52 protein-coding genes and 1 pseudogene (2 of these 53 running past the window's edge) are annotated in these 55,287 nt (G+C 71.7%); 21 read left to right on the top strand and 32 right to left on the bottom strand.

Annotation, left to right across the window (positions count from 1 at the left end; genetic code table 11):
- Positions 1-1,187, bottom strand: partial view of a Gfo/Idh/MocA family oxidoreductase gene (locus AB0B91_RS53260; protein WP_358338798.1) — the 5' portion only. It extends 40 nt beyond the left edge of the window; 1,187 of the gene's 1,227 nt are visible here — the first part of the coding sequence; its start codon is at positions 1,185-1,187; its stop codon lies off the left edge, out of view.
- 100 nt (positions 1,188-1,287) lie between these two features.
- Between AB0B91_RS53260 and AB0B91_RS53255 the strand changes: the two genes are divergently transcribed.
- On the top strand, positions 1,288-2,385 hold the full coding sequence (locus tag AB0B91_RS53255; RefSeq protein WP_358338795.1) for an ROK family transcriptional regulator: 1,098 nt from the start codon (positions 1,288-1,290) through the stop codon (positions 2,383-2,385).
- Between the two features lie 9 nt (positions 2,386-2,394).
- Here the strand turns inward: AB0B91_RS53255 and AB0B91_RS53250 are convergent, their stop codons facing one another.
- Entirely contained in the window at positions 2,395-2,922 is a 528-nt protein-coding gene (locus AB0B91_RS53250) for a TetR family transcriptional regulator (protein ID WP_358338792.1), read from the bottom strand.
- A gap of 96 nt (positions 2,923-3,018) precedes the next feature.
- On the opposite strand from AB0B91_RS53250, the gene AB0B91_RS53245 reads away from it, so the two are divergent.
- Positions 3,019-5,229 carry an MMPL family transporter gene (locus AB0B91_RS53245; protein WP_358338789.1) on the top strand — a complete coding sequence of 737 codons (2,211 nt, stop codon included), beginning with the start codon at positions 3,019-3,021 and terminating at the stop codon, positions 5,227-5,229.
- On the opposite strand, the gene AB0B91_RS53240 is transcribed toward AB0B91_RS53245, so the two are convergent.
- Genes AB0B91_RS53240 through AB0B91_RS53230 form a run of 3 tightly spaced genes read right to left on the bottom strand, consistent with a single transcriptional unit; the run spans position 5,226 to position 7,234 of the window.
- Positions 5,226-5,600 (bottom strand): VOC family protein, encoded by a 375-nt coding sequence (locus AB0B91_RS53240; RefSeq protein WP_358338786.1) that lies wholly within the window; start codon positions 5,598-5,600, stop codon positions 5,226-5,228. The two genes, AB0B91_RS53245 and AB0B91_RS53240, sit on opposite strands and share 4 nt — an antisense overlap.
- Positions 5,597-6,109, bottom strand: coding sequence for a cupin domain-containing protein (locus AB0B91_RS53235; RefSeq protein ID WP_358338784.1), 513 nt, complete (start codon positions 6,107-6,109; stop codon positions 5,597-5,599). The genes AB0B91_RS53240 and AB0B91_RS53235 overlap by 4 nt, the downstream gene beginning before the upstream one ends.
- A gap of 36 nt (positions 6,110-6,145) precedes the next feature.
- Positions 6,146-7,234, bottom strand: a complete 1,089-nt coding sequence (locus AB0B91_RS53230) for an alcohol dehydrogenase catalytic domain-containing protein (protein WP_358338781.1) — start codon at positions 7,232-7,234, stop codon at positions 6,146-6,148.
- A 146-nt stretch (positions 7,235-7,380) separates the two neighbouring features.
- On the opposite strand from AB0B91_RS53230, the gene AB0B91_RS53225 reads away from it, so the two are divergent.
- From AB0B91_RS53225 to AB0B91_RS53215, 3 genes are read left to right on the top strand one after another with little or no spacing between them, the layout of a single operon-like run.
- The gene (locus AB0B91_RS53225; protein WP_358338778.1) at positions 7,381-8,640 is read left to right on the top strand and encodes an ABC transporter substrate-binding protein; all 1,260 of its coding nucleotides are present in this window, start codon (positions 7,381-7,383) and stop codon (positions 8,638-8,640) included.
- The gene (locus AB0B91_RS53220; RefSeq protein ID WP_358338775.1) at positions 8,637-11,360 is read left to right on the top strand and encodes an ATP-binding cassette domain-containing protein; all 2,724 of its coding nucleotides are present in this window, start codon (positions 8,637-8,639) and stop codon (positions 11,358-11,360) included. Before AB0B91_RS53225 ends, AB0B91_RS53220 begins: the two co-directional genes overlap by 4 nt.
- Positions 11,361-11,388: 28 nt before the next feature.
- Positions 11,389-12,171 (top strand): ABC transporter ATP-binding protein, encoded by a 783-nt coding sequence (locus tag AB0B91_RS53215; protein ID WP_358338773.1) that lies wholly within the window; start codon positions 11,389-11,391, stop codon positions 12,169-12,171.
- Positions 12,172-12,294: 123 nt separating this feature from the next.
- Here AB0B91_RS53215 and AB0B91_RS53210 read toward each other — a convergent pair whose 3' ends face one another.
- The gene (locus tag AB0B91_RS53210; RefSeq protein ID WP_358338770.1) at positions 12,295-12,741 is read right to left on the bottom strand and encodes a DUF6223 family protein; all 447 of its coding nucleotides are present in this window, start codon (positions 12,739-12,741) and stop codon (positions 12,295-12,297) included.
- A gap of 217 nt (positions 12,742-12,958) precedes the next feature.
- Here AB0B91_RS53210 and AB0B91_RS53205 point away from each other — a divergent pair, with 217 nt between their 5' ends.
- Together AB0B91_RS53205 and AB0B91_RS53200 are read left to right on the top strand one after the other, a co-directional pair.
- Entirely contained in the window at positions 12,959-14,086 is a 1,128-nt protein-coding gene (locus tag AB0B91_RS53205) for a sensor histidine kinase (RefSeq protein WP_358338767.1), read from the top strand.
- Positions 14,083-14,745 carry a response regulator transcription factor gene (locus AB0B91_RS53200; protein ID WP_358338764.1) on the top strand — a complete coding sequence of 221 codons (663 nt, stop codon included), beginning with the start codon at positions 14,083-14,085 and terminating at the stop codon, positions 14,743-14,745. Before AB0B91_RS53205 ends, AB0B91_RS53200 begins: the two co-directional genes overlap by 4 nt.
- Positions 14,746-14,979: 234 nt before the next feature.
- On the opposite strand, the gene AB0B91_RS53195 is transcribed toward AB0B91_RS53200, so the two are convergent.
- The 3 genes from AB0B91_RS53195 to AB0B91_RS53185 all read right to left on the bottom strand — a co-directional run bounded on the left by AB0B91_RS53195 (position 14,980) and on the right by AB0B91_RS53185 (position 17,182).
- Positions 14,980-15,405, bottom strand: coding sequence for a cytidine deaminase (locus tag AB0B91_RS53195; RefSeq protein ID WP_358338761.1), 426 nt, complete (start codon positions 15,403-15,405; stop codon positions 14,980-14,982).
- 60 nt (positions 15,406-15,465) lie between these two features.
- Complete coding sequence (locus tag AB0B91_RS53190; RefSeq protein WP_358338758.1) at positions 15,466-16,197, bottom strand: dienelactone hydrolase family protein; 732 nt, start codon at positions 16,195-16,197, stop codon at positions 15,466-15,468.
- 118 nt (positions 16,198-16,315) lie between these two features.
- Complete coding sequence (locus tag AB0B91_RS53185; RefSeq protein WP_358338755.1) at positions 16,316-17,182, bottom strand: LysR family transcriptional regulator; 867 nt, start codon at positions 17,180-17,182, stop codon at positions 16,316-16,318.
- Between the two features lie 72 nt (positions 17,183-17,254).
- On the opposite strand from AB0B91_RS53185, the gene AB0B91_RS53180 reads away from it, so the two are divergent.
- Both AB0B91_RS53180 and AB0B91_RS53175 read left to right on the top strand, forming a co-directional pair.
- On the top strand, positions 17,255-17,911 hold the full coding sequence (locus AB0B91_RS53180; RefSeq protein WP_358338752.1) for a type 1 glutamine amidotransferase domain-containing protein: 657 nt from the start codon (positions 17,255-17,257) through the stop codon (positions 17,909-17,911).
- Positions 17,912-18,023: 112 nt separating this feature from the next.
- Positions 18,024-18,983: an alpha/beta hydrolase gene (locus AB0B91_RS53175; RefSeq protein ID WP_358338749.1), complete on the top strand. Its 960-nt coding sequence runs from the start codon at positions 18,024-18,026 to the stop codon at positions 18,981-18,983.
- Positions 18,984-19,025: 42 nt separating this feature from the next.
- On the opposite strand, the gene AB0B91_RS53170 is transcribed toward AB0B91_RS53175, so the two are convergent.
- On the bottom strand, positions 19,026-20,129 hold the full coding sequence (locus AB0B91_RS53170; protein ID WP_358338746.1) for a helix-turn-helix domain-containing protein: 1,104 nt from the start codon (positions 20,127-20,129) through the stop codon (positions 19,026-19,028).
- Between the two features lie 65 nt (positions 20,130-20,194).
- On the opposite strand from AB0B91_RS53170, the gene AB0B91_RS53165 reads away from it, so the two are divergent.
- From AB0B91_RS53165 to AB0B91_RS53155, 3 genes are read left to right on the top strand one after another with little or no spacing between them, the layout of a single operon-like run.
- Positions 20,195-21,298 (top strand): acyl-CoA dehydrogenase family protein, encoded by a 1,104-nt coding sequence (locus AB0B91_RS53165; protein WP_358338743.1) that lies wholly within the window; start codon positions 20,195-20,197, stop codon positions 21,296-21,298.
- Positions 21,295-22,377: an acyl-CoA dehydrogenase family protein gene (locus AB0B91_RS53160; RefSeq protein WP_358338740.1), complete on the top strand. Its 1,083-nt coding sequence runs from the start codon at positions 21,295-21,297 to the stop codon at positions 22,375-22,377. The genes AB0B91_RS53165 and AB0B91_RS53160 overlap by 4 nt, the downstream gene beginning before the upstream one ends.
- Entirely contained in the window at positions 22,374-23,207 is an 834-nt protein-coding gene (locus AB0B91_RS53155) for a TIGR03619 family F420-dependent LLM class oxidoreductase (RefSeq protein ID WP_358338738.1), read from the top strand. The genes AB0B91_RS53160 and AB0B91_RS53155 overlap by 4 nt, the downstream gene beginning before the upstream one ends.
- Positions 23,208-23,360: 153 nt before the next feature.
- On the opposite strand, the gene AB0B91_RS53150 is transcribed toward AB0B91_RS53155, so the two are convergent.
- A complete protein-coding gene (locus tag AB0B91_RS53150) occupies positions 23,361-24,005 on the bottom strand; it encodes a TetR/AcrR family transcriptional regulator (protein WP_358338735.1) in 645 nt (214 codons plus the stop codon).
- 90 nt (positions 24,006-24,095) lie between these two features.
- Between AB0B91_RS53150 and AB0B91_RS53145 the strand changes: the two genes are divergently transcribed.
- Positions 24,096-24,755: a hypothetical protein gene (locus tag AB0B91_RS53145; protein WP_358338731.1), complete on the top strand. Its 660-nt coding sequence runs from the start codon at positions 24,096-24,098 to the stop codon at positions 24,753-24,755.
- A gap of 236 nt (positions 24,756-24,991) precedes the next feature.
- Here the strand turns inward: AB0B91_RS53145 and AB0B91_RS53140 are convergent, their stop codons facing one another.
- Positions 24,992-25,888: an NAD(P)H-binding protein gene (locus tag AB0B91_RS53140; RefSeq protein WP_358338728.1), complete on the bottom strand. Its 897-nt coding sequence runs from the start codon at positions 25,886-25,888 to the stop codon at positions 24,992-24,994.
- Positions 25,889-25,950: 62 nt separating this feature from the next.
- Between AB0B91_RS53140 and AB0B91_RS53135 the strand changes: the two genes are divergently transcribed.
- Positions 25,951-26,676 carry a WYL domain-containing protein gene (locus AB0B91_RS53135; protein WP_358338725.1) on the top strand — a complete coding sequence of 242 codons (726 nt, stop codon included), beginning with the start codon at positions 25,951-25,953 and terminating at the stop codon, positions 26,674-26,676.
- 214 nt (positions 26,677-26,890) lie between these two features.
- On the opposite strand, the gene AB0B91_RS53130 is transcribed toward AB0B91_RS53135, so the two are convergent.
- Positions 26,891-29,020, bottom strand: a complete 2,130-nt coding sequence (locus AB0B91_RS53130) for a CHAP domain-containing protein (RefSeq protein ID WP_358338722.1) — start codon at positions 29,018-29,020, stop codon at positions 26,891-26,893.
- A gap of 299 nt (positions 29,021-29,319) precedes the next feature.
- On the opposite strand from AB0B91_RS53130, the gene AB0B91_RS53125 reads away from it, so the two are divergent.
- Positions 29,320-29,961, top strand: a complete 642-nt coding sequence (locus AB0B91_RS53125) for a PaaI family thioesterase (protein ID WP_358338719.1) — start codon at positions 29,320-29,322, stop codon at positions 29,959-29,961.
- A gap of 81 nt (positions 29,962-30,042) precedes the next feature.
- On the opposite strand, the gene AB0B91_RS53120 is transcribed toward AB0B91_RS53125, so the two are convergent.
- The 6 genes from AB0B91_RS53120 to AB0B91_RS53095 are packed head-to-tail and all read right to left on the bottom strand — an operon-like array spanning position 30,043 to position 37,103.
- Complete coding sequence (locus AB0B91_RS53120; protein WP_358338716.1) at positions 30,043-30,792, bottom strand: glucose 1-dehydrogenase; 750 nt, start codon at positions 30,790-30,792, stop codon at positions 30,043-30,045.
- On the bottom strand, positions 30,779-32,965 hold the full coding sequence (locus tag AB0B91_RS53115; RefSeq protein ID WP_358338713.1) for an acetate--CoA ligase family protein: 2,187 nt from the start codon (positions 32,963-32,965) through the stop codon (positions 30,779-30,781). The genes AB0B91_RS53120 and AB0B91_RS53115 overlap by 14 nt, the downstream gene beginning before the upstream one ends.
- A gap of 3 nt (positions 32,966-32,968) precedes the next feature.
- A complete protein-coding gene (locus AB0B91_RS53110) occupies positions 32,969-34,507 on the bottom strand; it encodes a class I adenylate-forming enzyme family protein (RefSeq protein ID WP_358338710.1) in 1,539 nt (512 codons plus the stop codon).
- Between the two features lie 17 nt (positions 34,508-34,524).
- Complete coding sequence (locus AB0B91_RS53105) at positions 34,525-34,848, bottom strand: VOC family protein (protein ID WP_308127544.1); 324 nt, start codon at positions 34,846-34,848, stop codon at positions 34,525-34,527.
- Positions 34,845-35,204, bottom strand: coding sequence for a Zn-ribbon domain-containing OB-fold protein (locus tag AB0B91_RS53100; RefSeq protein WP_214643058.1), 360 nt, complete (start codon positions 35,202-35,204; stop codon positions 34,845-34,847). Before AB0B91_RS53100 ends, AB0B91_RS53105 begins: the two co-directional genes overlap by 4 nt.
- A gap of 39 nt (positions 35,205-35,243) precedes the next feature.
- Positions 35,244-37,103 carry a protein kinase gene (locus tag AB0B91_RS53095; protein ID WP_358338707.1) on the bottom strand — a complete coding sequence of 620 codons (1,860 nt, stop codon included), beginning with the start codon at positions 37,101-37,103 and terminating at the stop codon, positions 35,244-35,246.
- Positions 37,104-37,202: 99 nt separating this feature from the next.
- On the opposite strand from AB0B91_RS53095, the gene AB0B91_RS53090 reads away from it, so the two are divergent.
- Both AB0B91_RS53090 and AB0B91_RS53085 read left to right on the top strand, forming a co-directional pair.
- A complete protein-coding gene (locus AB0B91_RS53090; RefSeq protein WP_358338704.1) occupies positions 37,203-37,808 on the top strand; it encodes an isochorismatase family cysteine hydrolase in 606 nt (201 codons plus the stop codon).
- Entirely contained in the window at positions 37,808-38,545 is a 738-nt protein-coding gene (locus AB0B91_RS53085; RefSeq protein WP_358338920.1) for an SDR family NAD(P)-dependent oxidoreductase, read from the top strand. Before AB0B91_RS53090 ends, AB0B91_RS53085 begins: the two co-directional genes overlap by 1 nt.
- An 11-nt stretch (positions 38,546-38,556) precedes the next feature.
- On the opposite strand, the gene AB0B91_RS53080 is transcribed toward AB0B91_RS53085, so the two are convergent.
- The gene (locus tag AB0B91_RS53080; RefSeq protein WP_358338701.1) at positions 38,557-39,789 is read right to left on the bottom strand and encodes a serine hydrolase domain-containing protein; all 1,233 of its coding nucleotides are present in this window, start codon (positions 39,787-39,789) and stop codon (positions 38,557-38,559) included.
- 37 nt (positions 39,790-39,826) lie between these two features.
- Between AB0B91_RS53080 and AB0B91_RS53075 the strand changes: the two genes are divergently transcribed.
- Positions 39,827-40,735 (top strand): cyclase family protein, encoded by a 909-nt coding sequence (locus tag AB0B91_RS53075; protein WP_358338698.1) that lies wholly within the window; start codon positions 39,827-39,829, stop codon positions 40,733-40,735.
- Between the two features lie 7 nt (positions 40,736-40,742).
- Here the strand turns inward: AB0B91_RS53075 and AB0B91_RS53070 are convergent, their stop codons facing one another.
- Positions 40,743-41,891: a cytochrome P450 gene (locus AB0B91_RS53070; RefSeq protein ID WP_358338695.1), complete on the bottom strand. Its 1,149-nt coding sequence runs from the start codon at positions 41,889-41,891 to the stop codon at positions 40,743-40,745.
- A gap of 97 nt (positions 41,892-41,988) precedes the next feature.
- Between AB0B91_RS53070 and AB0B91_RS53065 the strand changes: the two genes are divergently transcribed.
- The gene (locus AB0B91_RS53065; protein ID WP_358338692.1) at positions 41,989-42,600 is read left to right on the top strand and encodes a TetR family transcriptional regulator; all 612 of its coding nucleotides are present in this window, start codon (positions 41,989-41,991) and stop codon (positions 42,598-42,600) included.
- On the opposite strand, the gene AB0B91_RS53060 is transcribed toward AB0B91_RS53065, so the two are convergent.
- From AB0B91_RS53060 to AB0B91_RS53040, 5 genes are all read right to left on the bottom strand, one after another.
- On the bottom strand, positions 42,585-44,075 hold the full coding sequence (locus AB0B91_RS53060; protein WP_358338689.1) for an AMP-binding protein: 1,491 nt from the start codon (positions 44,073-44,075) through the stop codon (positions 42,585-42,587). The genes AB0B91_RS53065 and AB0B91_RS53060 overlap by 16 nt on opposite strands.
- A 28-nt stretch (positions 44,076-44,103) precedes the next feature.
- Positions 44,104-45,159: an LLM class flavin-dependent oxidoreductase gene (locus tag AB0B91_RS53055; protein ID WP_358338686.1), complete on the bottom strand. Its 1,056-nt coding sequence runs from the start codon at positions 45,157-45,159 to the stop codon at positions 44,104-44,106.
- 61 nt (positions 45,160-45,220) lie between these two features.
- A complete protein-coding gene (locus AB0B91_RS53050; protein ID WP_358338683.1) occupies positions 45,221-46,354 on the bottom strand; it encodes a M20 family metallopeptidase in 1,134 nt (377 codons plus the stop codon).
- A gap of 84 nt (positions 46,355-46,438) precedes the next feature.
- Positions 46,439-47,878 carry an ATP-binding protein gene (locus tag AB0B91_RS53045; RefSeq protein ID WP_358338680.1) on the bottom strand — a complete coding sequence of 480 codons (1,440 nt, stop codon included), beginning with the start codon at positions 47,876-47,878 and terminating at the stop codon, positions 46,439-46,441.
- Entirely contained in the window at positions 47,875-49,524 is a 1,650-nt protein-coding gene (locus AB0B91_RS53040; protein ID WP_358338678.1) for an FAD-dependent oxidoreductase, read from the bottom strand. The genes AB0B91_RS53045 and AB0B91_RS53040 overlap by 4 nt, the downstream gene beginning before the upstream one ends.
- Before the next feature lie 85 nt (positions 49,525-49,609).
- On the opposite strand from AB0B91_RS53040, the gene AB0B91_RS53035 reads away from it, so the two are divergent.
- Positions 49,610-50,182, top strand: coding sequence for a helix-turn-helix domain-containing protein (locus AB0B91_RS53035; RefSeq protein ID WP_358338675.1), 573 nt, complete (start codon positions 49,610-49,612; stop codon positions 50,180-50,182).
- On the opposite strand, the gene AB0B91_RS53030 is transcribed toward AB0B91_RS53035, so the two are convergent.
- The 3 genes from AB0B91_RS53030 to AB0B91_RS53020 are packed head-to-tail and all read right to left on the bottom strand — an operon-like array spanning position 50,172 to position 52,668.
- On the bottom strand, positions 50,172-50,933 hold the full coding sequence (locus AB0B91_RS53030; RefSeq protein WP_358338672.1) for an SDR family oxidoreductase: 762 nt from the start codon (positions 50,931-50,933) through the stop codon (positions 50,172-50,174). The genes AB0B91_RS53035 and AB0B91_RS53030 overlap by 11 nt on opposite strands.
- 18 nt (positions 50,934-50,951) lie before the next feature.
- Positions 50,952-51,797 (bottom strand): RNA polymerase sigma-70 factor, encoded by an 846-nt coding sequence (locus AB0B91_RS53025; RefSeq protein WP_358338669.1) that lies wholly within the window; start codon positions 51,795-51,797, stop codon positions 50,952-50,954.
- 7 nt (positions 51,798-51,804) lie between these two features.
- Positions 51,805-52,668 carry an NAD(P)-dependent oxidoreductase gene (locus AB0B91_RS53020; RefSeq protein ID WP_358338666.1) on the bottom strand — a complete coding sequence of 288 codons (864 nt, stop codon included), beginning with the start codon at positions 52,666-52,668 and terminating at the stop codon, positions 51,805-51,807.
- A 97-nt stretch (positions 52,669-52,765) separates the two neighbouring features.
- Between AB0B91_RS53020 and AB0B91_RS53015 the strand changes: the two genes are divergently transcribed.
- Positions 52,766-53,443, top strand: a complete 678-nt coding sequence (locus AB0B91_RS53015; RefSeq protein WP_358338663.1) for a ThuA domain-containing protein — start codon at positions 52,766-52,768, stop codon at positions 53,441-53,443.
- 14 nt (positions 53,444-53,457) lie between these two features.
- Here the strand turns inward: AB0B91_RS53015 and AB0B91_RS53010 are convergent.
- The 3 genes and pseudogenes from AB0B91_RS53010 to AB0B91_RS53000 form a co-directional block, all read right to left on the bottom strand.
- A pseudogene (locus tag AB0B91_RS53010) lies at positions 53,458-53,931 on the bottom strand (alpha/beta hydrolase); the annotation flags it as partial.
- Positions 53,932-53,941: 10 nt separating this feature from the next.
- The gene (locus AB0B91_RS53005) at positions 53,942-54,601 is read right to left on the bottom strand and encodes a MerR family transcriptional regulator (protein WP_358338660.1); all 660 of its coding nucleotides are present in this window, start codon (positions 54,599-54,601) and stop codon (positions 53,942-53,944) included.
- 15 nt (positions 54,602-54,616) lie between these two features.
- Positions 54,617-55,287 carry the 3' portion of a LysR family transcriptional regulator gene (locus AB0B91_RS53000; RefSeq protein WP_358338657.1) on the bottom strand. 178 nt of this gene lie beyond the right edge of the window, so only the last 671 of its 849 coding nucleotides appear in the window; its start codon lies beyond the right edge, outside the window; the stop codon is at positions 54,617-54,619.

Genomic DNA, 55,287 nt, shown 5'->3' with positions numbered 1-55,287 from the left:
CGGGATCTCTCGGCCGCCCAGGCGATGAGGTGGCTGTGCAGGCTCTCGCTCGGCGAGGAGAGGATCGGAGCGCGGTCGCGGGTGCGTACCGCGGTCAGGAAGGCGTCGACCAGCGCCTCGTCGCCGCCCCCGTGCCCGCCGCCGGCCGTCCCGTCGCCGGTCGGCCGGGTGTCGACGCTCTCCTGCCCGCCGGTGCGGAAGTCGGTGACGTCGAGCCGCTCGCCGTCGCCCTCGATCGAGCCGTGGGTGCCGAAGATCCGGGTCTGCCGGCGCAGGGAGGGGGTGAATGCGGTCATGGTGAAGGAGACGGTGACACCGCCCTCGAACTCCAGGTTCACCACCTGGTGGTCGACCACGTCGTTGTCGCAGGCGTACACGCACCTGCCGTACGGGCCGGTCCGGAGCGCTTCGAGGATGCCGTGCTCGGAGAGGTCGTCGGTGACCACGTTCAGCGGCCACACGTCCCTGCCCGCCAGCGGCAGGTAGACGCGCTGGGCCGAGTAGGGACAGGTGTCCTCGACGGCGCAGTCGAGGCAGCGGTCGGCCGCGCCCTCGGGCCGGTGCTCCGGCCTGAAGTGCTTGAGGCCGCCGAACGACGACACCTTGGCGACCTGCCTGCCGGTGAGGTGCACGAGCCAGTCGAGGTCGTGGCAGGACTTGGCGAGCAGCATGAACGTCGACTCGTCGGACCTGCGCCAGTTGCCGCGCACGTAGGAGTGCGCCTGGTGCCACCAGCCGACCGGCTCCAGGTGCTGGATGCTGACGATCTCGCCGATCCGGCCGGAGTCGAGCAGCGCCTTCAGCGTGCGGGTGTACGGGGTGTAGCGCAGCACGTGGCAGACGGCGAAGATCGCGTCGGAGCGCTCGGCGGCGGCCACGATGGTCCGGCAGTCGTCCTCGGAGACGGCCATCGGCTTCTCCAGCAGGATGTCGTAGCCCAGCTCGGCGAACCGCACCGCGGGCTCGACATGATCGGCGTCCTGCGTCGCGATGATCACGGCGTCCGCCTGCCGGGGGAGTGCCGCCAGCTCGCGCCAGTCCGCGTACTGGGCCGCGCCCGGGTGCCTGGCCCGGCGGCTCTCGACCGGATCGGCCACCGCCACCACCCGTGCCCCGCCGGACTCGACGGCATGGCGAGCGTAGGAGGTCCCCCGGGAACCCGCGCCGACGACGGCGAGCGTGATCATTCCGCCTCCACTTATGTAACTGGCTGACATATGTCGGGCCGATGCTAGGATCCATGCAGTTAGTCGTCAATAGGGAAGTTATGCGAAAGGGTCGCGAAAGTTGACCGACCTCCGGCCGGGCGACGCTTCACTGCTGCGCAAGGTGAACACCCAGGCCACGCTCAGGGCCCTGCGGCGCGAGGGTGTGTCCACGCTGACCCGGCTCGGCCGGATCACCGGGCTGTCCAGGCAGACCGTCGAGACGGTGCTCGACGAGCTGAAGGACCGGGGCTGGGTCAGGGAGATCCCGCCTGACGAGGGTGTCATGGGACGGCCCGCCCGCCGGTTCGGGTTCCGGGCGGACGCCGGATACGTGGTGGGCGCCGAGGTGGGCGGCGAGAAGATCGTCGTGTCGGTGGCCGACCTCAACGGTGCGGTCGTCGCCTGCGAGCGGGCCGCCGTCTCCGAGGATGCCGCCGCGCCCGAGCGGCTGGAGGCCGCCCGCCGCGCCGCGCTGGCCTGCGTCGACGGCGCGGGCGTCTCGCGGGCACGGGTGCTGGCCGTGGCGGCGGGCACCCCGGGCATCGTCGATCGCTCGGGACGGGTGTCGCTGTCGCTCACGCTGCCGGGGTGGACGGGCGTGGACCTGGCGGGGCTGGCCGGGCGGTGGTTCGGCGGCCCGGCGCTGGCCGCCAACGACGCGAACCTGGCGGCGCTCGCCGAGCACTGGCGGGGCAGCGCCCAGCACGCCTCCGACGTCGTCTACATCCTGGTCGGCCACCGGCCGGGCGCCGGCATCCTCATCGGCGGGCGGCTGCACGCCGGGCGGTCGGGAGCCGCGGGCGAGATCGGCACGCTGCGCCAGGTCGGCTGGGAGGACGCCGCGCGGGAGCTGGTCAAGGAGGGCGGCGCGGCCGAGGTGTTCGCGGCGGCGCGGGCGGGTGACGCGCGGGCGTCGCGCCGGGTGGACCACTATGCCGAGAACCTGGCGATCGGCGCCTCGGCGCTGGTGCTGAGCCTCGACCCCGAGCTGCTGGTGATCGGCGGCGGCTACTCGCGGGCGGGCGACGTGCTGCTCGGCCCGCTCCGCCGCCACCTGGCCGAGCTCTGCGTGAGCGCGCCGGAGGTGGTCGCGTCCACGTTCGGAGAGGAGTCCGTCGCCTTGGGCGGGGTACGGCTGGCGCTCGACCACGTCGAACGCGAGGTGCTCGGGCTCTAGATGGCCCCTCTAGATGGTCAGCGCGGTGCGGACCAGGAGTTCGCGTACCGTCTCCTCCGGCAGGTCCATCGTCTGCACGACGCCCCACTGCAGGGCGCCGAGCACGGCCCAGCCGCGGATCCGGGCCGCGGCGTCGGGGTCCGGTCCGGCGAGCCTGGCGAAGATCTCGTCCCTGAACGGCCTGATGGCCTCGCCCGGCGAGCCCGGCAGCGCGTCGTCGGCGCCGACGATCTCCTCCATCAGCAGGCGGATGACCATGCGGTGGCGTACCACGAAGGTCGCCAGTGCCTCGACGAACGCCTGCCTGTCGCCCGCGAAGTCGGTGTCCAGCAGGGCGCACATGTCGTCGCCGGCGGGCGCGGTGAGTTCGGCGGCGAGCCGGTCCTTGGGGTGGAAGTGGTAGGCCACGGCCGTCTTGGTCAGGCCCACGGCGGCGGCGATGTCGGCCAGCGAGGTGGCCGCGTATCCGTGGACCGCGAACAGCTCCCTGGCGGCGGCCAGGATCCGGGAGCGGGTGTCGTCGGCTGTGTTCATCATCTCATTTCCCAGTGATCTACAGCCTTCGGATATTTCCTGTCTTAACGTATCTCTGTACGACCGTACAGGACGGCCGTCGAGTTGGGGGAGCTGGCGATGACGCGCTTTCTGGGACGACTGGGCGGCTGGTGCGCGCGGCATGGGCTGATCGTGCTGGTGTTATGGGTGATCGCGGCGGCCGGACTGATGGGCGGCAGCCTGGCGCTCGGCAGTCCGGTGAGCAACGACGCGACCATCCCCGGCACCGACGCGCAGCGGGCGCACGACCTGATGCTCACGGGCTTCGGCCCCGGGTTCGCCGCGGGCGGGTCCGTGCAGCTGGTCGTCTACTCGGACAAGGGCCTGCTCATCGACAAGGCCAAGAAGGCGGCCGTGGAGCAGGCCGTGGACCGCATCCGCACGGTGCCGCACGTGGTGGCGGTCGATTCGCCGTACCGGCGGGGCGGCATCGCCGCGAACCTGAGCATCGGGCTCATCGGCATCCGCCTGCAGGGGAACGACACCACCAAGATCGCCGAGACCACGCAGGCGCTGTCCAAGGCCGCGGACCCGGCACGGGCCGCGGGGCTGGAGGTCGTGGCCGCGGACGGCTCGACCCCGGCCGACAAGGAGATCAAGACCGGGCCCAGCGAGATCATCGGTGTGGTGTGCGCGCTGCTGGTGCTGGTGTTCGCGTTCGGGACGCTGACGGCGGCGCTGGTGCCGATCTTCACCGCGCTGGTCAGCGTCGTCACGGGGCTGGGCGTGATCGGCCTGCTGGGATATGTCGTGGATGTGCCGAAGCAGGCGGGCATCATGGCCACGATGATCGGGCTGGGCGTGGGCATTGACTACGCGCTGTTCCTGCTGTCGCGGCATCGCCGGCTGCTGGAGTCCGGCGTGCCCGTCGAGGAGTCGGTCCGGCGTACCGTGGCGAGCTCGGGCGGCGCGGTCGTGTTCGCCGGCGGCACGGTGATCATCGCGCTGAGCGCGCTGATGTTCGGCGGCTTCCCGCTGCTGAGCACGCTCGGGTGGATCACCGGCGTCTCCGTCGTCTCCGCCGTGCTCACCTCCGTCACCTTGGTGCCCGCCCTGCTGGGCCTGCTCGGGCATCGCATCAACGCGCTGCGCATCCCGTTCCTCGGCAGGAAGCGCGCCGAGGGGGCAGGATGGGGCGCTTTGGGGGTGTGGGTGGCGCGGCGGCCGTGGCGGGTGCTGCTGTCGAGCGTGCTCGTGCTCGGCGCCCTCGCCGCGCCCGCCCTCGCGCTGCGGCTCGGGCCCCTCGACGCGGGGTACGAGGCGCGGGAGTCGGACTCGCGGCGCGCGTACGAGCTCATGACCACCGGGTTCGGACCCGGCAGCAACGGCCCGCTGATCGTCATCGCCACGCTCCCCGGCAAGGTGGCGAAGGCCACCGACCCCATCGTGGACCGGCTCTCGCGGGAGATCGACGCGGTGGCCGGGACCGCGCACGTGGCCCCGGCGAAGCTGAACACCTCTGGCCGATCGGTGATGATCCAGGTCATCCCCGACTACGCGCCGAGTGACAGCCGAACCGTCGGGGTGGTGCGGGACGTCCGGGCCATCTCCGTGCCCGGCGTCGAGCTGAACGTGGGCGGCAAGGTGGCCGCCATGGTGGACGCGGGCGACCGTATGGCCGAGCGGACCCCGCTGGTCATCGGCGTGGTCGTGCTGCTCAGCGCGCTGTTGCTGCTGCTGGCCTTCCGCGCGCCGGTGCTCGCGATCAAGGCGGCGCTGATGAATCTAGTCTCCCTGGGCGCCGCCTTCGGCGCGCTGGCGCTGGTCTTCTCCATCGGCCTGGGCAGCGGGCTGGTCGGCATGGACGCTCCGTCGAGCGCCTCGTACCTCCAGACGATCTTCTTCAGCGTGCCGATCGAGAGCTTTGTGCCGCTGATGCTGTTCGCGGTGCTGTTCGGCCTGTCGATGGACTACGAGGTCTTCCTGCTGACCTCCGTACGGCAGGCCTACCTCAAGCACGGCGACAACGGCCGCGCGGTCGCCGAGGGGCTCGGCGCGACGGGCCGGGTGATCACCTCGGCGGCGCTCATCATGGTGGCGGTGTTCGTCGCCTTCATCGCCTATCCGGATCCGATGGTCAAGACGTTCGGTGTGGGGCTCGCCGTGGCCGTCGCCGTGGACGCCACGGTCATCCGCGGCTTCCTCGTCCCGGCCACCATGGTGCTGCTCGGCCGCCTGAACTGGTGGTGCCCCCGCTGGCTGGACCGCCTGCTGCCCAACCTGTCGGTTGAGGGGCACGAGGAGGAGCCCGCCGCGCCTCCGGCCAGGGACCTGGTCACCACCGCCTAGCGGATCCACAGGCAGAAGGGATGCCCGTCCGGGTCGAGGTAGACCCGGACGTCATCCTGCGGCTGGTGGTCGGCGAGTGTCGCGCCCGCCGCCACCGCGTGGGCGCCCGCGATGTCGAGGTCGTCCACCTCGAGGTCGAGGTGCATCATCATCCGCTGCTCGCCGGGGCCGGCCGGCCAGACGGGCGGGACGTGGTCCGGGTCGGTGTTGAACGACAGCCCGGCGCCCCCGCCGTGCGGGGGACGGAGCGTCACCCAGCCGGGCTCGTCGTCGTCGATCTGCCAGCCGAGGAGCCGCTGGTAGAAGATCGCCAGCGCCCTGGCGTCCGTGGATTCGAGCACGGTGGCGGAGAGCGCGAAATGTGGCGTCATGGGACCATGTACTGGTCGTGGCGCAGGTACAGGTCCGTCCACTCCTCGTCGGTGAGCTTGCGGCCGGTGCTCACGATCTCGGCGAGCTCCTCGAAGTACGCCTCGCGCGGCGCGCCCGGGGTGAACAGGATGAGCATCGAGACGGGCGCGCCGGACTCGTTGCGGAACCCGTGCACGCCGCCCTCCGGCACGTGCAGGAAGTCGCCGGGGTTGCCGTCCGCCCACTGCTTGCCGTTGTAGAGCTGGACGGTGCCGGACAGGACGTAGAAGGACTCGGTGATCGTCCGGTGGAAGTGCGCTCCGGCGCCGCCGGGGCGGGTGCCCATCTCCCAGCGGTACAGGCCGAACGCGCCGTTGGTCGTGGCGCCGGTGCTCAGGTAGTGGACGTCGGTGCCGCGGGGCTCGGCGCCGGGCGCGTACATCCGGAGGTCGGGAGAGGTGTCGGCCGCCCGCAGGATGCCGCTGGCCTCGCCGGCGTCGCCGAAGTAGCGGGCGTCGGGGTAGGACATTTCATGACTCCTCGCTGTTCCTTGTGGAATGCGAGATTAGAAGATGACCACCGTTCTTGCCACCGCGCCCTGCCGCACCTGCTCGACGGCCTCGTTGATCTGCTCCAACGCCACCCGTTCGGTGATCAGGCCGTTGAGGTCGAGCCGGCCGCGCAGGAACTGGCCGGCCAGCATCGGCAGGTCCCGGTGCGGGGCGGCGTCGCCGCCCTGGGTGCCCATGAGGCGGCGTGAGGAGAACAGCAGGGCCGGGTCGAGCTCGACGGGATGACCCGCGGGCGGGCTGCCGACCATGACCGTGGTGCCGCCCGGCGCGGTCGCCGCGAACGCGCTCGCCAGCACGCCGGGGACGCCCGTGGCGTCGAAGGCGTAGTCCACGCCGCCCCTGACCAGCTCGCCGACCTGGGCGGGGAGGTCGGCGGGGACCAGGGTGTGGGTGGCGCCGAACCGTTCGGCCAGCTTGAGCTTCTGGTCGGCCACGTCGGCGGCGACGATCGTGGTCGCGCCCGCCAGCACCGCGCCCTGGATGACGTTGAGGCCGACGCCGCCGCAGCCCACCACGAGGACGCTGGAGCCGGGCGTGACCTGGGCGACGTTCAGGACGGCGCCGACGCCGGTGATGACGCCGCAGGCCAGCAGGCACATCGCGGCGAAGGGCGCGTCCTCGGAGATCTTCACGCAGGTGGCCTCGCGGACCACGGCGTACTCGGCGAACGCGCCGATGCCGATGAAGCGCCGGGTCTCCTGGCCGTCGAGGGTGATCCGGGGCTCGCCGCCCATGATCGCGGTCATCCTGGCCGGGCCGGAGCACAGGTGGAAGCGGCCGGCCCCGCAGTTGCGGCACTTGCCGCAGGGTCCGCTCATGGAGACGATCACATGGTCGCCCGGCTTGACGGCGGTCACCCCGGCGCCGACGCTCTCGACGATGCCGGCGCTCTCGTGACCGAGGATGAACGGCAGCTTGTGCACGACCGGGCTCTTGCCGTCGATGGCCTTGAGGTCGGAGCCGCAGACGCCGGACGCCTTGATCTGTACTCGCACCTCTCCGGGGCCGGGATCGGCGATCTCCACTTCGCGGATCTCCATGGGCTGGTGGAAGCCGGTCAGTACGGCCGCGCGCATGAGCATGCGCTTCACGCTAGCCGGACGGGTGATTGGGAGCAAGCGATTGCTCGGCACCGTTGACACCCCTGGCGGGCAAATTTACGCTGACCAAAAACCAAGCGAGCGCTAGGCCAAAGAGCCGTGCGCCTTGCCGTACAAAGGTGAGAACGATGGTGCGACGACATCAGCGGCGGAGTGCGGCGATCCTGGCGGCGGCGGCAGTGCTGTTCGTGGGGCTGTCAGCAGGGTGCGCGGCCCAGCAGAAAAGCGCGGGCGGTGGTACGGCGGGTGTGACCGACACGACCGTGAAGGTCGGCGGGGTGCTGACGAAGACCAGCGCCAGCGGCTACTCCACCAAGGACGCCGAGATCGGGGCGAAGGCCAGGTTCGAGCGGGCCAACGCCGAAGGCGGCGTCAACGGGCGGAAGATCGAGTTCGTCGGCGCGGAGGACGACAATCAGGACGCGGCCAAGGGCGACGCCGCGGCCAAGAAGCTCGTGCAGAAGGACCAGGTGTTCGCGCTGGTGCCGGTGCACGCGCCCAACTTCGGCGGCGCCGCCTTCCTGGAGCAGCAGGGCGTGCCGTGGTTCGGCTGGGCGACCGGGCCGCAGTGGTGCGGCACGAAGACCGGGTTCGGCTACAGCGGCTGCCTGGCGCCCAAGAAGGGCGCGGGCTCGCAGACCTGGTGGGGCAGCCAGATGGCCGACCTGCTCGGCGGCGCGAGCGGCAAGACCGTGTACGTGCAGACCACCGACTCCAGCGGCAGCAAGTATGGAGGCACCACGATCTCGCAGTCGTTCCAGGCAGCGGGGTTCAAGCTGGTCGGACTCAACTCCGGCCTGCCCGCCGCGGCGCCGCCGCCCGACTGGCTGCCGTACGTCAACAAGATCATGACGTCCAACGGCGGCAAGGCGCCCGACGTCCTGGTGTCGATCATCGCCGGCACCAAGTTCAACGTGGGTCTCTACTCGGCGCTGAAACGGGCCGGGTACAAGGGCGTGCTGACCGACGCCACCAGCTATGACCCGGCCATACTCAAGGACCCGGCGATCGCGCAGGCGCTGGAGGGCGTGGTGGCCGCGCCGATGTTCGAGCCGTTCGAGTCGGCCGCGCCGGAGATCGCCGCGTTCAAGGCCGACGTTGAGAAGGTGTCGCCTGGCGCCACGCTGACCCAGCACATGGCCATCGGCTACTGGGCGGCCGACATCTTCCTCGACATGCTGAAGAAGACCGGCAAGGACCTGACCAGGGAGAAGTTCCTGGCCATCGGCAACGGCTCGTACACCTACGAGAACGCCGGCTTCGGCAGGGTCCAGTACCCCAAGGACCACAGCGAGCCCAACGGCTGTGGCGCCCTGGTCAGGCTTGAGGGCGGCGCCTTCAAGGTGGCCAAGAGCATGAAGTGCTTCGACAACGTGCCGCTCAAATGATCCTTGGCTACCTGCTCAGCGGCCTGGTCACCGGGGCGATCTTCGCCGTCATGGGGTCGGGCCTGACCCTGTCGTACGCGGCGACCGGGGTGTTCAACTTCGCCCACGGAGCCATCGGGTTCCTGACCGCGCTGCTGTTCTACCAGCTCAACCTGGCCGCGGGGGTGCCCGCCTGGCTGGCGGCGCTGCTGGCCGCCGGGGTGTTCGCGCCCGCGCTGGGCTATCTGCTGCACCTGCTCATGTTCAGGGGGCTCGCCCAGGCGGGGGAGACCGCGCAGATCGTCGGCACGATCGGCCTGACGATCGCGCTGCCCGCGCTCGGTCTGCTCGTCGTGGACCTGCTCGGGCTGCCGAGGGCTGACGGCACCACCCTGCCGCGCGGTCTCGGGCCGCACCCGGTGCTCGGGTTCGAGGTGCTCGGCGCGCGGCTGGACTCCGACCAGCTCATCACGTTCTGCTTCTCGGCGGTGGTCGCCGCCGGGCTGTGGGCGTTCATGAGGCACACGCCGTACGGGCTGCGCATGCGGGCCTCCGTCGACCGGCGGCGGCTGGCCACCCTGCGCGGCATCGACGTGGACGCCACCTCGGCCCTGGCCTGGATGCTCGGGTCGGGGCTGGCGGGGCTCGCCGGGGTGCTGGCCGTACCGGTGCTGGGGCTCGACGCCACCGCCTACACCGTGCTGCTGTTCGCCTCGGCGACGGCCGCGGTGTTCGGGCGGCTGCGGTCGATCCCCTGGACGTTCGCCGCAGGTCTGGCACTCGGCGTGGTGCAGAACCTGGTCGCCGGCTACACCGACTTCCTCGAGGAGATCACCGGGCTGCGGACGGCGGTCCCGGTCATCCTGCTGTTCGCCGGGCTGGTGCTGCTGAACAGGTCGCGGGAGCGGGTGGCCGGAAGCGCGGCCGAGGACGCTCCGCCGCCCGACCACCTGGCCGGGGTGCCCGCTTGGCGACGGCGGCTGCCGTGGGTGCTCGGATTGGTGGCGCTGCTCGTCTTCACCGTCGCCGGTCCCGAGTACTACGTCGACCGCGCCGCCCAGGGGCTCGTGCTGGCGCTGATCTTCTGCTCGTTCGTGGTGGTGACCGGGATCGGCGGCATGGTGAACCTGGCGCAGGCCGCCTTCGCCTCGATGGCGGCGCTGACCTGCGGGTGGGCGTTCTCGGCCGGGTGGCCGCTGATCGTGGCGATCGTGGTGGGGGTGCTGGCGTCCGGCGCGGTGGGCATGCTGGTGGCGCTGCCCGCCCTGCGGCTCGGCGGGCGGGTGCTCACGCTCGCCACGCTGGCGCTGGCCCTGCTGGCGGACCAGGTGCTGTTCCAGGTGGACGCGTTCAGCAACGGGACGATCGGCTGGCCGCTGCCCGCGCTCGGCTTCGGGTTCGCCGACACCTCGGATCCGCGGGTGCGGGTAGTGCTGCTGCTCGTGCTGATCGGGCTGGTCGGGCTGCTGGTGCGCAACCTCGAAAGGTCGGCGTCCGGGCGGGCGATCCTGGCGGTCCGGTCGGCTCCGGCCGCGGCCACCACCTCGGGGCTGTCCGGGCCGCGGTCCAAGATCGTGCTGTTCGCGCTGGCCTCGGCCATCGCGGGGCTGGGCGGGGTGCTGTTCGCCGTGTCCAAGGGGTCGATCACCGCGACCGATCTGCCGGCGTTCTCCGGGTTCGTCTGGCTGGCCGTGGTGGTGCTGCAGGGGGTGCGGCGGATCGGCGGGGCCGTGCTGGGTGGGCTCGTGGCTGTGGCGGTGCCGGAGCTGCTGGAGACGTGGGGGGTGTCGGCGCAGGTGGGGGCGATTCTGTTCGGGGCCGGGGGGATGATCCTGGCCAAGCATCCGGACGGGGTGCTGGCCCAGCTCGCCGAATCCCGCCACCGGCGACGCCAGGCCCGGGCCGCCGGCGCGGCTCCGGTGGAGGTCGCGCCCGCTCCGGTCCCTCCCGCGCCCGCCTCCTCTGGCGTGCCCGCCTTGTCAGACCTGCCCGCCTCCCCAAGCGCGTTCGGCGCGCCACTCCTGGACCTGGGGCGCTCGCGTGTGGCTAGCCCGGTCGCGGAGCCGTTGTTCCGGCTGGACGGGGTCGTGGCGGGGTACGCCGACTGCACGGTCCTGCGGGGTGTGGATCTCGAGGTGCGGCCCGGCGAGGTGGTGGCGCTGCTGGGCGCCAACGGGGCGGGCAAGTCCACCACCTGCGCCGTCGCGGCCGGCGACGTGCCGTTGGCCGCCGGACGGGTGCTGCTCGACGGCGTCGACGTCACCGCCTGGCCCGCTCACCGCCGGGCCCGGGCGGGAGTGTTGCTGGCTCCCGAGGGGCGAGGCGTGTTCCCCGGTCTCACTGTGGAGGAGAACCTGCGTACCTGGCTGGCCGAGCCCGACACCGTCTACGAGCGGATGCCCCAGCTGGCCGCCCGCCGTACCGTGCTCGCCGGCGCGCTGTCCGGCGGCGAGCAGCAACTGCTCACGCTCGCCCCCGCCCTGGCCCGGCCGCCCAAGGTGCTGATCGCCGACGAGCCGTCGCTGGGCCTGGCGCCGCTCGTCGTGCGGCAGGTGTTCGAGGTGTTCGCCGAGCTGCGCGAGCGCGGGGTGGCGCTGCTGCTCGTGGAGGAGAAGGCCACCGAGGCGCTGGCGATCGCGGACCGGGTGGCGTTCATGCGCCTCGGCCGCGTCGTGTGGGCCGGGCCGCGCGCCGAGGTGGACGGCGACCGCCTGACTGCCGCCTACCTGGGGGTGACGTGATGTCTGACGCTTACCTGGAGATGACGTGATGGCCGACGTACAGGCCGTCGATCGTACGGACGTGGTGCTGGCCGTGCAGGGGGTGTCGGTGGCGTTCGGCGGGGTCACGGCGCTGGACGCGGTGTCGTTCGAGGTGCCCGAGGGTCAGGTCTGCGGGGTGATCGGGCCGAACGGGGCGGGCAAGACGACGCTGTTCGACGTGGTGTCCGGGCTGCGCAGGCCGAGCGGTGGCCGGGTGCGCGTGGCGGGCGAGGACGTGACCGGGGTGTCGCCGGTCAGGCGGGCCCGCGCGGGCCTTCGCCGTACGTTCCAGCGCACGCAGGTCTTCGGGCGGCTCACCGTGGCCGACAACGTACTGGCGGCGCTCGACTGGCACGGCGGCGGGGGCGGCCTTATGGCCGACCTGGCCGGCCTGCCCGCGCGGCGGCGGCTGGAGCGCGAGCGGCGGGCGCGCGTGGCCGAGGTGCTGGAGCTGTGCGGGCTGGCCGACCTGCGCGACGCCTACGCCGCCGCGCTGCCCGTCGGCCAGCGCAGGCTGGTCGAGCTGGCCCGCGCCATCGCCGACCGGCCGCGCCTGCTGCTGCTCGACGAGCCCACCTCGGGCCTGGACGCGGACCAGACGGTACGGCTGCGCGCGGTCGTCCACGCGCTGGACACCACGGTGCTGCTGGTCGAGCACGACATGGGCTTCGTCATGGACACCTGCGACCGGCTCGTCGTCCTGGACCTCGGCCGGGTCATCGCCACCGGCACCCCGGCGGAGATCCGCGACGATCCGGTGGTGCGAGCCGCTTACCTGGGGCCACCTTGACCCGTGCCGGTGACGAGCGCGAACGCCTGGGAGGGGTTTCACGGAATCGATCATCGCGCTGCCGAGGCAGTCGCTGCCTCCGACAGCGGATGGCAGCGTCTACGCAGTTCGTCTGTGCGGTGATCAGCCGGTCCGGGGGCGCGGTGATGCGGTGGCGCGGCGGGAGCGGGCCAGAGCCAGCCCACCCAGAACCATGGCGATCAGCCCCACCACCAGGGCCACGAAGCCTCCGACTATCCCGTAGCCGGTGCCGGGACCACCCTCGGCGGCGGCCACGACCAGTCCGCCGATGACCATACCGGCCAGCCCCGCCACCAGGGCCACGACGGCTCCCCTTCTCCCAGAGCCGGTGCCGAGACGACCGGCGGCGCGGGCCAGAGCCAGCCCGCCGATGACCACGCCGGCCAGCCCGAGCAGCGCGGCCACCAGGGACCACAGACGCCCGGTGGTCAGGCTGTAGGCACTGACAGGATCCGGCTGGGTCAAGACGTGCGCGGCCGCCGGTGTGGCAAGCCCGGCGATCGCGAGCGGGACGCTTACCGCGGCGGTAAGCAGGTGACGCACGGACATGTGGTGCTCCTTCCTTCCTACGACTGGATGTCGTCTGAGCATGTCCGCTGGACCCACCGCGGGTCGTCCCGCGTACGAGGGCAATGTGTGATGCCGCCGATACGGCAGCCTGCTGCCGTATCGGCGGCAGGAGCGGCGGAGATACCGCGGGTGCGGTAGTCGGCCGATCGTCCCCTCGCAGGAGTCGCTCGCGCGGGCGTCCGGCTAGGGTGCGCGCATGGGTTCAGGACGATCCGGTGTTCGGGCTGCTGTCATCGACTGGGCGGTCGCCTGTTGTGTGGCTGCGGCGTTGCTGGTCACCGGGTTGTCCGGGCAGCATTCCGGCACGAGCCCCGCCCTGCTCGGCTATGCGCTGCTGGCGGTCGGCGGCCTGGCGCTGGCCGCGCGCCGCCGGGCTCCGGTCGTGGTCCTGGTCGTCACCGGGTTGTGCGTGGTGGGGTACCAGGCGGCCGGTTTCGACGTGCCTGCGGTCGCGTACCTGTTCGCGGTGTACGCCGCCGTACGGGCGGGACACCGCGCCATCACGGTGGCGGCGAGCGTGGCCATGCTGGCCGCTCTCCCGCTCGCGGCCCTGGCCTCGGGCCTGCACGACACGGGGGAGGCGTTCGCACAGGCCCGAGGTGCCCTTGAACTGGCCTGGCTGATCGCGGCCGGTGCCGCGGGTGAGGCGCTGCGGCAGGCCGAGCGGCGGGCGGACGAAGCCGAGCGCAGCCGGGAGGAGACCGCGCGGCGGCGCGCGGATGAGGAGCGGCTGCGCATCGCGCGGGAACTGCACGATTCGCTCACCCACCAGATCTCGATCATCAAAGTGCAGGCCGAAGTCGCCGTCCACGTGGCCCGCAGGCGCGGCGAACAGGTGCCGGAGGCACTGCTGGCGATCCAGGAGGCCGGACGGGAGGCGACCCGGGAACTGCGGGCGACCTTGGAGGCGCTGCGCGATGACGACACGAGCCCGCCGCGCGGGCTCGACCATGTCGCGGAGCTGGTGGAACGCGCTCGGACGAACGGCCTGAACGCGACGCTGACCATCGAAGGGCAACAGCATGACGTGCCGGCCGCGGTGAGCCGGACCGTCTACCGGATCGTCCAGGAGTCTCTCACCAACATCACCCGGCATGCCGCCGCCGCGACCGCGTCGGTCCGGATCGACTGCCGACCGGACGCCCTCGCGATACGCATCGATGACGACGGCAAGGCCACACCGGACGCCGCGCCGGTGCCCGGTGTCGGGCTGCTCGGAATGCGCGAACGAGTCACCGCCCTCGGCGGGCGCCTACGCGCGCAGCCGCGCCGCGAGGGAGGCTTCACCGTCGAGGCCGAACTCCCCGTGGACCGGACGTCATGATCCGGGTCCTGCTGGTCGATGATCAGCCGCTCCTGCGCAGCGGATTTCGCGCGCTCCTCGACCTCGAGGACGACATCGAGGTGGTCGCCGAGGCCGGCGACGGGATGGAGGGCCTGACGCTGGTCAAGCAACATCGGCCCGACGTCGCTCTCATCGACATCCAGATGCCGGTCCTCGACGGCATCGAGGCGACCCGGCGCATCGCCGCGGACCCGGCCCTGGCCGGGGTGCACGTCGTCATCCTGACCAACTACGGCTTCGACGAATACGTCTTCAACGCGCTGCGCGCCGGCGCCGCCGGATTCCTCGTCAAGGACATCGTGCCCGAAGACTTCCTCCATGCCGTACGCGTCGCGGCACGTGGCGACGCGCTGCTCGCCCCGTCCATCACCCGCAAGCTCATCAACACCTACGTCACCCAACGGCCCCGCACCGGCACCGGGCCGGGACTGAAAGAACTCACCACTCGTGAACGCGAAGCCGTTGTCCTGGTCGCGCGGGGCCTGTCCAACGACGAGATCGCCGACCATATGGTGATCAGCCCACTGACCGCGAAAACCCACATCAACCGGGCCATGGCCAAGCTCCGCGCTCGCGATCGCGCTCAGCTCGTCGTCCTCGCCTACGAATCCGGCCTGGTAGCGCCGCACGACTCCTGACCTGGTCGCGGCGATCCGCAGGTCATGCCCTTCGACGGCACCGTCGCCAAGATCAAGGCCAAGCTGGCGGCGTACTACCCCTGATGTCGTTCAGGCGACCGCCGCCACGAGACCGGAGCGGCGGTCGCCGGGGCGTGTGCATGCCGGCCGCCATTGGCGTAGCACCCTCCGGCGGCGCGGTAAGCCATGCGAACGCGGACGGCCGAACGTTCGTGGTGGCGTATGCCTGCGGCGTCAGCTCGTGCCTTCCTCGGCATCGAGCTGGTGGTCCGCCCAGACGTAGCTTTCGGGAAGCAGGTCGGTGATGGAGACGGTGCGGAGTCTGTCACCTGTGCCGACGATGACCTTGATGGCTGGGAAGTAGTCGAGAAGGACCTGGCGGCAGCGGCCGCATGGGGGCACGACGCCTCGGTCGCGGTCGCCCACGGCGACGATGGTGCCCAGGTCGTAGGCGCCCTGCGCGGCGGCCGTGCCGATGAGGACCAGCTCCGCGCAGGGGCCGCCGGTGAAGTGGTAGGCGTTCACCGCCGTGATGATCCGGCCGTCCTGGTTGCGGGCCGCGGCCGCCACGGTGTGGTTGTCGCCCCGGCAGCGTGTGGCCGCGACATGCGTCGCGGCCTGGATCAGTTCATGGTCGACGTGGTTGATCTGTGTGGTCATCTTCTCTGCCTTCGTGTGGTGTCCCACGCCAGTGCACCGTTGCCTCCATATCCCAATGATCTATGGCGATGAGTGCCGTTCGGTGAAGGACATGATGCGTCGCCAGGCGTCCTCGCACGCCGCCGCCCACTCGGTGGACGTCCGGTCGAAGAAGGAGTGCGGGGCGCCCTCATAGATGTGCGTCTCGTGCTCGGTGCCCGCCCTGTCGAGCGCGGCCGTGTACGCGGCGAACTGCTCCGGTGTCGAGGCCGTGTCGGCACCGGCGCGCAGCAACAGGAGCGGGGCGCCGGGGACGGCCGGCGGCTCGCCGGCCGCGCGGAGGGCGCCGTAGAAGCCGATTCCGCCCGCCAGGCCGTTGCCCTCGGCCGCCAGCCGCCAGGAGTGGGCGCCGCCGAGGCAGAAACCCACCGTGAACACCGGGCCCGTCTGGGCCAGGTTGGTGACGGCCTCGCCGACGTCGGTGCGTACCTGGTCGGCGGTCAACTGCGACACGTGCGGCATGTAGTCGAAGTCGTCGTCCCTGTCGTCCGTGCCCGCCGTACGGCCGAAGTAGTCGATGGCGACGGCCCGGAACCCCGCCTCGGCGAACCGGACCGCCAGCTCGCGGTAGAACGGGTGCAGCCCGCGCACGTCCGGCAGGATGACCACGCCGCGCCCGTTCGGCACCGCGGGCTCGGCACGGTAGGCGAGGAAGGTGTTGCCGTCGGCGGCGGTCAGGTTGAGCGGCTCCTGGGAGGCGGCACGGCCCTTGATCGGCGGGGCGGGCGGCCTGCTGTCAGTGGAGTGGCACATGATCAGAGCATATTGACGGGACGTGCCGCGGAACCGGACCACGGGCTGCGCGTTTCTCAGAAGCCGCGCTGGAGCCGCCGTGGCTGCTCGGCTCATGGACGGCGAGCTAGTCGGCAAGCTAGTACGGCGGCGCGGCCCTGAGCGCCGTCAGCAGGTGCGCGTGCACCCTGGCGACGGGGGCCCTGGCCAGCCCGCCCGAGCGGACCGCGAGGTAGCCGGTGTTGATCGGCGCCAGCTCCGGCTCCGCGAGCGTGACCAGCCGGCCCGCCGCCAGATCGGTCCCGCACAGGTACGCGGGCAGGACGGAGACGCCCATCCCGGCCCGCACCGCGCTCAGCACGCCGCGCAGGTCGGGGATCACCACCTGCGCGGCCATCGCCGGCCGCCGCCCGAAGACCGTCCGCCAGTAGCGGCGCACGATGGGCAGTTCCTCGGCATAGGAGATCAGCGGCATCTCCGCGAGATCCGCCCGCGCGGCCAGCTCGGGACTGGCCACCAGCAGGAACTCCTCGTCGTACGCGGGCTCCGCCTGGACGCCCCGTACGCGCGGCCGGATCGTGGAAACCACCAGGTCGAGCCGCCCGGCCGCCAGGTCGGCGAGCAGGCCGTCGGACAGCCCGAACGTCGTGCGCAGCCGCAGCCCGTCGCGCACCAGCGGCGCGAGCAGCGGGATCACCTGCTCGCAGACGAACTCGGCCGGGCCGCCCAGATGGACCGCCTGCTCCGACGGCAGCTCCGCGTCCACCACCGCGTCCAGGGCGTCGAGCGAGCCGGCCACCCGGCGGGCCAGTTCGTCCGCGGCGGCCGTGGGGGCGACGCCGCGCGGCAGCCGGTCGAACAGCGGCCGGTCCAGCGCCGCCTCCAGCGTCTTGACCTGCGCGGTCACCGCGGGCTGCGACAGGCCGAGCGTCTGCGCGGCGGCCGTGATGGAGCCCGCCCGGTAGACCTCGAGGAACGTCCTGAGCAGGTCCAGCGAGAGCGACATATCAGTATTCTGATGACTGACTGCTGGATTCGCTATTTGTGGCTGATGGGTCGGCGGGGGCATGCTCAGGACATGACCAAGCGCATTCTGATCGCACTGACCAGCCATGACGACCTCGGCGGAGTCAGGAAGACCGGCTACTACGTGCCCGAGGCGGCCCATCCCTGGGACATCTTCCGGCGGGCCGGGTTCGAGGTCGAGGTGGCGAGTGTGGGCGGCGGCCGGACGCCCGAGGACGGGTACGACCCGGCCGACCCCGTCCAGACCGCCTTCCTGACCGACCTCGAAGGGCGGGCCGTCCCGCGGCTGGCCGACCTCGACGCCACGGCGTACGACGCGGTGTTCTACGCCGGAGGGCACGGCACCATGTGGGACTTCCCCGACGACCCGGACGTGGCCCGGCTCGGGCGGGAGGTGTACGAGCGCGGCGGCGTCGTCGCGGCCGTCTGCCACGGCCCGGCGGCGCTGGTGAACCTCACGCTCTCCGACGGCTCGCACCTCGTGTCGGGCAAGCGGGTGGCGGGGTTCACCAACAGCGAGGAGAACGCGGCGGGCGTGGCGGACGTGGTGCCGTTCCTGCTGGCCGACGCGCTGCGGGCGCGCGGCGCTCGGCACGAGGGCGAGGCTGACTTCGAGCCGCACGTCGTCGTGGACGGCCGCCTCGCCACCGGCCAGAACCCGGCCAGCGCCGCCCCGCTCGCGCAACGCGTCGTCGAGCTGTTGAGCTGACGGGTTGGCGGGTGAACGGGGGTCAAACGCCGCCGGATGGCGGTTGTCCGGCGGCGGCCGGGATCTGATCATCGAGGGGTAGGGTCAAGCATCCCGTGGAAGGGGAAGCGACATGGCAACACACCCCAATCTGGATCCCGAACTCCGTGCCGGGCTCGGCCAGATGATGACGATGCCGGACGCCCAGCTGTCTCGGGAGAGCCTCCCCGGACATCGGGCCCAGATCAACGCCATGTTGGCGGCCGCGCCCACGCCGGAGACCGACGTCACGATCGAGAATCGCCACGTACCGGGGCCCGAGGGCGCACCTGACGTCCGGCTACGGATCTACCGTCCGGCCGGGGCCGAGACGGACCGGCCGGGGCTGTACTGGATCCACGGCGGCGGCATGATCATCGGTATCCCGGAGATCGACGACGCCATGATGATCGAGTACGCCGAGCAGCTCGGCGTCGTGATCGTCTCCGTGGACTACCGGCTCGCCCCCGAACACCCGCATCCCGCGCCGGTCGAGGACTGCTACGCCGGACTGCTGTGGACCGCCAAGAACGCCGGCGAGCTCGGCCTCGACCCCGCCAGGCTGGCCGTGGGCGGCGCGAGCGCGGGCGGCGGGCTGGCCGCGGCGACCGTGCTGCTCGCCCGCGACCGGGGCGGGCCCGAGGTCTCCTTCCAGCTGCTCGTCTGCCCGATGCTCGACGACCGCAACATCACCCCGTCCAGCCACGAGTTCGCCGAGGCCGTGATCTGGGACCGGGCCGCGAACCTGTTCGGCTGGACCGCCCTGCTCGGCGACCGGATCGGCGCCGACGACGTCTCGCCCTACGCCGCGCCGGCCCGGGCCACCGACCTGGCGGGGCTGCCTCCGTCGTTCATCGACGTGGGGGAGCTGGAAGTGTTCAGGGATGAATGCATCGAGTACGCGCGGCGGCTCGTGCAGGCCGGGGTGTCGACCGAGTTCCACCTTTATCCCGGGGCCTTCCACGGGTTCGACGGGCTGGTTCCCGACACCGAGCTGAGCCGCAGGGCCAGGGCGAACCGGCTGGCGGGACTCAAGCGAGCGTTCCGCGTCTGACGCGCGGGCCCGGTGCTCCGCCGCTGAGAGCGTCGCGCGTGGTCAGGCGGGTGATCCGCCATTGGCGCGCAGGCGTACCAGGGCCAGGGCCAGGTGGGCGCGGAGCCGTCCGGCGGAGTCGGCGAGTGAGAAGCCCAGGACCGACTCCGCCCGCGCGATCCGCGCGGCCATCGAGCTGTGGTGCAGGTGCAGGACGGTGGCGGCCCGACGCACCGAACCCTCGGCGCAGAGCGCTCGCACGGCCGACCGGCCCTCGCCGCCGAGCCGCTCCATCGACCGTACGTCGGCCAGCTCGGCGATCGCCGCGTCGGGCACGTCGGCGTAGAGGGCCAGCGCGCCCAGCTCGGTCCAGCGCACCACGCGGTCGTGCGGTCCGGTGAAGCGCAGCGCGGTACGCGCGCCCGCCCACGACTCGGCCACCCGCGAACCGGGCAGCTCGGGGCCGATGCCGATCCGCGATGAAATGGGCAGCTCGGGGCCGATACCGACCCGCACGGAGCCGGGCAACCGGGGCAGCGCGGTGGCCACCAGCACCGCCTCCGTGTCGCCGATCCGGGCCGCGCGGACGTGGTGCCCCATCGTCCGTACCCCGGGCACCAGGGCGAAGCCCTCGTCCGCGGGGATCGCGATGGCCAGCGCCTGTAGCGGCGTCGCGGGGTCGAACCCCAGCAGCCGCAGCGCCCGCGCCCGCTCCGCCTCGCCGGTCTCCGCCGACAGCGCCAGCTCCACCAGCGCCGGGTCCCGGCCTTCGCGGGCCAGTGCTACGGCGCGTTCCAGCGTGACCTCGGCCGCGGCCGCGAACCGTTCGAGGACGATCTCGTCCAGCCCGTGCGGGGTTCCGTCACGCTCCATCCAGACCGCGCCGAGCCCAGACGCCAACTCCCTGACCACCTTGAGCGCAGCGTCGCCCTCCGGATGGTGGTCGGTGTCCGGGTGGTCGACGGAGCCGTCGGGGAACGTGCGGGTGCGCCGGCCGGTGGCCGCGTCGAGCAGGCCCACCGGGCACTGGGTCAGCCGCGCGGTCGCCGAGAGCAGCACCGGGACGCTCACATGGTCGCGTACCAGCGAGTCGAAGTAGGCGATGACGCGCACCGCGCTCTCCGCGTCGGTGTCCAGCGTCGACAGTCGGAGCAGCAGTCCTCGCACCGCTCCAGCGTATGTCCGAGAACAGCCACCTGGCGAGGCGACCAAGCATACGCTAGGTTGGTCTTGTGGATCTCGACTTCTCCGCGGCCGAGCAGGACTTCCGTGCCGAGGTTCGGGACTGGCTCGCCCGTCACGTACCCGATGGGCTGCCGTCGATGGACACCCCCGAAGGCTTCGAGGCGCATCGCGCGTGGGAGGCGCTGCTCGCCTCCGCGCGGCTGTCCGCCGTCTCCTGGCCCGAGGAGTACGGCGGACGGAACGCCTCGCTGATCGAGTGGCTGATCTTCGAGGAGGAGTACTGGGCCGCGGGCGCCCCCGGCCGGGTCACCCAGAACGGCGTCTTCCTGCTGGCCCCGACCCTGATGGCGTACGGCACGGAGGAGCAGCGGCGGCGCTGGCTGCCCGGGATGGCCAGGGCCGACGAGGTATGGGCGCAGGCCTGGTCGGAGCCGGAGGCGGGCAGTGACCTGGCCGCGCTGAAGTCCCGGGCGACCCGGGTGGACGGCGGCTGGCGGCTTTCCGGGCAGAAGACGTGGAGCTCCCGCGCCGCCTACGCCTCGCACGGGTTCGGCCTCTTCCGTACCTCGGGCGAGGGCAGGCACCGGGGGCTGACGTACTTCATGTTCCCGCTCGACGAGGTGACGGTCCGGCCGATCGCGCAGCTCGACGGGCTGCCCGGGTTCGCCGAGCTGTTCTTCGACGGCGTCTTCGTGCCCGACTCGATGGTGCTCGGCGCCCCCGGCGAGGGCTGGCGGATCGCGATGGCCACCACCTCCTCCGAACGCGGCCTCGCCCTGCGCAGCCCCGGCCGCTTCCTGGCCACCGCCGACCGGCTCGTCCACCTGGCCCGCGACGCGAGCCCCGAACTCGCCGACCGGGCGGCCCGCTGCTGGACCGACGCCGAGGCGTACCGCCTGCACACCTTCGCCACCGCCCACCGGCTCATGTCGGGCGCCGAGATCGGCTCCGCGGCCAGCATGGGCAAGGTCTTCTGGTCCGAGCTGGACCTGCGGATGCACACCCTGGCCATGGAGCTGCTCGGCGAACGGGCGGGGGAGACGCCGTGGCTCGACGGGTTCCTGTTCGCGCTGGCGGGGCCCATCTACGCGGGCACGAACGAGATCCAGCGCAACATCATCGCCGAGCGAGTTCTGGGGCTGCCCCGATGACCTTCGCCTTCACCGACGAGCAACTGGCCCTCGCGGAGACCGTACGGGATGTGCTGCGCGCTCACTGCCCGCCCGCCGCGCTGCGCTCCGAACGCCGCCCGGCCTGGGAACAACTGGCCGGGATCGGGTTCTTCGGGCTGCTCCTGCCGCCGGACGCCGACGGGCTCGGGCTCCGTCTGGTGGACGCGGTGGCCGCGCTGGAGGAGACCGGGCGGGCCTGCCTGCCCGGTCCGGTCGTGGAGACCGCCGTGGCGGCGCCGTACCTGCTGGACGACATCGCCAAACTCGCCTCCGGGTCGGTCTGCGTGAGCGTGCTGCTGCCCGGCCAGGCGTACGCTCCCGACGCCGACCTGGCCGACCTGCTCGTGGTCGCGCGCGCCGACGGCCTGCACCTGGTCTCCAGGGAGTCCGTACGGCTGGCGTCCCGGCCCGGTGCCGATCCGTGCCGGAGGCTGTTCGACGTCTCCTTCGACGACTCCGTACGGCTGGACCGCTCGTATGTCCCGGCCCTGCGACGGGCCACCGTGGCGACGGCGGCGCAGCTCATCGGGGTGGCCAGGCACCTGCTGTCGGTCACCGTGGCGCATGCCGGGGTCAGGACCCAGTTCGGGGCGGCCATCGGGTCTTTCCAGGCGGTCAAGCACCAGCTGGCCGACGTGGCCATCGCGCTGGACTTCGCCGCCCCACTCGTCTACCGCGCGGCCCTGTCGGTGGATCGGCCGGTGCCGGAGGCGGATCGGCCGGTGGCGGATCGGGCGGCGTCGTGGGGAGACCGGGCGGTGCCGGGGGCGGGCAGGGGGGCCTCGTCGGCGGGCCGGTCGGTGCGCGGGGCCGGTCGGCCGGTGCCGACCGTGGACCGGGACGTCAGTGCCGCCAAGGCCGCCGCCGGTGAGACGGCCGCGCTGGCGGCCCGGGTGGCGTTGCAGGTGCACGGCGCCATCGGTTACACCGAGGAGCTGGATCTGCGGTTCTGGCTGGCGCGGGCCTGGTCGCTGTCGGCCGCGTACGGCGGCTCCGCCGTACATCGGGCCCGGGTGCGGACATCGGTGATCGGCGGCGATCTGAGGCGGTACCCGTGAGGTTCGGCGTCCCGCTCGGCCTGATTCACCCGGCCGCGTGGAAGGACGTGGCGGTGGCCGCCGACGAGCTGGGCTTCGAGTCCGTGTGGCTGCCCGAGCACCTCGTGTTCAGCACCGACCTGTCGACGGCCCTCTACCCGGGCACCTCCGAGCCGGGCATCAAGCCGTCCACGCCGCTGTTCGACGCGCCCGCGTACCTGTGCTGGCTGGCCGCGCTGACCTCCAGGATCAGACTCGGCACGGCCGTGCACCTCTTCGCACTGCGCCACCCGTTCGTGTCGGCCCGCGCCTTCGCCACACTCGACGTGGTGTCGTCGGGCCGGGCCATCTGCGGGGTGGGGGCGGGCTGGTATCGGGGGGAATGGGACGCGGCCGGCATCCCCTTCGCCTCGCGCGGCGCACGGCTGGACGAGGCCATCGAGGTGGCCAGGCGGCTGTGGAGCTCGCCGGTGGTTGCGCATTCCGGGCGGTTCTACTCATTTCCCGAGGTGGCGTTCGAGCCCAAGCCCGTACAGCACCGCCTGCCGATCCTCTGCGGCGGCGAATCACCCGCCGCGCTGCGCCGGGCCGCGTCGCTGTGTGACGGCTGGATCAGCATGCCGCACACGCTGGAGTCGATCAGACCGCAACTGGGCCGGCTGGCGGCGCTGCGGGGGGAGAGGCGCTGCTCGGTGACGGCCCACGCGTACTCGCTGGCGTCGCCGGACGAGGTGGCGGACTGGGCTGGGCTGGGAGTGGACCGGCTGATCGTCCGACCGTGGACACGCAGCCGCGACGCGGTCTCCTGCCTGGCCGCCTTCGCCGCGGACTACGGGGTCACGTCGCGCTAGCTTCGGTACGGGCCATGGCGTCGAGAGCACGGTCCCGCGTCGGCTTGGCCACCGGAGCCAGGACCGGCAGTACGCCGGAAACGGGCCGCGAGGTCGTGACGTGGTCGAATTGATCGCTGGGGTTCCGCCCGAATCCGCTGCGGCCGGCGCTGATCACGCCGGCGGCTCGGGCTCCTGGGCGATGAGGGTCTCGATGGCCGTGCAGATCAGGTGGATGCTTCGGTGGAATTTCTCGTCCTGGCCGTGCCTGGGGGCTTCCTCGAAGGTCAGGGGAAAGCGGGTGCGCAGGTCGGCGTAGCGCTCCGGGGTGATGGCGGGGGCCTGGGACTCGCTCTGTTCCTGGAGGGCGAATCCGGTGATGTGGCTCAGGAGGGTGTCGGCGGCTGTGACGAGGTGCGGGCGGGGGACGCCGGCGTCCAGGAGAGTCCGCAGAAGGCGCTCCATGAGGGACAGACCCCCGGTGCTGAGCATCTTGGGGCTGTCGGCCAGGAGGATGGCGCCGCCGGGGTGCTCGTGGAGGCTCTGGCGGAGGGTGGCGGCCTGGACCTCGACCTCCTCCCGCCAGGTGGACTCGGGCGGAAGGGTCGCCAGGGTGGCCGTGGCGGCGTCGTAGGCCTGCAGGCATACGCGGTCGGCCATCATCGCCAGCAGGTCGTTCTTGCTCTTGACGTGGTAGTAGAGGCTGCCGGCCGTGGAGTCGAGGCGCACGGCCACCTGGCGCATGGACAGGCCGTGGTAGCCGACCTCGGCGAACGTGGCCATCCCCGCGTCGACGATCCGCTCCTGGGTGAGCTTCATGGCCCTACCGTAGCGCATTTTTGAACACCGTTAGAATCCTGTGCTAGCCTCGCCCTGGCGGTTTCGAACGGTGTTTGAAAGGGGCCTGCCATGAGTGAGTTGCTGTTCTTCGCCACCACGGCCGCGCTGATGGTGATGATGATCAACAGCGGGCTGGCACTGGGACCGGCGCGTGGCCGGCCCGTCCCCTGGGTCGCGGTGGGGCTGACGGCGCTGGCCGTGGGCGGGGTGGTGATCCAGCTGGTGTGGTCCGGGGCGATGGACGCGCTCGACAATGACCCCGCCAAGACCGGGTGGTGGCGGGTCGTGACCTCGGTCTTCATGCAGAACGGCGGTGTCGCCGGAGCCGTGTGGAACATCGCGACGCTCGCCATCGTGGCGGCCTTGGCGCAGTGGTTCTGGGGCGGGCCGCTGACGGTGGCGCTGTTCGCGGGCGGGATCTTCCTGCCGGAGTGGGTCGACGCGCTCCTTGGGATGGGCGGCCCCAGCACCGATCCGCGTAATTTCGCCGGCAGCTCGGGGGCCACCTACTTCCTGGGGGCGACCTTGGCGACGGCCCTGTTGCTGCGGACCCGGCTCTTGAAGGAGCGGCTGCTCGCGGTCGGTGTGCCGCTGCTGGGGTTAGTGATGTGGTTCGCGCAGAGCAACGGGCACGGGCTGGTGGCGGCGTACGGGTTCGTCACCGGCTTCCTGGCGTGGGTCGCGTGGCGAGCGATCGCGACTCGCCGGGAGTCGGCCTATCGCAGATAGTGAGCCACTATCTGCGATAGGCCGGAACGCTTCGCTCGGCCGCTCGATGCTCACCCGGGACGCGCCAGAGGCGAGCGCCCGGGGTGCCTGTGTCCAGGCTGCCGCGATGCTCTCCGCTTCCGGCATCAAGGACGTGCGCGACGCGTGGTGCCTGCCGCCCGCGGCTACGCCTGGAGAAGGCCCTCGCTGCCATCTTTGTCACCAATCCCAGAATGATGCGCACGGTCGGGCACGTGTCACCTGGTCGCGTCGAGGGTGGGACGGAGCTCAGCCCAGGCCCATGCTCCGAGTGTCGTGTCGGTCGTTGTCGCGGGGGTCCGCAGCTGCTCGGGGACGAATCCCTCGCGCAATCCGGTCGACATGCCCATGATGCCCTCGACCTGCGCCGGGGACATGCCGGCGTCGGCCAGCGTGGCGCGCATGTCGTCGTCGGCAACGCGGTGGGCGGTGACCGTGCGGCCCAGGACGTCGCCGACCACGGCCAGGGCGTCGTCCCAGGACAGGTCCTGTGGTCCGTGCACGGCCTGCACCCGGCGTCCCGACCAGTCGGCGCGCAGCAGCAGGGACGCGGCCACCGCGGCGATGTCAGCCGGAGCGACCCAGGAGAACGGCTTGCCGGTGGGCAGGACCACGGCCACGGTGCCCGAGCGGATGCCGTCGAGCTCGAACAGCAGGTTGCTGAAGAAGTAGCCGCACCGCAGGTGGGTGACGGCGAGGTCGGCGTGCTTGGCGACGACCCGGTCCAGCGTCTCCTCGACGCGGGCCAGCCCGTCGATCTCACCGGCACCCTCGCGGAGCTCCGCTCCGACGCTGCTCTGCAGGACGGTGCGGGGGATGCGGTTCTCGGCGATCGCGGCGGCGACGATCTCGCCGACCTCGGCGTACGCCGCGACGGGGTCGTCGGCCTCGCCGGGCGGCACGACCAGGAACAGCGCGTCGACGCCACGGGTCGCCTCGGTGACCGCCGCGGCGTCCCGAAGGTCGACCTCGCGGGCGTCGACGAGGTCGCCCCAGGTCGCGCGGGGCTGCTCGGGGTGGCGGCTCAGCAGCCGCGGACGGACACCGGCTCGGACCAGGTGACCGATCAGAAAGCGGCCGACGTTGCCGGACGGTGCTGTGATGGCGATCTCCATGACGTCCACCGTACGGGTAGATGTGGCCGGATCCTGTCCACGATTGTGGCGACACTGGAGCTATGACCGACTTCGCACCTGTTGACGGCGGTCCCGCCGGACGGACCCTCCGGCTGCTGGAGTTGCTGGCCGCCCGGTCGGACTGGTCGGCTTCCGATCTCGCCGGGCGTCTCGAGGTCAGCACCCGCACCGTGCGTCGCGACGTGGCCCGCCTGCAGAGCCTCGGCTACGCCGTCGAGAGCCGGCCCGGGCCGGGTGGCCACTACGCGCTGCGCCCGGGGCACCGGATGCCGCCGCTGGTCTTCCAGGACGACGAAGTCGTGGCACTGGTCGCGGCCGTGCGTATGGTCGAGGGGATCCTCGCCGGAGACGCCGCGCACCGGGCGCTGGCCAAGTTGTCGCAGGTGCTCCCGCGGCGGCTGCGCACCGTCCTGGACACCGCCGCCGCGGGTAGCGAGAGCGTCGGCGGCGAGCGCGAGAGCGTGGCGCCTTCGACCCTGGCGGTGCTGCTCCGCGCGGCCGATCAGGACCTCGTGCTGCGGTTCGGCTACCGCGACCGGCACGGAGCCGTCAGCCGACGGCGAGTGGAGGCGGTGCGGTGCCTCTACGCCCGCGGACGCTGGTACGTTCTCGCCCACGACCTCGACGCCGACGACTGGCGGGTGTTCCGCCTCGATCGCGTGCGGGAGCCGGAGGCGGGGGAACCGGGGTCCGTCGACCGTGGCCGGCCGGCCGCGGACCTCGCGACCTGGCTCGCCACGGACTTCGGCCGTCGACCCGAGGGCTGAGGGCTCAGGCGGTGGCGGCGGCAGCGGTAATGAGCGCCCGGCCGCCGACACGGACGGTGATGGGCGTGCCAGCGGGGCCGATGAATGTCGTGGCTGTGCGATGATCAGTCACGCTATGTGACTTCGATCATCTCGGCCGAGCCTGGTGAGATCGTCGGACGTCCGGTCTGGCGGCTGATGCCCGCGAGGGCTAGGCGCAAGCCGGGTGCTGGGATCAGGCGCGGTGGCGGCCTCCGCGTGATCCCTTGTGGGTTGTGCGCGGCTGAGGGTGTGCCGGGGGGAGGGCTTGCGTTCGAGAGGTCACGAGCAGCTCGCCGTTCCCGGCCCGCAGTTCGTCGGACCAGGCTCGCAGTTCGTCCATGACAGTGCCTGAGGCGGCCGGCGCCTCATGGCTTTGCCGACGGCGAGTACGGGCAGCGGTGTCGAAGGCATCCGTGCGGGGCGGGACGGCCGACGGGAGACGGTGACGGCGGCCCCGTGACGGCGCGTCCTGGGCGAACGCCTCCGCGCCGTGGGCAGCGCCCAGGGGACGATGACGGCGCCCGCGCAGGGGACTGTCCGCGGTGAACGGAGCCGACTCCTCGACAGGGTGCCCGCTGCGGCGGCGCCGCCCGTAGTAGCCGCCCGTCTGCGGGCTCTCCGCCTGCTCGGCGGTGGGCCAGGGCTCGGTCGCGCGCGTGTACGGCGTGCGCGCGTCAGGGTGCTGCGGCGTGGTGTACGAACCGGGCTGCTGGGACGCGGTGCGCGAGCCGGGGTGCTGTGACGCGGTGCGCGAGCCGAAATACTGCGGCGTGGTCTGCGAACCAGGGTGCTGGGACGCGGTGCGAGGCCTGGGACGATGCGGCGCACTGTCACGGCGCGTCGAAGGCATGCTGTCACGGCGCGCGGACGGCGTGAAGGCGTCGAACCGTGTCGTCGCCGCCACGGGGACGGGCGAGAACGCGTCGAACTCCGTCGTCGCCTCGGGGATCGGCGCCGAGGCCCGCGCCAGCAGGTCGGCGATCGGCTCCAACGGCTTCAACCGCTCCAGGATCGACCGGCTCGCACCGGTCACCAGGCGCGGGTCGGCCACCAGGCGCGGGTCGGTCACGTCGAGGTGCGGCTCGCTCCCGAGCGCGGACGCGACGACCTCGGCGGGGACGGCGAAGTCGAAGTCGGTCGATGCGATGAGCTCGTTCGAGGGGGTGAGCTCGGCTGGGGCGCTGAAGGCGAGGTCGCTCGCGGTGATGAGCTCGGCCGGGGTGGCGACGGCGAGGTCGCTCGCGGTGGTGAGAGCCGGGGTGGTGAGGGCCGGGGTGGCCGTGCGGGCCAGGGCGGGGGCCGTTTCGGTGCGGGCCTTGCGGCGGCGGCGCCGGTGGCCGACGGCGGCCGGGGCAGGGGCGGCGAGGGTGGCCGCGCGGGCCGGCCGTACGCGCATGTTCCTGGTCTTGGCGACGGCGAGCACCGCGAGGGCGGCCACCAGCGCGGAGCCGATCAGCGCGGGAGACGAGAGCGTGGGCAGCGGAGCGGCGGACGACGCGTCGACGATGGTCGGAAGGGGAGCGGGGTTGCTGGTGACCGCGTTGGTGTCGGCGGTGGCCGGCTTGGCGTGCTTGCCCTTCTTGGGCGCCTGTTCGGCGGCCTTCGTGGTGGCCGCGGGCGACGACTTGCGGGTGGCCGTGGGGGCGGGGGAGACGGCCTGTTTGGGGCGGGTGGCGAGTGGGGCCTCGAGGTGTTCGCCCTGCCCGACTCCCTGCCCGATGCGGGGGATCAGGTCGACGAGCGGGGTGCCGTCGGGGAGTTGGAGCTTGCCCACCTCGGTCGTGGAGGTGGAGGTGGAGGCCTGCTCGTTCGCCCGCTGTTGCGCGTCCTGCTCGCCCTCGACCTGCTTCTTGGCGGCCTCGTTCTCCAGGCGGGTCTTGACCTTCTCCGGGTAGCCGTAGCCGACGACCTTGCTGGTGTCACGTTCCTTGCGCTTGGCGACGCCGCCGTCGATGTTGCCCTCGATCGTGAAGATCGTGTCGCCCTCGACCTTGGTCACCAGGCCGACGTGGTCGATGGCGTCGATGTCGTTCGAGCCGCCCCAGTCGTAGAAGACGAAGGCGCCGGGCTGGGGCTTGTGGCCCCAGGCGCCGTGCTCCTTGAACCACTCGGCGTGCTGCACCGTCCAGGCGAACTGACCGATCCAGTCCTCGTAGCCGAGCTTGTGCGCGGCCCAGGACAGGTACATGTCACACCAAGGTGCGGAGCTGTAGTCGGCGTCGAACTCGACGTTCTTGCCGTACCAGTGGCCGAACTTGGTGTACGCATCGCCTTTCTCGGAGTAGCCGAGCTGACTCTCGAGCAGGTCGATGAACTTCTTCATCTCTGGCGTCATGGACGTGCGAAGGAACCTTCCGGGCAAGACCGGGTTTATCCACACAGCCCTGGGTACGTGGGACGTATGTAGCAAAACCGGAGGCCTGTCGTCTTCCGTGATGAAGGAGGCTACCGTGGCGAAAGGGCAGGTCAAGCCTGGGTCCAGGTAGCTCCAAAGGTAATGCGCACCAAAACAGCAGGTCAAAAGCTTGCCAGAAATGTCCCGACAAGGACGGTTTGATAGTAAAAGATCTACCTTTGGGTGTCTAGAACGTGTTTTGGTAGAACGTGTTCTAAGATGCTGCAATGACGATCGACGTCGCCGCCGGCGAATCCCGCATCGCCGCCCTGTGCGCCCTGGCCCAGCGGACCAGAGACCTGATGGATGCGGTGCTGGTCACTGACGTTGACGAGGACGAGCTGGTGGCCGTGACCGCCGAGCTGGCCGCCCTGACCGAACGTCTCGAAGCGACCGTCAGCGTGTCATCGCGGCCTTTCGACATCGCGCCGGACGGCACCGTACGCCACCTGGGCAACGCCGCCATCGGCGCCGCCAATCCGTTCGCGGTGCCGCTGGTCGTGGAGCGGGCCGCGAGCGGCGGGGTGCGGTCGGAGGTGTCGTTCCGGCCGCTGCACGAGGGGCCGCCCGGCTCCGTGCACGGCGGGATCATCGCGATGGCCCTTGACCACCTGCTGGGACAGGCGGTCGCCGTCGCCGGGCTGGCGGCTATGACCGGCACGCTGACGCTGCGCTACCGGGCGCCCGTGCCGTACGGCCGGCCGGTGGTCGTGACGGCGGAGCACACGCGTACGGAGGGGCGCAAGGCGTGGGCGGACGGCCGGGTATCGCTGCCGGACGGCACGGTGCTGGCCGAGGCGACCGGCCTGTTCATCACCCCGACGGCGTGGCTGGACGGCCCCCCGTCAGCGGTCCGCGCCGGTCAGTAGCCCACGCCCCGTGAGTAGCCCACGCCCCGTGAGTAGCCCACGCCCCGTGAGTAGCTTGCGTCCGTCAGCAGCCCGCGCCCGTCAGTAGCCCGCGCCCGTCAGTAGGCCGCCGTCCACCGTGAACTCGCTGCCCGTGCAGTAGCTGGACCGGTCCGAGGCCAGGAACGCCACCACGTGCGACACCTCCACCGGCTTGGCGAAGCGCTTGATGACCATGCTGCGGAGGAACGCGTCCGCGTCCACCTCGCTCATGATGTCGGGGTCCAGGGCCATCGAGGTGTTGATCGCCCCGGGATGCACCGAGTTGACGCGGATCTTGAAGCGGGCCAGCTCACGGGCGGCCGCCTTGGTGACCCCCCGGATGGCGAACTTGGAGGCCGAGTACGCCGACATCCCCTCGGCGCCGATGAAGCCCTCGATCGAGGAGATGTTCACGATCGAACCGCGCCCGGCGGCCCGCATCGGCTCGATCGCCGACTTGACGCCGAGCCAGGTGCCCTTGAGGTTCACCTCGATCACGCGGTCGAACTCCTCGACCGTCATGTCCATAATGCGACGAAATTTCAGGATCCCAGCGTTGTTGACCAGGACGTCTAACTTGCCGTACATGTCGACGGCGGTCGCGACCGCACGCGCCCACTCCTCCGGGGCGGTGACGTCGTGATGGACGAAGGGCGCGCCCGTCTCCTCGGACAGCGCCTTGCCCTCCTCGTCCAGCACGTCACCGAACACCACGCGCGCCCCTTCCTCCAGGAACAGCCGCACATGCGCCTCGCCCATGCCGCGCGCTCCGCCGGTGATCAGCGCCACCTTGCCGTCAAGCATTCCCATTGCGACCTCCCGCCGCGACGGCCACCGAGGCCGCCTCCATAGATCGGTAGACGGGGATCCCGGCCGCCGCCACGATCGCCCTGACCTCGTCCTCGACACCGGGGGGTGCGCACTCGCCGTTCCTGGTGACCAGCGTGACCCTGGTCCCCGGGAGCGCGTCCTGTGTGGCCGCCAGCGCCCGCGCGTACTCGAACAGCGGTTCGGCCCGCGTCCCGTAGGTGAAGAAGCTCTGTACGTTCACGTGCGCCACCACATCCGGGTACGGACGGTGCCGCACGATCGTCTCGACGGCCCGCCGGACCAGGTGCGGCCCGCTCCGGGGGCCGACGGGCACCTCCAGCGGGTTGGCCAGCGAGGAGCCGGCCCCCAGCCCGAGCCCACGAAGCTCGCCGAGCACCGAGTCGGGCAGCGGCCCGAGCGGCACCCCGGCCCGATCGAAGACATCGGCGGCCAGCACACTCGCCCCGCCACTCGGCCCGATCACCAGCGCCCCGCCACGCGCGCCCACACTCAGAGAACCCACCTCACCACCCGGGACCGCGCCGAGCGAGCCCGCCTGGCCGTCCGAGATCGCGGTCCCGTTGTACGGACCTGTTGTTCGGGTGCCGTGGGCCTGGAAGAAGGCGAGGACGCCGATCAGGTCGTCCTGGGAGGTCACCAGCGTGGCCCCGGTCTGGTCGGCGAGTGCCTGCCAGATCCGCCCGTCGCTCACCAGGCCGCCGGTGTGCGAGGCGGCGGCCCGCTGGCCTTGGGCGCTGCGCCCGCCGACCAGCAGCACCACCGGCATGGGAGCGGCCGCCAGCGCCTCGTACAGCGCCCGCCCGTCACGCGGGTCCTCCAGGTACAGGCCGACGGCCCGCGTCTCGGGGTCGGCCGACAGCCAGCGGAGCAGTTCGGCCGGGGTGACGTCGGCCGCGTTCCCGACGGTGACCACCCGGCTGAACGCCAGCCCCCGCCGCTCGCCGACCTTGATCACCTCTCCGGCCAGCCCGCCGCTCTGCGAGATCAGCGCGACCGTCCCCGCCGGGCCGAGCCCGCCGCCGACGAACGTCTGCCGCCCGCGCGGGCAGTACACGCCCATGCAGTTGGGGCCGAGCAGCCGCGTCCCCGCCGCCCGTGCCGCGGCGACGAGCTCCTGTTCCAGCTCCGGCCGTCCCGCCTCGCCGAACCCGCCACTCATCACCTGTACGTACGGCACGCCGCTCGCCTGCCGTACGACCTCGGCGCACCGCTCGGCGGGCACCGCCACCAGCGCGTAGTCCACGTCGGCCGCGGCCAGGGAGGGCACGGCGGGCACGCCGCCCACCTCCCGCGCCTCCGGATGCACAGCCACCAGCGGGACACCGGCGGCCTTGTAGAACTCGAGGAACATGTTCCCGAAGTTCGGCCTGCTGGTGGAGGCCCCGACCACAGCCACGGCCCTGGGCTCGAAGAGCGGCCCGAAATCCACCGGTTCCCCGGCCTTTGCGAGCTCCCCGGCCTTTGCGGGCTCTCCGGCCTCCACGAGCCCCCCGGCCTGAGCACTGTGCTCAGCCTCAAGCACAGCGTCGGCAGCCGGGAGATACCGCGCGTCCACCGCCACAACGCCCGACTCGGTGGCGATGACCGGATTGATCTCGAACTCGCCCAGCTCCAGCCGCTCCCACAACCCGCCGGCCCCGCCGACTGTCATGAGCAGCTTCACCACCGCGTCCACATCCACTCCGGGACGCCCGCGCAGCCCGTACAGCACCGGAGACCCGCGCAGCGACCCCAGCATCCGCCGCGCGTCCTCCTCGGAGATCGGGCACAGACCCAGCGCCGTGTCCCGCAGCGTCTCGGCCCACACCCCGCCCAGCCCGGCCAGCAGCACGGGCCCGAAACCGGGATCGTGGACCAGCCCGACGATCAGCTCCACGCCGGCGGCGGCCTGCTCCTCGATCAGGAAGCCCTCGGCCCCGGCGACCTCGGCCAGCATCCGCGCGGCCGCGGCCGGGACGTCGGCCCGGCCCAGCCCGAGCACCACGGCGCCGGCCTCGGACTTGTGCACGATCCCGGGCCCGTACGCCTTCAGCACCAGCGGTTCGCGCAGGTCCATGACGGGACCGAAGTCCATACCGCGCACCACCACCCCGCGCGGCACCGGCACCCCGGCCTCCCGCAGCAGTGCCTTGGCCTCGTGCTCCGCGACCACCGCTCAGCTCCCCAGCAGGTGGCCGTGCTGCTCTCTGATCTGTCTGCGTAAGAGCTTGCCGGGCCCGCCGGAGGCGTCCTCGAAGTGCGGCAGCGTGTCGGCCACCACGATGCGGTCCGGCCGCTGGTGCGGGGCCAGCAGGTCGTCCAGGGCGATCGCGAGCTTGGCCGCGTCGAGCGAGTGCCCGGCACGTGCCACCACGGCCAGGAGGATCCGCTGTTCGGCCGCGTCCTGCCCTTCGACGTGCGCGGGCACCCCGACCGCCCCGGCCTCCGCCACGCCGTCGAGTGCGGCGGCGGCCTCCTCGACCGCGACCGGCTGGGTCCAGACGCCGCCCTTGAGAATCGCGTCCTCGCGCCGCCCGAGCACGCGCAGCACCCCGTCGGGGGAGACCGAGCCGAGGTCGCCGCCGACGTACCACTCGCCGCGCAGCACCTCTGCGGTCTTGTCCGGCAGCCCGTCGTAGCCGGTCATCCGGTGCGGCCCGGCCAGGTTGATCTCGCCGACCTCGTCCACCACGCGGCGGCCCGAGGGGTCCGTGACCCGGACGGCGTTCCCGGTACGTGCCCGGCCCGACGAGCCGAGCGGCGTGGAGCCGTCGTCGACCCGGCCCATGCAGGTGTAGGGGGCCTCGGTCTGGCCGTAGTAGGAGTAGACGCCGGCGTCGGGCAGCCGCTCCTTGATCCGGCCGAGCATGGTCGCGGTCAGCGGCTCGCCGCCCAGCATGATCACCCGGATCGACGACAGGTCCACCGCCTCGTGCTCGGACGAGCCCAGCAGCGCCGCGTAGAACGACGGGATCTGCGACACGTGTGTGACCCGTTCGCGTGGTACGACGCGCAGGAAGTTCGCCGGGCCCCAGTCCTGCTCCAGCACCAGCCGCATCCCGGCGTACAGGGCGGGCCCGACGATGGCCGGGAAGCCGATGCCCCAGATGATCGCGCCCGTGCCGAACACCGCGTCCGGCCCGCGCGGCACGTCGAGCCAGATCTGAGCGGTGGCCAGCGACGAGGCGTGCGTGTGGACCACGGGCTTGGGCAGCCCGGTCGTCCCCGAGGTGTAGTAGAGCGCGAGCGGATCGTCGTGGAAGCCCGCGAGCGGCGGCTCCTCTTCTGAAGCGTCCGAAATATCGGACGCCTTGATCCAGGTGGTGATGGCGGGCAGCGACGGCCTGATCTCCGCGACCACCCCCTCCACGGTCGAGTCGTACACGAACGCCGTGCACCCCGACCGCTCGACCACCGCGCGCAGCGTCTCCACCGGCCAGTACGGGTTCAGCGCCGCCGTCACCGCGCCGATCTTGGCCTGCGCCAGGTACACCTCCGCCACGTGCAGCGTCTCGTTCAGCAGCGCCGCCACCCGCGTGCCCGGCGTGACGCCCGCCGCGAGCAGCGCGTGCGCCCGCCGGTTGACGGTTCTGTTCAGCTCGTCGTAGGTGAAGCTCCGCTCGCCGCAGTAGGTGAGCGCCACCCGGTCGGGGGTGCTCATCGCCGCGGCGGTCAGGATCGCGTGGCCGTAGTTGCCGTACGGTGATCGCGCCATCGGGGGTGCCTCCGTCGTCAGAGGGGTGAATAGAGCACGAAGACGTTTCCTGAGGGATCGCGCAGCACGGCCCGCGTTTCGTGCGGCCCGTCCTCCGGCTCGCGGACCACTTCGGCGCCGCGCGCCACCAGATCGGGTACGGACCGCCGTACGCTGTCCACCTTGAACGACGGCGCGGCCGAGGCGGTGACGTGCTCGGCGGGCCCGGCCAGCGCCACGGTGACGCCACCTCCGTTCAGCGCGGCGAACCTGTCGCCGTCGCGGAACTTCACCGGCAGCCCGTAGAAGGCGATCGCCTCGTCCAGATCGGCCACGGGTATGAGCACGTTGCCAACGATCACGCGGGCCTCCAATGCGGTAAGTCGTCCACGAACGTCACCCGCACCGGCATCCCGATGCGGACCTCCTCCGGCGCGCACCCCACGACCTGGCCGAACACACGCGCCCCCTCCGGCAGATCGACCCAGGCCAGCACGTACGGCTCACGACCCCGGTAGCCGGGCGCGAACGAGCGGTGCACCACGGTGTACGTGTGCACCACGCCCGCGCCGGAGACCGGCTCGAAGACGAGTTCGCCACCGCACCGAGGGCAGTCGGCCTCGGGGAGGTGGACCCGCCGATCGCAGGCCGTACAGCGCTGAACGACCAGCTCGCCGCGCCTGCAGGCGGCCCAGTAGGCGGAGGTGTCACAGGTCATCGCTTGCCAAGCTAGCGCACGCTTGGTTGCTCGACAAGCCTAGCCAGCGGGATCCTCGGCCGACTCACCTGAGGTCAGCTCGTCCGAGGTCAGCTCGTCCGGGGTCAGCTCGTCCGGGGTCAGCTCGTCCGGGGTCAGCGAATCCTCGGTGAGCGAGGTCTGCGCGTCAGGGCTCGGCGAGACGAAGGCCGGGGTGCCAGCCCGCGGCGAGTCCGAGGGCAGCGCGACGGGCGGCTGGGACGGCGTCGGAGTGGTGGGCTCCGGGGTGGGCGGGCCGGCCGTCGGGCGCGAGGCGCTGGGAGTGGGGCACGGCGGCCCGTCCACGGTCACCTCGCTGACCTGGGGGCCGTTGGCCGCCGCCGGTTCGGTCAGCAGCAGGAGGCCGAAATGCGCCTGCCGGCCGCAGCCGACCGAGCCCAGGTCGCGGGCCACGGAGTCGGTGTAGGCGGTCTGGCCGGTGAGCGTGCGGGTCTCCTTGTGTACCGTACGGGCCTGGCCGTCGCCGTCACGCCGCGTGTACGTGATGCGCAGCCGTACCGGCCCCCGGCCGTCGGCCGCCACGCGTACCGCGCCCGCCGAGCCGGTCCACCGCACGATGTCCGCCGACCGCACGGCCGGGCTGGGCAGCGTCTGGGCGGACTGCCGGGACGTCGGGGGCGCGCTGGAAACGGTGACGGGCGCGCTGGAGACAGTGGCGGGTGGTACGGGGGCGGTCGTCGCCGTCCTCACTGTGGGACGGCTGGTATCCGAGGTCCGGCGGACCGGGGTCTTGTCGTCGACCGGGCTGGGATCCACCGGTTCGGACGTCTTCGGCTGCGGCATCAGCACCGTGCCCGCGGGGCCGAGCCCGCCGGTGAGCACCACCGCGATCAGCACGGCGACCACCGCCGCGCCCGCGATCCACAGGTGCGGCGGCAGCCTGGGCACGGTGATCCGCCGGTCGCGGACGGCCCCCTGGGTGGCGGTCGGCGCGTCGGTCCTGGCCAGCGGGAAGCGGAGCGCGAGCAGCGTGGCCAGCTCGCCGAGGTGGCGGCGCCCGCGCTTCTCCCAGTCCGGGCCGTAGGCGGCGACCGCGTCCTCCTCCAGTTCCGCCGCGAACTGCCGGGCGGAGGCGTACCTGACCGCCGGGTCCTTGGCCAGCCCGCGCCTGAGCAGGTCGCGCAGCGAGTCGGGGGCGACCTCCAGCGGCACCGGCTCGACCAGGTGCTTGTCCCGCAGCGAGGGGACGTCCTCCGCCTTGTACGGTGGCCGTCCCTTGACGGTCTCGAACAGCAGGCACGCCGCCGCGTAGAGGTCCGCGGGGGGCCCCGCCTCCCCCCGCGTCCACAGCTCGGGCGACATGTACGGCGGGCTGCCCGCGGGCACCCCCGGCTCCTCGGCATGAACCACCACGCCGAAGTCGGTCAGCTTGCTCGTGCCGTCCGCCTGGACCAGCAGGTTCTCCGGTTTGACGTCCCGGTGCGGCACGCCCTTCCCGTGGGCCACGGCCAGCGCCGACAGCGTGCTCTTCAGCACCGCCAGCGCCGCCTCCGGGCTGGTCCTGCCGTGCTCGGCCAGGATGGTACGCAGCGACACCCCGTCGACCAGCTCCATCACCACCGCGGCCCTGGTCGTGGTCTCCACGTACTCGTAGAGCTGGACCACGTTCGGGTCGTCGAGCTCCACCAGAGAGGGGGCGTCCACCCGGAAGCGGTCCATGAACTCGGTGTCCCGGCGCAGGGTCGCGTTCAGGTATTTGATCGCGACATAAGCCCCGGTGGCCTGGTAGGTGGCGAGGAACACGCGGCCCGTGTGCCCCGCGCCGAGCTGGCGTACTTCTCGGTAACCAGGGACCAAAGCGAACCCCCATAACGCAGCCGTCTCCCGTTCGACGGTCTCATCCGGGGTCCCGGTTGTCACGGGTCAAGATATTTCGCGATGTGTCAGGTGATTATCACGGTCGGTTGCCGGGTGATATGTTCGTGGCCAAGCAAGCGCTCGGCTAACTGGAGGCGCCGGATGGAGCGTACGGCCGTGCTGGTCATGGAGATGCAGCGGGGCGTCGTCGGCGATTTAACGAAATTTCCGGACCTGGTGGCTGTGTGCCGGCGGCGTGACGTGGTGGGCAACGCCGCCTCCGTGCTCCAGGCGGCCAGGGCGGCCGGCCTCCCGGTGATCCACTGCACCGCCGCCTTCCGCCCCGACCGGGCCGGCTCCCACACCCGCAACAGCCCGTTCATCACCGCCCTGCTCAAGGACCCCGACCACATGCTGGAGGGCACGCCCGCAGTGGAGGTGCTGCCCGAGCTGCTGGACGACTCCGACCTGGAGAGCCGGCGCCACCACGGGTTCTCCCCGTTCACCGGCACCTCCCTCGACATGACGCTGCGCTCACTGTCCGTCTCGCACGTGGTGGCCGTCGGGCTCTCGCTCAACCTGGGCATCACCGGGCTGGCCCTGGAGGCGGTCAACCTCGGCTACCGGGTCACCGTGGTGACCGACGCCGTCGCGGGCGTACCGGACGGCTACGCGGTGGCCGTACTGAAGTACACGATCGGCCTGCTGGCCACCCGCGTCACCGCCGCCGCACTCGTCGAGGAGTGGAAGGCCGGGGACGCGCGGTGATGGAGGGGATGCGGCTCGACGGGCGCGCGGCCGTCGTGACCGGGGGAGCGGGCGCGATCGGCGCGGCCATCGCCGCGGACCTCGCCGCGCTGGGCGCCCGGGTGATGGTCGCCGACGTGGACCTGCCGGGAGCCGAGAAGGTGGCCGGTGGGCTGCCGGGAGCCGCCGCACTGGCCGTCGACCTCGCCTCGCCGCCGTCCATCGAGCGGTTCTGCGGCGCGGCCGGGCAGGCCGACATCCTCGTGCACAACGCCGGGGTGTCGATCGTCGAGCCGTTCGTCGCGAGCGACCCGGCGAACTGGGATCTCATGTGGCAGGTCAACCTGCGCGGCCCGATGCTGCTGACCAAGCTGCTGCTGCCGGGCATGCTGGAGCGGGGGTGGGGGCGGCTGGTGTTCATCTCGTCGGACGGCGCCAGGGCCGGCTCCGGCGGCGAAGGCGCCTACGCGGCGACCAAGGCGGGGCTGTTCGGCCTGGCCAAGACGCTCGCCCGCGAGGCGGCCAGGGCGCACGTCACCGCCAACGTGGTCTGCCCGGGCCCCACGGACACGCCGATGCTCCGGCGCGTCTCCGCGGCCGAGCCAGGGCTGGTCGACAAGATCGTCAGGACCGTACCGCTGCGCCGCCTCGGCACGCCCGCCGACGTGGCGGGCCTTGTCGCCTACCTGTGCACGGAACGCGCCGCCTACATCACCGGCCAGACGCTGTCGGTCAGCGGCGGCGTGACCATGCAGTGACGCCCGTGCGGTCATATCGAACGGTAGACGGCCTCCATGAGCCGGATCGCCCGCAGGTTGCCGGAGAAGGCGTCGGCCATCCTGTTCATGACATAGCCCGCGGCCAATCCGTGCGCCGGATCGGCCAGCCCCATGGAGCCGCCCATGCCCGTGTGCCCGAACGCGGTCGCGGACGGCAGGAAGAACGTCATGCCCGGCCGCATGAAGCCGAGCCCGAACGAGCTGTCCAGCAGCAGGACCCGGTCGGAACCCGTCACCCGGGGACGGATGGCGTCCTCCAGCGTCTCCGGGCGCAGCAGCTCGCCCGCGAGCAGCGCGCGGTAGAACGCCGCCAGCGACCTGGCCGTGGTGACCATGCCCGCGGCGGGCCAGCCGGCGCGCAGGATCACCGGGTGGTTGGCGCCGCCTTTCAGGTCCTGGATGCGCGGATTGCCCAGGGCGCGGTTCATCAGGCTGCCGGGATCCTGGGCCGCCATGGCGATCGCGGTGATCGGATCCTTCGGCGGCCCGATGGGCGTCGCGGCGGGGACAGGGGCGCTGGGCGCCACAGGGGCGCCGGGCGCGCGGCTGGGCGCGCCGTCGCCCTTGCCCGTCTCGCTGCCCGTCTCGCTGCCGGGCGGGGGTCCGGCCGTCAGGCGGGCCGCCTTGGCGATCACGTCGTCCGGCGCCCCGATCCACAGGTCCAGCCCGAGCGGCCCGGAGATCTCCGCCGCGACCAGCTCACCCACCGACTTTCCCGTCAGCCGGCGCACGACCTCGCCCACCAGGAAGCCGTAGGTCAGCGCGTGGTAGCCGTGCGCCGACCCCGGCTGCCAGATCGTCCGCTGCCCGGCCAGGCGCGCCGCGATCGCCGGCAGATCCTCGAACTCCTCCACCGGCACCGGCTCGTCCAGCGCGGGCAGCCCGGCCTGGTGGCTGAGCAGGTGCTCGACTGTGACGCCTTGCTTGTCCTGTACACCGAACTCCGGCCACACCTCGGCGACCGGCGCGGTCACGTCCACCAGGCCGCGCTCGGCGAGCTGCAGCAGCACGGTCGCGGTGACCGCCTTGGTGCACGAGTACGCGAACACGGGCGTGTCCCGCTCCCACGGCCGCCCCGTGCGGCGGTCGGCCACGCCGTCCCACAGATCCACGACCAGCTCGCCGTCGAGGTAGACCGCGAACGCGGCCCCCAGCTCGGCACCATCGGCGAAATTCCGCTCGAACACCTCGCGCACACGGGAGAACCGGGGATCACAGTGCATCCAGACCTCCGACAGGAAGCAGAAAGGGAGCGCTTACGTGCCAGCCGAGCCTAACAATTGGGGACGTTTCGGCCCAGAGGATCAACGAGGCACGCTGAACCTGCTCACCGGCGACGTCGTGCTGAGGGCCCTGGCCGCCGCGCGCACCGGCCAGGTGCTCAGCCTGTCCATGCCGATCAGGGGCGCCACGTCGTCGCCCGCCCCCACGACGGTGCCGCACCTGCGGGGCCGTCCCCTGCCGCAGCACTTCATGTCGGTCGACGGCGGCGACTACGCGGCCGGCGCCCGGCCGGTGGGCGCCGGGCTGCGGATGGCCGACGACGCGCTGATCGTCACCCACCACGGCACGACCACGCACATGGACGCGCTCTGCCACATGTGGTCGGGCGACGAGCTCTACAACGGCCACCCCGCCGCCCGCGTACGCTCCTACGGCGCCACCCGGTGCGGCATCGAGCAGGTCGGCGGAGTCGTCGCCCGGGGCGTCCTGTTCGACGTGCCCCGCCATCTCGGGCTCGACCACCTGCCCGCCGACTTCCGCATCCCGGCGCAGTTGCTGGCGGAGATCGCCGTGCCGCGCGCGGGCGACGTCGCGGTGATCCGTACCGGCTGGCCCGCCGTATGGGAGCGCTCGCACGAGGAGTACTGGTCGGGCCAGCCGGGGCTGTCGGCCGGCGCGGGGCGCTGGCTGGCGTCGATGGACGTCTCGGCCGTGGCCGCCGACAACGCGGCGATCGGCGGGCTGAACGACCGCCAGCTCGCCGACGAGCCGCTCGACGACGACCTGCACCTCATCCTGCTGCACCGGCACGGCATCCACCTGATCGAGATGCTCTGGCTGGAGGAGCTGAGTGCGGCGGGCCGTACGGAGTTCGTCTTCGTCGCGGCCCCGCTCAGGATCGAGGGCGGGACCGGGAGCCCGCTCAACCCGCTGGCGATCCTCTGAGCCCCGGCTACCAGGTGACCGGGAGGCTCTCCACGCCGTAGACCGCCGCGCGCTCCTTCAGTGGCACCTCGGAGGCGGGCACGGCCAGCCGCAGGCCGGGGAAGCGTTCGAAGAGCCTGCGGTAGCCGATGCGCATCTCGACCCTGGCCAGCTGCTGCCCCAGGCACTGGTGCACGCCGTGCCCGAAGGCCAGGTGCCGCCGCGCCTCGGCCCGGTCGAGCCGCAGCTCGTCCGGATCGGCGAACTGGCCCGGGTCCCGGTTGATCGCCGGCAGCGACAGCGCGACCGACTCGCCCTTCCTGACCAGCTCGCCCGCCACCTCCACGTCCTCCAGCGCGACCCGGCTCGGCGCGCCCACGTGCAGGATCGACAGCCAGCGCATCAGCTCCTCGATCGCGTTGTCACTGTTGAGCAAGGCCCGCTGCTCCGGGTGCTCCAGCAGTGCGAAGACGCCCAGGCCCAGCATGTTCGCGGTGGTTTCGTGGCCAGCGATGAGCATGATCAGCGCGAGGTTCGTCAGCTCCTCGTCACTGAGGTCGCCGGTCAGGCCGCTGATCAGGTCGTCACCCGGTTCGGCGCGCTTGCGTCGTACGAGCTCGCCCAGGTAGCCGGCGAGCGCCGCCAGCTCCGACACGCCCTCCTCGTCGAGGGCGACGAACCGCGCGGTCATCTCCTGGAAGAACTCATGATCCTCGTACGGCACGCCGAGCAACTCGCAGATGACCAGCGACGGGATCGGCAGCGCGTACGCCCGCACCAGGTCCACGGGCGGCCCCGAGACGGCCATCGCGTCGAGATGCTCGGCGGCGATCTCCTCGATCCGGGGCTCCAGCAGCCGCATCCTGCGGACCGTGAACTGGCCGGTGAGCAGGCGCCGGTAGCGGGTGTGCTCGGGCGGGTCGGTCGTCACGAACATGCCAGGGGGAGCGGGCTGGTCCTGGCCGAACTGCGAGGTCGCGCGTACGGCGCTGTGCTTGAGCTCCTGGCGGTTGCTGAACCGGGGATCGCTCAGCACGATCCGCGCGGCCTCGAAGCCCGTCGCCAGCCAGCCCGCGTGCCCGTCCGGGTAGTCCAGGCGCGACAAAGGCGGCAGCTTGGCCAGCTCGGGAGGCGGGTCGAAGGGGCATCCGGGGGTTCTGTCCATGGGAAGTCGCATATTTTGAGAGTAGACTCCTATTTGAGAGTTGTATAGCAGATAGAGGTGATCTCTTGTGAGTAGACGACTCTGTGCCGAAACCCCGACAATCAGTGACATGAGCGATCGACCGGTGCAGGGTCTGCGGGAGCGGAAGAAGGCCAGGACGAGGGCGCTGATCCAGAAGGAGGCGCTACGGCTGTTCCGCGAGCAGGGCTACAGCGAGACCACGGTCGAGCAGATCGCCGAGGCGGCGGAGGTGGCGCCCAGCACGGTGTTCCGCTATTTCGCCACGAAGGAGGAGCTGGTGTTCATCGACCAGTTCCCGCCCTTCGCCGAGGCCCTGAACGCGGCTCCGGCCGAGCTGAACCCGATACGCGCGGTCCGCGTCGCCATGCGGGAGGTGACGGCGGGCCAGTCGGCCGAGGAGATCGCCGAGGGGGTGGAACGGGAGCGGCTCATGCTCACGGTGCCCGAGCTGTGGGCGGCGAGCCTGGAGAACATCACCGGGACGCTCAGGACGATGCAGGAGATCCTGGCCAGGCGGGCGGGGCGCGCCACGTCCGATCCGGAGATCCGGAACATCACGGGGGCGATCGCCGGGGTGATGATCGCGGTCTGGTTCGACTGGGTGAAGAACCCCGTGATGGACGGGCCCGCCGAGGTCGACAAGGCCCTGGCCCACCTGGAGGCGGGGTTGTGCCTGGAGCCCGGTCAGGCGCCCGGGTAGTTGCCGCCGCCGTGGGCGGCGTCCAGGGCGTCGTAGTCGGGGGTGAAGCCGCGCTTGGGTATCGCGTCGACGAACGCCACCTCACGCGGCTTCTTGTAGGAGGCGAGAGCGTTCTTGACGTGGTCGATGAGGTCGTCGGCCGTCGCCTCGGCACCCTCCTTGAGTGCCACCACCGCCTTGACCGCCTGGTGCCAGGTGGCGTCAGGGACGCCGATCACGGCGGCGTCGGCGACGGCCGGGTGGGCCTTGAGCGCGCGTTCGACCTCGGCCGGGTAGACGTTCTCGGCGCCCGACTTGATCATGCGGAGCCGGGGGCCGATGAAGGTGATCGTGCCGTCGGGCTCGCGCCGGCCGAGGTCGCCGGTGTGATGCCAGCCGTACGCCGACTTAACCGCATTTAAGTCGGGTCGGGCGAAATATCCGGAAAAGAGGGTCTTGCCGCGGGCGCAGATCTCGCCCACCTCGCCCGCCGGCACCTCGCTGCCGTCGGGGGCCAGGATGCGGACCTGGGCCAGCGGGGACGGCCGGCCGGCGAACCCGGCGGCGCCCGGCGCCAGGCCGAGGAAGGTGAGCATGCCGCCGACCTCCGTCTGCCCGTAGCCGCCCATCTTGGACCGGCACCAGGGGGAGTCGTCCACGGTGATCATCGCGTCCCATTCCGCGGAGTGCGAGACGAACCGCAGCGACGACAGGTCGTACTTGCCGCCGGTGTTCGCCTTCGTCACGGCGTCGATCATCGGGCCGAACAGGAACGCCTGCGTGACCCGCTCGGCGTCGATCAGGCGGCAGACCTCCTCGGCGTCGAAGGCGGGGGTGAAGACGTTCGTACCGCCGATCTGGAGGGTGGCCAGGCAGAACATCATCGTGCCCACGTGGAAGAGCGGCCCGTTGTTGAGGAAGGTGAAGCCGGACTCCATCTGGCGCACCACCAGCAGGGACACGCTGTGGGCCAGCAGGGCCGCGCTGCTGAGGAGGGCCGCGTTGGGGCGGCCGTCGAAGGCGGCGGTGTAGAGGGCCAGCACCGGCTCGGTGTCCTCGGCGGGCGGGAAGTCCCTGGGGGAGCCGCTCGCGACGAGCCGCTCGTACTCCTCTCCGGTCCGCACCCAGAGCGCGGTGCCGCTCTCCAGGGCGTCGGTGGCGTCGGACGGCTCCCGGACGACCACGCGCGGCGCCAGGTCCTCGACCACGAAGCGCAGCTCGTCCGCCGACTGCCGCCAGTTGGCCGGGCAGAAGATCGCCCCCAGCCGCGAGCACGCCAGCAGCAGTTCCAGCACCGCGTGGGAGTTCTGCCCCAGCCAGAGCACGCGTTCGCCGGGCGCCACGCCCGCGGCGGCGAGGGCGTCCGCGAGGCGGGAGACCCGGGCGTCCAGCTCGGGATAGGTGAGACGCGTTTCCCCGTCCACCACCGCCGTCACCTGGGGGCGGCTGCGCGCGTGCTCGGCGAGTACGTCGGACAGCGACAGGCTGTGGATCATCGCTTCTCCTGCGGCGTCGGTGGAAAAGTCAGTGGAATGCGGGCATGACCTCGGCGGCGAAGAACCGCATGACCTTCTTCATCTCCTCCAGCGGCATCGGCCGGGTGCTGCCGAAGTCGCAGAGCAGGTTGGCGAACCCGGCCTCCCGCAGCAGCGAGATCTGGTCGATGACCCGCGCCGGGTCGCCGATCACCTCAAGCTGCTCCCAGCGGAAGTCGGCCGAGACGGAGCCGCCCTTGAGATAGCGGTCCTGGTAGTACTCGAAGCCCTGCGCGGCCTTGCCCGTCTTCGGGTCGATCGGCGCGCTGCGCTCGTTGAAGATCCGCGACCGGTCGAACGACGCCTCGAACCTGGCCTGGTCCTCGCGGGCCTGCTCGACGGTCGGCGCCACGTAGACGCTCCGCGCCACCACCAGCTCGGCGCCCCCCGCGTGCCCCGCCTGGGCGGCGGTCTCCTGCCAGGTCTCGGCCGCCTTGACGACCTTGCGGAACGTCGCCGCCGGGTCGGCCAGGATGGGCAGCCCGCGCTCGCCGTACATGGTGACGGTCTCGGGGGAGACGGCGGCGACATGGATCGGCGGGTGCGGCGTCTGGAGGGGGCGCGGTGTCAGCGACACCTCGGCGCCGGTCTTGTAGAACTTGCCCTCGTGCTGGAAGGCCTCCTCGGTCCACAGGCCGAGGATCACCTCCAGCGCCTCGTTGAACCGGTCGCGCGCCTCGGCCAGGTCGATGCCGAAGCCCTCGAACTCGAAGCTCTGGTAGCCACGCCCGATCCCGAGATCCAGCCGTCCGCCCGAGAGCACGTCCACCAGCGCGGCCTCCTCGGCCACGTGGACCGGGTTGTGCAGGGGCAGCACCACGATGCCCGTGCCCAGGCGGATGCGCGAGGTGCGGGCGGCCGCGTGGGCGAGCAGCGTGAACAGGTTCGGCACGACGCCGTAGTCGCGGAAGTGGTGCTCGGCCAGCCGTACCCCGTCGAACCCCAGTTCCTCGGCCAGCTCGATGAGCTCCAGGTGGTAGTCGTAGACGTCCTTGAAGCTCTGGCCGTCGAACCGGTGGAAGAGGTGGAAGGTCGAGAACTTCATGCGGCGGCCCCTCAGTGGTAAACCAAGCGCTCGCTTGGGACATTACCACGGGCCGTGTTTCCTAGGCGAGGGCTGTGAGCAGCCCCATCGTCAGCGCGGTGCGCTCGGGAATGTGCTCGATCAGCACGTGCTCGTGCCGCGCGTGCGCGCCGTCGCCGACCGCGCCCATGCCGTCGAGCACCGGCCGCCCCAGCGCGGAGATGAAGTTGCCGTCGCTGGCCCCGCCGACCGCCGTCTGCTCCAGCACCCAGCCGAACCCGGCCGCGACCGCCCACGCCTGCTCGAACAGGTGCTGCGAGTGCGGATTGGGCGTCATGGGCGGCCGGTTCCAGCCGCCGGTGACCTTGACCGACACCCGCGGGTCCGAGGCGCGCAGGCCGGCGAACACCTCGTCGATGCGCGCCATCTCCGGCGCCCGCGCGACCCGGACGTCGATGCCGCAGGTGGCGCGGCCCGCCGCGACGTTGCGCCCGGTGCCGCCGCTGATCAGCCCGACGTTCAGCGTGGTGCCGAGCTCCCGCGCGCCGGCTCCGGCGAGCTGGGTGACGAGCTCGGCCAGCGCGTGAATGGCGCTCGCGCCCGAGTCGGGGTCGAGCCCGGCGTGCGCCTCAACGCCGGTGACCGTCACCTCGAACAGCCCGACGCCCTTGCGCGCCGTCTTGAGCACGCCGTCCAGCGACGCCTCGAAGACCAGACTCGCCAGCGCGTCCGCGCTGGCGGCCTCGATGTGCCGTCGGGAGAACAGGCTGCCGATCTCCTCGTCGCCGTTGAACAGGTACTTCACGCTCGGGTGCGGCAGGCCGAGCTCGCGCAGCCCGCGCAGCGCCCAGATCGCCTGCACGAGCCCGGTCTTCATGTCGAACACGCCCGGCCCGGTGATCTTGCCGTCCAGCGCGGTGAACGGCCACTCCGCGAGCGTCCCGGTCGGCCAGACGGTGTCGTAATGGCTGAGCATGAGCACGGTGCCGGGCGCGGTGCCCTGGTAGGTCAGCTCCAGGACGTCGCCGTACTGGCCGCCGTCGTGCACGACCGCCTGGTCCGGCACGCCGAGCCGCTCCTCCACCAGGGCCCGGACGGCGGCGAGCCCTTGGGTGAGCATGGCCTTGTCGTAGCTGTAGGTCTCCAGCTCGACGAGCGTCCTGAGATCGTCGAGCATCGCGGGCAGGGCTTGGCTGGTCCAGCGCGTGATGGGCACGTAAATCCTTTATCCAAGGGAGGAGACCCTGACACGCGAGGTGCGTGTGAGAGTTACCACCCCTGACCTTTACCCGGTCGGCTTTTACGCGGCCGGGGACGACGCGACCGCCGCGGACTCGCGCAGCGGCAGCCGTACCTCGAACCAGGTGTCGCCGGGCGCCGACCGCGCCTTGAGCTCGCCGCCGTGCCGTCCGGCCACGATCCGGTAGGAGATGTCGAGCCCGAGGCCGGTGCCCTGGCCGACGGTCTTCGTGGTGAAGAACGGCTCGAAGATCCGGTCCTTGATCGCGTCCGGCACACCGGGGCCGGTGTCGCCGATCTCGATGATCGCCTCGTCCTCGTCGTGCGCGGTGCGGATGGTCAGCGTGCCCTCTCCGTCCATCGCGTCGAGCGCGTTGTGGATGAGGTTCGTCCACACCTGGTTGAGCTCGCCGGCGTAGGCGGGGATCGGCGGCAGCGTCCGGTCGTAGTCGGTGACCACGGTGATGCCGGGCGGGATCTTGCCGCGGAAGATGGCGATCGTGCTGTCCAGCAGGTCGTGCACGTCACAGACCTGGAACGGCGCGCGGTCCATCTGCGAGTACTGCTTGGCCGAGGCGAGCAGCGAGGTGATCCGCTCGGTCGCCTCGGTCACCTCGCCGAGCATCTGCGAGATCTCGATGGCCTCGGCCAGCCAGTGCAGCGCGGCGCCCGTGTGCTCCTCGCCCACCTTCTTGTGCACCTTCTCCAGGTGCACGCGGCCGAATCCGGCGTTGACCAGCGCCGGTGCCAGCTCCCACGCGTCCTCCACGCCGAGCTCGTCCAGGGCCTCGCCCAGGTCGTCCTCCGCGTCGGAGATCTCCATCGGGGTGCGTGGGGGCAGCTTGCCGACGGCCGCGGTGCAGTTCTCCTGCATCTCGATCAGGGCCCGCAGCCGCTCCGGCGGTATGCCGTCCTCGGCGAGCTGGGCCAGCTGCATGCGGGAGGTCCTGATCAGCTTGCGCAGCTCGCTCACCGCCCGTACGGCCGCCGCCGACGGGTTGTTCAGCTCATGGGTGAGCCCGGCGGTGATCGTGCCGAGCGCGGTCAGCCGCTGGCGCCGGTCGATGACCTCCCGCTGCATGCGGCCGCCCGACATCATGCCGTCGAGCAGGTGCATCGCCATCGGGAACCACTCGGCCACGATGTGCGCGAACTTCCTGGCCGGCAGCAGGAACATCCGGGAGGGCGCGGTGGCCCGCAGGCTGTGCTGGTAGCGGTCCGGTGCCCGGTCGCCGAGATAGGCGCTGGTGGCCCCGCCGTACACGCCCGGCTGGGAGCTCCGCGGCATGGCGACGGTCCCGGCCGTGACCGTCTCCTGGATCATCTGGATCTCGCCCTCGACCAGTACGGCGAAGCACTCCGCCGGGTCGCCCTGCTGGAGGATGATCTCGTCCTGCGCGTAGGACCGCATGGCACCGCTGAGGGCCAGCTTGGTGAGCTGCTCGTCCGTCAGGCGCTCGAACAGGAAGAGCTTGCGGAGTTCGTCGATGTCGATGGTCATTGCTTCTCCAGGTAACGATGCACGAGCGCGACTGCCATCGCGCCTTCACCGACGGCGGAGGCCACCCGCTTGATCGACTCGGCCCGTACGTCACCCGCCGCCAGCACTCCCGGCACGTTCGTCTCCAGGAAGTACGGCTCGCGCCTGAGCGTCCAGTTGCGCGGCCGCTTGCCGCCCTGCACCAGGTCCGGCCCGGTCAGCACGAACCCCTTGGCGTCGCGTTCGATCGTGTCGCCGAGCCAGGAGGTGAAGGGCTCGGCGCCGATGAACACGAACAGCCACTGCGTCTCGACCACCTGCTCCTCGCCCTTCGTGGAGAGCGTGAGGCGCTCCAGGTGCCCGTCGCCGGCGCCGCCGGTGACCTGCGTCTGGTAGTGCACCTCGATGTTCGGGATCGCGGCGATCTGCTCGATGAGGTAGTGCGACATGGACTTCTCCAAACCGTCACCTCTCACCAACAAATGAACCGTGCTCGCAAATCCCGACAGGTAGACCGCCGCCTGACCGGCCGAGTTGGCCGCGCCGACGATGTAGACCTCGCTGTCCTTGCAGGAGGGCGCCTCCGTCAGCGCCGCGCCGTAGAAGACGCCCCTGCCCACCATTTCGTCCAGGCCCGGCGCGTCCAGGCGGCGGTAGGTGACCCCGGTCGCCAGGATCACCGCGTGCGCGGCGATCTCGCCGCCCTCCCTGAACCCGACCACCCTGGCCTGCCCCCGGGGCTCCAGATGGCTGACCTTCTGCGCGCTCAGCAGCTCGGCCCCGAACTTCAGCGCCTGCCTGCGCGCCCGGTCGGTCAGTTGCTGGCCGGACACGCCGTCGGGGAAGCCCAGGTAGTTCTCGATCCTCGAGCTCTGGCCCGCCTGCCCGCCGGAGGCGTGCGCCTCGATCAGCACGGTGTTGAGCCCCTCAGAGGCGCCGTACACCGCCGCGCCCAGCCCGGCGGGGCCGCCGCCGATGACGATCAGGTCGTAGAAGTCGGTGGCCGGCGTGGTCGACAGGCCCACGGCCGCCGCGAGCGAGGCCTGGTCGGGCGACTGCATCGAGACGCCGTCGGCGGTGACCACGAGCGGCAGCCGGCAGTCCGCGCCGACCGCCGCCACGAGCTCGGCGCCCTCCGGGTCCTCGGCCAGCATCCACTGGTACGGCACGTGGCTGCGGGCCAGGAACTCACGCACCTTGTACGACGGCGCCGACCACCGATCGCCCACCACCCGCAGTTCGGCGACCTCGGCGCGATCGGTGCGGTGCCAGGCGTCGAGCTGGCCGTCGATCACCGGATAGAACTTCTCCTCCGGCGGATCCCACGGCTTGAGCAGATAGTGGTCAAGGTCCACCACGTTGATCGCCTGGATGGCGGCGTCGGTGTCCGCGTAGGCGGTCAGGAGCACCCGGCGCGCGTAGGGATACATGTCCATCGCGGCCTCAAGGAACTGCACCCCGTTCATCTGCGGCATCCGGTAGTCGGCCAGGATCGCGGCCACGTCGTCACCGCGCAGCCGCATTTCCTTCACGGCCTCCATGCCCTGGTCCGCGGCCTCCGCCCGGACGATTCTGTACTGCTGGCCGTAGCGGCGTCTCAGGTCACGGGCGACCGCCCGCGATACGCCTGGGTCGTCGTCCACCGTCACGATGACCGGCTTGTCCATGGCCCTGCCTTCCCCACGTTTGTCTCTAAAAGGAAGGATGTCATGTGCTGCCAAGTCAGTAAGCGCTCACTAATAAGATGCGCCCATGAACACGCGCGATCGCATCATCGACGCCGCCCAGCAGGCCATCGACGAGTACGGCCTGTCGGGGGCGACCACGAAACGCATCGCGTCGCAGGCCGGTTGTTCCGAGGCGCTGCTCTACAAGCACTTCCCCGGGAAGGAGGCGCTGCTGCTGGCGGTCCTGCTCGAACGGCTGCCCGCGCTCGCCCCGGCGCTGGCCGCGCTGCGGGAGCGCGCCGGGCAGGGCGACCTGGCGGGCAACCTCACCGAGTTCGCGCTGGCGGCCGTCGACTTCTACGGCCGCGCCGCCGGCATCGCCTCGGGGATGATCTCCGATCCGTCGCTGCTGAGCACGTTCAGGAGCATGCTGGCCAAGGGGGCCACCGGCCCGCACCTGCCGATCGAGGCACTGGCCGAGGTGCTGCGGGCCGAGCAGCGGCTCGGCCGGCTCGACGGCGCGATCGACGCCGGGGCCGCCGCCTCGCTGCTGATGGGCGCCTGCTTCCACCGCGCCCACCTGGCCTTCTTCACCGACCTCGGGCAGCCGGCCGACGCGTGGGCCGCCTCGGTCGTGGCGACCCTGATCAGGCGATGACGTGGCTCTCGCCGCCGTCGACCAGGATCGAGACCCCGTTCACGAACGAGGCCCGATCACTGGCCAGGAACGCCACCACGTCGCCCACCTCCTCGGGCCGCCCGACGCGGCCCACCGGCACCCCGCTGCCCCGCGCGGCCAGGCCCTCGTTGCCGCCCGCGAGCTCGCGTAGCCGCTCGGTGTCGATCGGGCCCGGCAGCACGTTGTTGACCAGCACGCCGTCGCCGCCGACCTCCCGGGCCAGCGACCGCACGATCCCGGCGACGGCCGAGCGGGTCGCGTTCGACAGGGCCAGGCCGTCGATCGCCTCGCGCACCGACCGGCTGGTGATCGTGACGATCCGGCCCCAGCCTCGGGCGCGCATCTCCGGCAGCACGGCGTGCAGCAGGCGTACGGTGCCGAGCAGGTTGCGCTGCACCGCGATGTCCCAGTCGTCCAGGCGGACGTCGACGAACCGGCCCACGGGCGGTCCGCCCGCGTTGGCCACCAGGATGTCCACGGGGCCCAGCACGTCACGCGTCTCGGCGACCACCCGGACGGCGGCGTCGTGCTCCTCCACGTCCGCGAGCACGGCATGCACCACGCCGCCGAACTCCTGCAGCTCGACCACCGCGTCGGCCAGCCGTTCCGGATTGCGCGCGCTGACGCAGACGTTACAGCCCTCCCGCGCCAGGCTTTTGGCCGCGGCGAGCCCGATGCCCGCGCTGCCTCCGGTGACGAGTGCGACCCTGCCCTTGATGCCCAGATCCATGAAGGTGACTATAGGTCGTCAGGCGGTCCGTACCCGTGAGAGCTTGTCCGGATTGAGCAGACCGTACAGGCCATGGATGCGACCGTCGCGGATCTCGATCGCGACGAGCTGCTCGCTGCCCGCGACGCTGGTCAGGATCGCGGGGTGGCCGTTGACCTCGACCAGCTCCGCCTCGCCGAAGGCGTAGCGCGACACCAGCCCGCTGACGAACGCCGCCACCTTCTCGCGGCCGATGATCGGGCGGAGCGCGGCGCGGACCTTGCCGCCGCCGTCGTTCCAGGCCACGACGTCCTCGTGCAGCAGGTCGGTGAGCGCGCCCAGGTCGCCGCCCGAGGCCGCCGCCACGAACTTGAGCAGCAGCTCGGCATGCTGCTCCGAGCTTGGCTGGAACCGGTCACGGCCCTGCTCCAGCCGCTGCGCGGCCCGGTGGTGCAGCTGGCGGGCGTTGGCGACCGAGGCGCCGACGATCTCGGCGATCTGGTCGTACGGCAGCTCGAACGCCTCCCGCAGCACGAACACCGCGCGCTCGGGCGGCGACAGGCGCTCCATCAGGTGCAGCGTGGCGTACGAGACCGTGTCGCGCAGCTCGGCCGTGTCGAGCGGCCCGGCCTCGGCCGTCGCGACCGGCTCGGGCAGCCAGGGGCCGACGTAGCTCTCGCGCTTGACCCTGGCCGAGCGGAGCTGGTCGAGCGCCAGCCTCGACACCACGGTCACCAGGAACGCGCGGGGCTCCCTGATCTCGGCGTGATCCGTGGCCTGCCAGCGCAGCCACGCCTCCTGCACCACGTCTTCCGCGTCCCACATGCTGCCCAGCAGGCGGTAGGCCAGCCCGAGCAGCATGGGGCGGTAGTCCTCGAAGTCCACCACGGCATCATGCCGCGACGTCGAAGAAGGACGGATGCCGGGGCCGCCAGTTGAGCGCGAGCCGGGCGCGGCTGTTGTCCGCGCCGCGCAGCCGGGTCATGTACGCGACGCCGAAGGGGCCGACGGCCAGTCGGGCCAGGAACGCGGGCACCCGCTTGGGCGCCGGAGCGCCCAGCGCGGCGGCGTAGGCGGGCAGCCAGTCGCCCATCCTGATCGGCGCGTCGTCCACCACGTTGAGCGCACCGGTCACGTCCCTGTCCAGCGCCGCGACGATCGCGGTGGCGGCGTCGTGCGCGCCGGTGAACGACAGCACCGAGCCGCCGTCGCCGACGATCGGCATCTTGCCCGCCCTGACCGCCTCGGTGGTGGCGCCGTCCTCGTCGTACGCCGAGCCGGGGCCGGTGAGGTGACCGAAACGGAGCACCAGCCCACCGGCGTCGGCGGTCTGCCGCTCCAGCTCGCGCAGCGCATGGACGACGGGCGCGAACGGCTTGGGCGGGTCCTGCCACAGCGGCGCGTCCTCGTCGGCCGGCCCCGGAGCCGGGTCGTAGGCGTAGGCGAGGCCTTGCGCGATGAACCTGGCGTTCGGGGCCGCGTCGATGAGGTTGCGGGTGCCCTCCACGCGCAGCCGGTTCGTCAGCTCGAACTGCTTGTCGATCCGCTTCGGGTCGATCGTCCGGGGAATCGCGGTCAGCAGGTGGACGATCGCGTCGGGCGCGGTCTCCCGGACGAACCGCCGGGTCGCCTCGCGGTCGAGCGCGTCGGCGTTCTTCGACCGGGACAGTTCGATCGCCTCGTGGCCCACGGCGGCGAGCAGCGGGACGAGCTGACGACCGATGACGCCGGTGGCGCCGGCGACGAGAACTCTCATGATGGCTCCGTTTCTCTCGTCATCAGGACGGGACAAGCCCCTGCGATGTGACAGTCCACGGGTAGAAATGCCGCGACAAGCATGATGAGGTTGGGACGTGGCGAGAAATCTGATTCTTTCGGGAGGCTTGTTCCATGACTTCGAGGCCACGTCGGCGGCACTCGCCGAAGTGCTCGCCGGGGTGGGAGTCGAATCCGAGATCACCGAGGACATCGCGGGCGCGCTGAGCGAGCCGTCGGAGGTCCAGCTCATCACCGTCAACGCGCTGCGCTGGCAGATGGACCTCGACCGCTTCGCCGACCTGCGTGACGAGTGGCGCTTCGAACTGCCCGCCCAGGCCCGCACCACCCTGCTCGACCACCTCGACCGGGGCGGCGGACTGCTCTGCATGCACTCGGCGTCGATCTGCTTCGACGACTGGCAGGGGTGGCCGCGCGTGCTGGGCGGCTGCTGGACCTGGCCCAAGTCCCACCACCCGCCGCTGGGCTGGACCGGGGTACGCGTGCACGGCGGCCACCCGATCGTGGACGGGCTGCGCGACTTCGACCTGGTGGACGAGGTCTACAGCGACCTCGACGTGCTGCCGGACGTGGAACCGCTCGCGTCGTCGGCCACCGGGCAGCCACTGGTGTGGGCGCGGCCGGTGCGGCGGGGGCGGGTCGTGTACGACGCGCTGGGGCACGACGTCAGGTCGTACGAGAACGAGATCCACCGCACGTTACTGCAGCGGTCCGCCCTGTGGCTGTTGAAACGCCCGGTGGCCGTGACCGACTGAGCCGCCCAGGAAACAGCGGATGGTTTGCCGAGGAAGAACCAGTGCCACCACAGGGCGGCGAACCGGGCGTCACAGCGGGCCAGAGCCTCCCCGATGGGCACGCTGTCGAGCACGACCAGCCGCGTGACCGCGTCGGGATGGTCGAGGGCCAGCCGCTGGGCCACGTACGCCCCCCGGTCGTGGCCGACGACGGCGAACCGGTCGTGGCCGAGCGAGCGCATCAGGGCGATCATGTCCCTGGCCATCACCCGCTTGGAGTACGGCTTGTGGTCGGCGGTCGTCGGCGGCTTGGACGAGCGCCCGTACCCCCTGGTGTCGGGGCACACCACGGTGTGGTCGGGGGCGAGCAAGGGGGCCACCCGGTGCCAGGTGGCGTGGGTGCGCGGATGGCCGTGCAGCAGCAGGACGGGTGGTCCGGAGCCGCCGTGCCGGACGAACAGCTCGGCCTCGCCCACATCGACCCGGTCGGCCGCGAAATCATCGAACATCCGCCCGCGCCTACCCGGCCTGATCACTTCCACTCAGCTCTTCGCGGGCGGAGCCGCCGACCCGCCGCGCCGACTCCGACTCGTGCGCCAGGCGGCGGAGGGCGTCGAACGCCCTGCCGTACAGGACCGTGCCCAGCACCAGCGCCTCGACGGCGGCCTCGCGCGGCCCGTCGAACGGCACCGTGTCCATCTCCACGTCGGCTACCAGCTTCTCGGCCGTCCGGGCATAGACCATCAGGTCGGTGGACATGCCGAGCTGTCCCATCCTGACGATGGTCTGGGTGAGCTCGTCCCGCGTGGGGGCCTCGGGGCTGACGTCCCAGCCCAGCTCCGCGATGAGCGTGTCGACCTGGCCGCGAGCCGCGTCCCACTCCTCACCGGGCTCCGGCTCGATGGTGGGACCGAGAGCGTACTGGGCGGTGCCGAGCATGAGATGCACCGAGAGCGACTCGTCGTCCACCGCCTCGATGACCTTCTTGATGGAGGCGACGGGCAGCCGGCCCACCTCGAGCAGCGCCCGGATGAGGCGGAGCCTGCGCAGGTGGGAGTCGTCGTACTCGGCTCTGGTGGCCGCGATCTGCCGGCCCTGGTGCAGCAGTCCCTCGCGGAGGTAGTACTTGATCGTCGCGATCGCCACACCGGACTCGACACTCAGCTCCGAAACACGCATCGCTAGATAATAGCGCTATCCAGACCGCGCGAGATGCCGGGCCGCGTGCACCAGGTCGTCCACGTCGGCCTGACGGTTCCAGAGGAACACCACCTCAAGGGGCGGGACCTCTTCGGCGACGGGGATGAACGTGAGACGTTCCGGCACGGGCAGGCCGCCGCGCACGCAGAGCGTGTAGCCGGCGCCCGACTCGACCAGTGCGACGGCCGCCTCATGGGTGGCGGCCCCGGGCCCGAGGCGAGGATGCAGGCCGAGCCGGACGAACCCCTCAAGGAACCGGCGCGCGCCCGCCACCGCGTCGGACTCCGGCATGACGAGCGGCTCCGTCGCCAGTTCGGCGAGCCGCAGCCGCTCGGAGGAGGCCAGCCGGTGATCGCGGGGGAGCAGCGCGAGTACCGGGGCCCGCTGGACGAGCATGCGGGCCACGCCCCTGGGCAGCGAGCCGGGGGCGTACCCCAGCCCGGCCTGAAGGGTTCCGTCCATGATGGAGATGATCTGCTCGGCCGTGCACATGGGCGCCACCCGCAACCGCGCGCCCTGAACCTGCGACAGGAGCCGGGCCACCACGTCCCCCAGCCCGTCCGCGACCCCCAGGCGGGCCGTCTGCCCCTTGCCCCGGGCGGCGGTCACGGCCCGTTCGAAGGCGTCGACCGCCACCGTGGCCTGGGCCAGGAACACCTCACCCG

The organism is Nonomuraea sp. NPDC049141 (genome assembly GCF_040648415.1).
Taxonomy (GTDB): Bacteria; Actinomycetota; Actinomycetes; order Streptosporangiales; family Streptosporangiaceae; genus Nonomuraea.
This window is presented reverse-complemented; position numbering and strand designations above follow the sequence as displayed.

Coding starts and splice junctions, on each gene's coding strand:
- AB0B91_RS53100 (WP_214643058.1), bottom strand. CDS start 35,204: ATGACCTGTGACACCTCCGCCTACTGGGCCGCCTGCAGGCGCGGCGAG.
- AB0B91_RS53120 (WP_358338716.1), bottom strand. CDS start 30,792: ATGGGAATGCTTGACGGCAAGGTGGCGCTGATCACCGGCGGAGCGCGC.
- AB0B91_RS53090 (WP_358338704.1), top strand. CDS start 37,203: ATGGAGCGTACGGCCGTGCTGGTCATGGAGATGCAGCGGGGCGTCGTC.
- AB0B91_RS53040 (WP_358338678.1), bottom strand. CDS start 49,524: ATGGACAAGCCGGTCATCGTGACGGTGGACGACGACCCAGGCGTATCG.
- AB0B91_RS53210 (WP_358338770.1), bottom strand. CDS start 12,741: ATGTCCGTGCGTCACCTGCTTACCGCCGCGGTAAGCGTCCCGCTCGCG.
- AB0B91_RS53125 (WP_358338719.1), top strand. CDS start 29,320: ATGACGATCGACGTCGCCGCCGGCGAATCCCGCATCGCCGCCCTGTGC.
- AB0B91_RS53200 (WP_358338764.1), top strand. CDS start 14,083: ATGATCCGGGTCCTGCTGGTCGATGATCAGCCGCTCCTGCGCAGCGGA.
- AB0B91_RS53135 (WP_358338725.1), top strand. CDS start 25,951: ATGACCGACTTCGCACCTGTTGACGGCGGTCCCGCCGGACGGACCCTC.
- AB0B91_RS53215 (WP_358338773.1), top strand. CDS start 11,389: ATGGCCGACGTACAGGCCGTCGATCGTACGGACGTGGTGCTGGCCGTG.
- AB0B91_RS53245 (WP_358338789.1), top strand. CDS start 3,019: ATGACGCGCTTTCTGGGACGACTGGGCGGCTGGTGCGCGCGGCATGGG.
- AB0B91_RS53005 (WP_358338660.1), bottom strand. CDS start 54,601: ATGCGTGTTTCGGAGCTGAGTGTCGAGTCCGGTGTGGCGATCGCGACG.
- AB0B91_RS53085 (WP_358338920.1), top strand. CDS start 37,808: ATGGAGGGGATGCGGCTCGACGGGCGCGCGGCCGTCGTGACCGGGGGA.
- AB0B91_RS53045 (WP_358338680.1), bottom strand. CDS start 47,878: ATGACCATCGACATCGACGAACTCCGCAAGCTCTTCCTGTTCGAGCGC.
- AB0B91_RS53060 (WP_358338689.1), bottom strand. CDS start 44,075: ATGATCCACAGCCTGTCGCTGTCCGACGTACTCGCCGAGCACGCGCGC.
- AB0B91_RS53030 (WP_358338672.1), bottom strand. CDS start 50,933: ATGGATCTGGGCATCAAGGGCAGGGTCGCACTCGTCACCGGAGGCAGC.
- AB0B91_RS53070 (WP_358338695.1), bottom strand. CDS start 41,891: ATGCGACTTCCCATGGACAGAACCCCCGGATGCCCCTTCGACCCGCCT.
- AB0B91_RS53055 (WP_358338686.1), bottom strand. CDS start 45,159: ATGAAGTTCTCGACCTTCCACCTCTTCCACCGGTTCGACGGCCAGAGC.
- AB0B91_RS53180 (WP_358338752.1), top strand. CDS start 17,255: ATGACCAAGCGCATTCTGATCGCACTGACCAGCCATGACGACCTCGGC.
- AB0B91_RS53080 (WP_358338701.1), bottom strand. CDS start 39,789: ATGCACTGTGATCCCCGGTTCTCCCGTGTGCGCGAGGTGTTCGAGCGG.
- AB0B91_RS53250 (WP_358338792.1), bottom strand. CDS start 2,922: ATGATGAACACAGCCGACGACACCCGCTCCCGGATCCTGGCCGCCGCC.
- AB0B91_RS53185 (WP_358338755.1), bottom strand. CDS start 17,182: ATGTCGCTCTCGCTGGACCTGCTCAGGACGTTCCTCGAGGTCTACCGG.
- AB0B91_RS53205 (WP_358338767.1), top strand. CDS start 12,959: ATGGGTTCAGGACGATCCGGTGTTCGGGCTGCTGTCATCGACTGGGCG.
- AB0B91_RS53220 (WP_358338775.1), top strand. CDS start 8,637: ATGATCCTTGGCTACCTGCTCAGCGGCCTGGTCACCGGGGCGATCTTC.
- AB0B91_RS53020 (WP_358338666.1), bottom strand. CDS start 52,668: ATGAGAGTTCTCGTCGCCGGCGCCACCGGCGTCATCGGTCGTCAGCTC.
- AB0B91_RS53065 (WP_358338692.1), top strand. CDS start 41,989: ATGAGCGATCGACCGGTGCAGGGTCTGCGGGAGCGGAAGAAGGCCAGG.
- AB0B91_RS53035 (WP_358338675.1), top strand. CDS start 49,610: ATGAACACGCGCGATCGCATCATCGACGCCGCCCAGCAGGCCATCGAC.
- AB0B91_RS53145 (WP_358338731.1), top strand. CDS start 24,096: ATGAGTGAGTTGCTGTTCTTCGCCACCACGGCCGCGCTGATGGTGATG.
- AB0B91_RS53110 (WP_358338710.1), bottom strand. CDS start 34,507: ATGGCGCGATCACCGTACGGCAACTACGGCCACGCGATCCTGACCGCC.
- AB0B91_RS53160 (WP_358338740.1), top strand. CDS start 21,295: ATGACCTTCGCCTTCACCGACGAGCAACTGGCCCTCGCGGAGACCGTA.
- AB0B91_RS53235 (WP_358338784.1), bottom strand. CDS start 6,109: ATGTCCTACCCCGACGCCCGCTACTTCGGCGACGCCGGCGAGGCCAGC.
- AB0B91_RS53130 (WP_358338722.1), bottom strand. CDS start 29,020: ATGAAGAAGTTCATCGACCTGCTCGAGAGTCAGCTCGGCTACTCCGAG.
- AB0B91_RS53240 (WP_358338786.1), bottom strand. CDS start 5,600: ATGACGCCACATTTCGCGCTCTCCGCCACCGTGCTCGAATCCACGGAC.
- AB0B91_RS53175 (WP_358338749.1), top strand. CDS start 18,024: ATGGCAACACACCCCAATCTGGATCCCGAACTCCGTGCCGGGCTCGGC.
- AB0B91_RS53190 (WP_358338758.1), bottom strand. CDS start 16,197: ATGTGCCACTCCACTGACAGCAGGCCGCCCGCCCCGCCGATCAAGGGC.
- AB0B91_RS53140 (WP_358338728.1), bottom strand. CDS start 25,888: ATGGAGATCGCCATCACAGCACCGTCCGGCAACGTCGGCCGCTTTCTG.
- AB0B91_RS53150 (WP_358338735.1), bottom strand. CDS start 24,005: ATGAAGCTCACCCAGGAGCGGATCGTCGACGCGGGGATGGCCACGTTC.
- AB0B91_RS53195 (WP_358338761.1), bottom strand. CDS start 15,405: ATGACCACACAGATCAACCACGTCGACCATGAACTGATCCAGGCCGCG.
- AB0B91_RS53230 (WP_358338781.1), bottom strand. CDS start 7,234: ATGCTCATGCGCGCGGCCGTACTGACCGGCTTCCACCAGCCCATGGAG.
- AB0B91_RS53225 (WP_358338778.1), top strand. CDS start 7,381: ATGGTGCGACGACATCAGCGGCGGAGTGCGGCGATCCTGGCGGCGGCG.